The organism is Methylobacterium sp. C33D (assembly GCF_053345825.1).
The window spans coordinates 55,964-109,268 of sequence record NZ_JBKFAV010000014.1 but is presented as its reverse complement, the minus strand read 5'-3'; the positions used below and the strand labels follow the sequence as shown (position 1 = coordinate 109,268).

60 protein-coding genes and 1 other RNA gene (2 of these 61 cut by a window edge) are annotated in these 53,305 nt (G+C 72.1%); 27 read left to right on the top strand and 34 right to left on the bottom strand.

Translation table 11 applies throughout. From position 1 onward, the window contains the following. Window positions 1-992: the 5' portion of a GumC family protein gene (locus ACLBXO_RS13410; protein WP_331312888.1), read on the bottom strand. Its footprint begins 1,114 nt before the window's first position; 992 of the gene's 2,106 nt are visible here — the first part of the coding sequence; it begins with the start codon at window positions 990-992; its stop codon lies beyond the left edge, outside the window. 432 nt (window positions 993-1,424) lie between these two features. Between ACLBXO_RS13410 and ACLBXO_RS13405 the strand changes: the two genes are divergently transcribed. The 7 genes from ACLBXO_RS13405 to ACLBXO_RS13375 all read left to right on the top strand — a co-directional run bounded on the left by ACLBXO_RS13405 (window position 1,425) and on the right by ACLBXO_RS13375 (window position 6,274). Beyond that, complete coding sequence (locus ACLBXO_RS13405) at window positions 1,425-1,679, top strand: hypothetical protein (RefSeq protein WP_447685657.1); 255 nt, start codon at window positions 1,425-1,427, stop codon at window positions 1,677-1,679. A 69-nt stretch (window positions 1,680-1,748) separates the two neighbouring features. Further along, a non-coding RNA gene (gene ssrS / locus ACLBXO_RS13400) (6S RNA) lies at window positions 1,749-1,905 on the top strand. Further along, window positions 1,895-2,512, top strand: coding sequence for a 5-formyltetrahydrofolate cyclo-ligase (locus ACLBXO_RS13395; RefSeq protein WP_447685656.1), 618 nt, complete (start codon window positions 1,895-1,897; stop codon window positions 2,510-2,512). The genes ssrS and ACLBXO_RS13395 overlap by 11 nt, the downstream gene beginning before the upstream one ends. A gap of 3 nt (window positions 2,513-2,515) precedes the next feature. Further along, entirely contained in the window at window positions 2,516-3,334 is an 819-nt protein-coding gene (locus ACLBXO_RS13390) for a TIGR00282 family metallophosphoesterase (RefSeq protein ID WP_331312883.1), read from the top strand. 206 nt (window positions 3,335-3,540) lie between these two features. After that, the gene (locus ACLBXO_RS13385; RefSeq protein ID WP_331312882.1) at window positions 3,541-4,530 is read left to right on the top strand and encodes a flagellar motor protein MotA; all 990 of its coding nucleotides are present in this window, start codon (window positions 3,541-3,543) and stop codon (window positions 4,528-4,530) included. Further along, window positions 4,530-5,543 (top strand): peptidoglycan -binding protein, encoded by a 1,014-nt coding sequence (locus ACLBXO_RS13380; protein WP_447685655.1) that lies wholly within the window; start codon window positions 4,530-4,532, stop codon window positions 5,541-5,543. The genes ACLBXO_RS13385 and ACLBXO_RS13380 overlap by 1 nt, the downstream gene beginning before the upstream one ends. A gap of 278 nt (window positions 5,544-5,821) precedes the next feature. Continuing rightward, the gene (locus ACLBXO_RS13375) at window positions 5,822-6,274 is read left to right on the top strand and encodes a methyl-accepting chemotaxis protein (protein ID WP_447685654.1); all 453 of its coding nucleotides are present in this window, start codon (window positions 5,822-5,824) and stop codon (window positions 6,272-6,274) included. An 82-nt stretch (window positions 6,275-6,356) separates the two neighbouring features. Here ACLBXO_RS13375 and ACLBXO_RS13370 read toward each other — a convergent pair whose 3' ends face one another. Further along, entirely contained in the window at window positions 6,357-8,201 is a 1,845-nt protein-coding gene (locus ACLBXO_RS13370; protein ID WP_331312880.1) for an ABC transporter transmembrane domain-containing protein, read from the bottom strand. Between the two features lie 240 nt (window positions 8,202-8,441). Between ACLBXO_RS13370 and rpmE the strand changes: the two genes are divergently transcribed. Together rpmE and ACLBXO_RS13360 are read left to right on the top strand one after the other, a co-directional pair. Beyond that, window positions 8,442-8,690, top strand: a complete 249-nt coding sequence (gene rpmE, locus ACLBXO_RS13365) for a 50S ribosomal protein L31 (RefSeq protein WP_012322259.1) — start codon at window positions 8,442-8,444, stop codon at window positions 8,688-8,690. Between the two features lie 369 nt (window positions 8,691-9,059). Beyond that, the gene (locus tag ACLBXO_RS13360) at window positions 9,060-9,842 is read left to right on the top strand and encodes a MetQ/NlpA family ABC transporter substrate-binding protein (protein ID WP_447685653.1); all 783 of its coding nucleotides are present in this window, start codon (window positions 9,060-9,062) and stop codon (window positions 9,840-9,842) included. Window positions 9,843-9,897: 55 nt separating this feature from the next. On the opposite strand, the gene rcdA is transcribed toward ACLBXO_RS13360, so the two are convergent. From rcdA to ACLBXO_RS13335, 5 genes are all read right to left on the bottom strand, one after another. Next, window positions 9,898-10,428: a protease adaptor protein RcdA gene (gene rcdA, locus ACLBXO_RS13355; protein WP_331312878.1), complete on the bottom strand. Its 531-nt coding sequence runs from the start codon at window positions 10,426-10,428 to the stop codon at window positions 9,898-9,900. A gap of 179 nt (window positions 10,429-10,607) precedes the next feature. Continuing rightward, a complete protein-coding gene (locus ACLBXO_RS13350; protein ID WP_447685652.1) occupies window positions 10,608-12,752 on the bottom strand; it encodes a TonB-dependent receptor family protein in 2,145 nt (714 codons plus the stop codon). Between the two features lie 45 nt (window positions 12,753-12,797). Continuing rightward, entirely contained in the window at window positions 12,798-13,238 is a 441-nt protein-coding gene (locus ACLBXO_RS13345) for a hypothetical protein (protein ID WP_447685651.1), read from the bottom strand. A gap of 37 nt (window positions 13,239-13,275) precedes the next feature. Beyond that, window positions 13,276-14,250: a copper chaperone PCu(A)C gene (locus tag ACLBXO_RS13340; protein ID WP_447685650.1), complete on the bottom strand. Its 975-nt coding sequence runs from the start codon at window positions 14,248-14,250 to the stop codon at window positions 13,276-13,278. 46 nt (window positions 14,251-14,296) lie between these two features. Further along, entirely contained in the window at window positions 14,297-14,674 is a 378-nt protein-coding gene (locus ACLBXO_RS13335) for a hypothetical protein (protein ID WP_331312875.1), read from the bottom strand. Between the two features lie 229 nt (window positions 14,675-14,903). On the opposite strand from ACLBXO_RS13335, the gene ACLBXO_RS13330 reads away from it, so the two are divergent. Both ACLBXO_RS13330 and ACLBXO_RS13325 read left to right on the top strand, forming a co-directional pair. Beyond that, window positions 14,904-16,202 (top strand): L,D-transpeptidase family protein, encoded by a 1,299-nt coding sequence (locus tag ACLBXO_RS13330; protein WP_331312874.1) that lies wholly within the window; start codon window positions 14,904-14,906, stop codon window positions 16,200-16,202. Between the two features lie 214 nt (window positions 16,203-16,416). Then, window positions 16,417-18,081 carry a calcineurin-like phosphoesterase C-terminal domain-containing protein gene (locus tag ACLBXO_RS13325; RefSeq protein WP_447685649.1) on the top strand — a complete coding sequence of 555 codons (1,665 nt, stop codon included), beginning with the start codon at window positions 16,417-16,419 and terminating at the stop codon, window positions 18,079-18,081. A 33-nt stretch (window positions 18,082-18,114) separates the two neighbouring features. On the opposite strand, the gene ACLBXO_RS13320 is transcribed toward ACLBXO_RS13325, so the two are convergent. Further along, a complete protein-coding gene (locus tag ACLBXO_RS13320; RefSeq protein WP_447685648.1) occupies window positions 18,115-18,693 on the bottom strand; it encodes a type 1 glutamine amidotransferase domain-containing protein in 579 nt (192 codons plus the stop codon). A 165-nt stretch (window positions 18,694-18,858) separates the two neighbouring features. On the opposite strand from ACLBXO_RS13320, the gene ACLBXO_RS13315 reads away from it, so the two are divergent. Further along, window positions 18,859-19,062 carry a hypothetical protein gene (locus ACLBXO_RS13315; protein ID WP_331312871.1) on the top strand — a complete coding sequence of 68 codons (204 nt, stop codon included), beginning with the start codon at window positions 18,859-18,861 and terminating at the stop codon, window positions 19,060-19,062. Window positions 19,063-19,092: 30 nt separating this feature from the next. Here ACLBXO_RS13315 and ACLBXO_RS13310 read toward each other — a convergent pair whose 3' ends face one another. Then, the gene (locus ACLBXO_RS13310; RefSeq protein WP_043353095.1) at window positions 19,093-19,482 is read right to left on the bottom strand and encodes a hypothetical protein; all 390 of its coding nucleotides are present in this window, start codon (window positions 19,480-19,482) and stop codon (window positions 19,093-19,095) included. A gap of 317 nt (window positions 19,483-19,799) precedes the next feature. Here ACLBXO_RS13310 and ACLBXO_RS13305 point away from each other — a divergent pair, with 317 nt between their 5' ends. Beyond that, on the top strand, window positions 19,800-20,009 hold the full coding sequence (locus ACLBXO_RS13305; protein WP_010682786.1) for a cold-shock protein: 210 nt from the start codon (window positions 19,800-19,802) through the stop codon (window positions 20,007-20,009). Window positions 20,010-20,225: 216 nt separating this feature from the next. Next, window positions 20,226-20,462, top strand: coding sequence for an AsnC family transcriptional regulator (locus ACLBXO_RS13300; protein ID WP_331312870.1), 237 nt, complete (start codon window positions 20,226-20,228; stop codon window positions 20,460-20,462). Window positions 20,463-20,503: 41 nt separating this feature from the next. Here ACLBXO_RS13300 and ACLBXO_RS13295 read toward each other — a convergent pair whose 3' ends face one another. Continuing rightward, window positions 20,504-21,319: an inositol monophosphatase family protein gene (locus tag ACLBXO_RS13295; RefSeq protein ID WP_447685647.1), complete on the bottom strand. Its 816-nt coding sequence runs from the start codon at window positions 21,317-21,319 to the stop codon at window positions 20,504-20,506. A 421-nt stretch (window positions 21,320-21,740) separates the two neighbouring features. Between ACLBXO_RS13295 and ACLBXO_RS13290 the strand changes: the two genes are divergently transcribed. After that, entirely contained in the window at window positions 21,741-22,196 is a 456-nt protein-coding gene (locus tag ACLBXO_RS13290; protein ID WP_331312868.1) for a DUF6101 family protein, read from the top strand. A gap of 14 nt (window positions 22,197-22,210) precedes the next feature. On the opposite strand, the gene ubiA is transcribed toward ACLBXO_RS13290, so the two are convergent. Together ubiA and ACLBXO_RS13280 are read right to left on the bottom strand one after the other, a co-directional pair. Beyond that, on the bottom strand, window positions 22,211-23,158 hold the full coding sequence (gene ubiA, locus ACLBXO_RS13285; RefSeq protein ID WP_447685646.1) for a 4-hydroxybenzoate octaprenyltransferase: 948 nt from the start codon (window positions 23,156-23,158) through the stop codon (window positions 22,211-22,213). Window positions 23,159-23,246: 88 nt separating this feature from the next. Continuing rightward, on the bottom strand, window positions 23,247-23,726 hold the full coding sequence (locus ACLBXO_RS13280) for a hypothetical protein (protein ID WP_331294091.1): 480 nt from the start codon (window positions 23,724-23,726) through the stop codon (window positions 23,247-23,249). Between the two features lie 220 nt (window positions 23,727-23,946). Here ACLBXO_RS13280 and ACLBXO_RS13275 point away from each other — a divergent pair, with 220 nt between their 5' ends. The 5 genes from ACLBXO_RS13275 (at window position 23,947) to ACLBXO_RS13255 (ending at window position 27,759) form a co-directional block, all read left to right on the top strand. Further along, a complete protein-coding gene (locus ACLBXO_RS13275; RefSeq protein WP_447685645.1) occupies window positions 23,947-24,699 on the top strand; it encodes a 16S rRNA (uracil(1498)-N(3))-methyltransferase in 753 nt (250 codons plus the stop codon). A gap of 294 nt (window positions 24,700-24,993) precedes the next feature. Then, on the top strand, window positions 24,994-26,361 hold the full coding sequence (locus tag ACLBXO_RS13270) for a glutamate--cysteine ligase (RefSeq protein WP_447685644.1): 1,368 nt from the start codon (window positions 24,994-24,996) through the stop codon (window positions 26,359-26,361). A 98-nt stretch (window positions 26,362-26,459) separates the two neighbouring features. Continuing rightward, a complete protein-coding gene (locus ACLBXO_RS13265) occupies window positions 26,460-26,807 on the top strand; it encodes a hypothetical protein (protein WP_331312864.1) in 348 nt (115 codons plus the stop codon). 78 nt (window positions 26,808-26,885) lie between these two features. After that, a complete protein-coding gene (locus ACLBXO_RS13260) occupies window positions 26,886-27,146 on the top strand; it encodes a sulfurtransferase TusA family protein (RefSeq protein ID WP_447685689.1) in 261 nt (86 codons plus the stop codon). 37 nt (window positions 27,147-27,183) lie between these two features. Then, a complete protein-coding gene (locus ACLBXO_RS13255) occupies window positions 27,184-27,759 on the top strand; it encodes an NUDIX domain-containing protein (RefSeq protein WP_447685643.1) in 576 nt (191 codons plus the stop codon). Window positions 27,760-27,761: 2 nt separating this feature from the next. On the opposite strand, the gene ACLBXO_RS13250 is transcribed toward ACLBXO_RS13255, so the two are convergent. The 6 genes from ACLBXO_RS13250 to ACLBXO_RS13225 all read right to left on the bottom strand — a co-directional run bounded on the left by ACLBXO_RS13250 (window position 27,762) and on the right by ACLBXO_RS13225 (window position 35,441). After that, on the bottom strand, window positions 27,762-28,625 hold the full coding sequence (locus tag ACLBXO_RS13250) for a WecB/TagA/CpsF family glycosyltransferase (protein ID WP_447685642.1): 864 nt from the start codon (window positions 28,623-28,625) through the stop codon (window positions 27,762-27,764). Next, on the bottom strand, window positions 28,618-30,093 hold the full coding sequence (locus ACLBXO_RS13245; protein ID WP_331312861.1) for a GumC family protein: 1,476 nt from the start codon (window positions 30,091-30,093) through the stop codon (window positions 28,618-28,620). The genes ACLBXO_RS13250 and ACLBXO_RS13245 overlap by 8 nt, the downstream gene beginning before the upstream one ends. A 279-nt stretch (window positions 30,094-30,372) precedes the next feature. After that, window positions 30,373-31,500, bottom strand: coding sequence for a glycosyltransferase (locus ACLBXO_RS13240; protein WP_447685641.1), 1,128 nt, complete (start codon window positions 31,498-31,500; stop codon window positions 30,373-30,375). Continuing rightward, window positions 31,497-33,503 carry a glycosyltransferase gene (locus ACLBXO_RS13235; RefSeq protein WP_447685640.1) on the bottom strand — a complete coding sequence of 669 codons (2,007 nt, stop codon included), beginning with the start codon at window positions 33,501-33,503 and terminating at the stop codon, window positions 31,497-31,499. Before ACLBXO_RS13235 ends, ACLBXO_RS13240 begins: the two co-directional genes overlap by 4 nt. A gap of 86 nt (window positions 33,504-33,589) precedes the next feature. Next, complete coding sequence (gene selD / locus ACLBXO_RS13230; RefSeq protein ID WP_447685639.1) at window positions 33,590-34,648, bottom strand: selenide, water dikinase SelD; 1,059 nt, start codon at window positions 34,646-34,648, stop codon at window positions 33,590-33,592. A gap of 73 nt (window positions 34,649-34,721) precedes the next feature. Continuing rightward, on the bottom strand, window positions 34,722-35,441 hold the full coding sequence (locus ACLBXO_RS13225; protein ID WP_447685638.1) for a cytochrome c biogenesis CcdA family protein: 720 nt from the start codon (window positions 35,439-35,441) through the stop codon (window positions 34,722-34,724). 157 nt (window positions 35,442-35,598) lie between these two features. On the opposite strand from ACLBXO_RS13225, the gene ACLBXO_RS13220 reads away from it, so the two are divergent. From ACLBXO_RS13220 to ACLBXO_RS13210, 3 genes are all read left to right on the top strand, one after another. Continuing rightward, window positions 35,599-36,108 carry a metallophosphoesterase gene (locus ACLBXO_RS13220; protein WP_331312856.1) on the top strand — a complete coding sequence of 170 codons (510 nt, stop codon included), beginning with the start codon at window positions 35,599-35,601 and terminating at the stop codon, window positions 36,106-36,108. Window positions 36,109-36,235: 127 nt separating this feature from the next. Then, entirely contained in the window at window positions 36,236-36,559 is a 324-nt protein-coding gene (locus tag ACLBXO_RS13215; RefSeq protein WP_012322287.1) for a hypothetical protein, read from the top strand. 88 nt (window positions 36,560-36,647) lie between these two features. Beyond that, window positions 36,648-36,785, top strand: coding sequence for a hypothetical protein (locus ACLBXO_RS13210; RefSeq protein ID WP_273561625.1), 138 nt, complete (start codon window positions 36,648-36,650; stop codon window positions 36,783-36,785). On the opposite strand, the gene ACLBXO_RS13205 is transcribed toward ACLBXO_RS13210, so the two are convergent. Continuing rightward, the gene (locus ACLBXO_RS13205; protein ID WP_331312855.1) at window positions 36,786-37,031 is read right to left on the bottom strand and encodes a hypothetical protein; all 246 of its coding nucleotides are present in this window, start codon (window positions 37,029-37,031) and stop codon (window positions 36,786-36,788) included. Window positions 37,032-37,199: 168 nt separating this feature from the next. On the opposite strand from ACLBXO_RS13205, the gene flaF reads away from it, so the two are divergent. Continuing rightward, window positions 37,200-37,571 (top strand): flagellar biosynthesis regulator FlaF, encoded by a 372-nt coding sequence (gene flaF / locus ACLBXO_RS13200; protein ID WP_020090652.1) that lies wholly within the window; start codon window positions 37,200-37,202, stop codon window positions 37,569-37,571. A gap of 15 nt (window positions 37,572-37,586) precedes the next feature. On the opposite strand, the gene ACLBXO_RS13195 is transcribed toward flaF, so the two are convergent. Next, the gene (locus tag ACLBXO_RS13195) at window positions 37,587-38,000 is read right to left on the bottom strand and encodes a flagellar biosynthesis repressor FlbT (RefSeq protein ID WP_331312854.1); all 414 of its coding nucleotides are present in this window, start codon (window positions 37,998-38,000) and stop codon (window positions 37,587-37,589) included. A gap of 149 nt (window positions 38,001-38,149) precedes the next feature. Here ACLBXO_RS13195 and ACLBXO_RS13190 point away from each other — a divergent pair, with 149 nt between their 5' ends. Further along, window positions 38,150-38,926: an SDR family NAD(P)-dependent oxidoreductase gene (locus ACLBXO_RS13190; protein WP_331312853.1), complete on the top strand. Its 777-nt coding sequence runs from the start codon at window positions 38,150-38,152 to the stop codon at window positions 38,924-38,926. 72 nt (window positions 38,927-38,998) lie between these two features. Here ACLBXO_RS13190 and ACLBXO_RS13185 read toward each other — a convergent pair whose 3' ends face one another. From ACLBXO_RS13185 to ACLBXO_RS13165, 5 genes are all read right to left on the bottom strand, one after another. Continuing rightward, window positions 38,999-39,229: a hypothetical protein gene (locus ACLBXO_RS13185; protein ID WP_331312852.1), complete on the bottom strand. Its 231-nt coding sequence runs from the start codon at window positions 39,227-39,229 to the stop codon at window positions 38,999-39,001. A gap of 210 nt (window positions 39,230-39,439) precedes the next feature. Further along, window positions 39,440-39,691 (bottom strand): molybdopterin converting factor subunit 1, encoded by a 252-nt coding sequence (gene moaD, locus ACLBXO_RS13180; protein ID WP_331312851.1) that lies wholly within the window; start codon window positions 39,689-39,691, stop codon window positions 39,440-39,442. A 70-nt stretch (window positions 39,692-39,761) separates the two neighbouring features. Next, a complete protein-coding gene (gene pgsA / locus ACLBXO_RS13175; protein WP_331294069.1) occupies window positions 39,762-40,361 on the bottom strand; it encodes a CDP-diacylglycerol--glycerol-3-phosphate 3-phosphatidyltransferase in 600 nt (199 codons plus the stop codon). 73 nt (window positions 40,362-40,434) lie between these two features. Beyond that, the gene (gene uvrC, locus ACLBXO_RS13170; protein ID WP_447685637.1) at window positions 40,435-42,501 is read right to left on the bottom strand and encodes an excinuclease ABC subunit UvrC; all 2,067 of its coding nucleotides are present in this window, start codon (window positions 42,499-42,501) and stop codon (window positions 40,435-40,437) included. Between the two features lie 74 nt (window positions 42,502-42,575). Next, the gene (locus tag ACLBXO_RS13165; RefSeq protein WP_331312849.1) at window positions 42,576-43,292 is read right to left on the bottom strand and encodes a protein phosphatase CheZ; all 717 of its coding nucleotides are present in this window, start codon (window positions 43,290-43,292) and stop codon (window positions 42,576-42,578) included. Window positions 43,293-43,563: 271 nt separating this feature from the next. On the opposite strand from ACLBXO_RS13165, the gene ACLBXO_RS13160 reads away from it, so the two are divergent. Beyond that, window positions 43,564-44,370 (top strand): L,D-transpeptidase, encoded by an 807-nt coding sequence (locus ACLBXO_RS13160; protein ID WP_331312848.1) that lies wholly within the window; start codon window positions 43,564-43,566, stop codon window positions 44,368-44,370. Window positions 44,371-44,449: 79 nt separating this feature from the next. On the opposite strand, the gene ACLBXO_RS13155 is transcribed toward ACLBXO_RS13160, so the two are convergent. The 3 genes from ACLBXO_RS13155 to pgeF form a co-directional block, all read right to left on the bottom strand. Further along, window positions 44,450-45,214: a DUF2076 domain-containing protein gene (locus tag ACLBXO_RS13155; protein ID WP_331312847.1), complete on the bottom strand. Its 765-nt coding sequence runs from the start codon at window positions 45,212-45,214 to the stop codon at window positions 44,450-44,452. Window positions 45,215-45,412: 198 nt separating this feature from the next. Further along, on the bottom strand, window positions 45,413-46,252 hold the full coding sequence (locus ACLBXO_RS13150; protein WP_447685636.1) for an outer membrane protein: 840 nt from the start codon (window positions 46,250-46,252) through the stop codon (window positions 45,413-45,415). A 266-nt stretch (window positions 46,253-46,518) separates the two neighbouring features. After that, a complete protein-coding gene (pgeF, locus tag ACLBXO_RS13145; protein WP_331312987.1) occupies window positions 46,519-47,286 on the bottom strand; it encodes a peptidoglycan editing factor PgeF in 768 nt (255 codons plus the stop codon). A gap of 144 nt (window positions 47,287-47,430) precedes the next feature. Here pgeF and ACLBXO_RS13140 point away from each other — a divergent pair, with 144 nt between their 5' ends. Further along, complete coding sequence (locus ACLBXO_RS13140) at window positions 47,431-47,622, top strand: fibronectin-attachment protein (FAP) (RefSeq protein ID WP_273561633.1); 192 nt, start codon at window positions 47,431-47,433, stop codon at window positions 47,620-47,622. A gap of 42 nt (window positions 47,623-47,664) precedes the next feature. Here the strand turns inward: ACLBXO_RS13140 and ACLBXO_RS13135 are convergent, their stop codons facing one another. From ACLBXO_RS13135 to ACLBXO_RS13110, 6 genes are all read right to left on the bottom strand, one after another. After that, on the bottom strand, window positions 47,665-48,735 hold the full coding sequence (locus ACLBXO_RS13135) for a class I SAM-dependent methyltransferase (RefSeq protein ID WP_447685635.1): 1,071 nt from the start codon (window positions 48,733-48,735) through the stop codon (window positions 47,665-47,667). Then, the gene (lgt, locus tag ACLBXO_RS13130) at window positions 48,732-49,634 is read right to left on the bottom strand and encodes a prolipoprotein diacylglyceryl transferase (protein ID WP_331312843.1); all 903 of its coding nucleotides are present in this window, start codon (window positions 49,632-49,634) and stop codon (window positions 48,732-48,734) included. The genes ACLBXO_RS13135 and lgt overlap by 4 nt, the downstream gene beginning before the upstream one ends. Before the next feature lie 82 nt (window positions 49,635-49,716). Next, the gene (locus tag ACLBXO_RS13125; protein WP_447685634.1) at window positions 49,717-50,604 is read right to left on the bottom strand and encodes a VOC family protein; all 888 of its coding nucleotides are present in this window, start codon (window positions 50,602-50,604) and stop codon (window positions 49,717-49,719) included. 23 nt (window positions 50,605-50,627) lie between these two features. Then, on the bottom strand, window positions 50,628-51,530 hold the full coding sequence (locus ACLBXO_RS13120) for an SMP-30/gluconolactonase/LRE family protein (protein ID WP_447685633.1): 903 nt from the start codon (window positions 51,528-51,530) through the stop codon (window positions 50,628-50,630). Window positions 51,531-51,540: 10 nt separating this feature from the next. Beyond that, the gene (locus tag ACLBXO_RS13115) at window positions 51,541-51,990 is read right to left on the bottom strand and encodes a cupin domain-containing protein (protein ID WP_447685632.1); all 450 of its coding nucleotides are present in this window, start codon (window positions 51,988-51,990) and stop codon (window positions 51,541-51,543) included. Between the two features lie 190 nt (window positions 51,991-52,180). Beyond that, a protein-coding gene (locus ACLBXO_RS13110) for a replicative DNA helicase (protein ID WP_020090635.1) crosses the window boundary here: on the bottom strand, window positions 52,181-53,305 show its 3' portion. Its footprint extends 363 nt past the window's final position; 1,125 of the gene's 1,488 nt are visible here — the last part of the coding sequence; the start codon falls outside the window, past its right edge; it ends in the stop codon at window positions 52,181-52,183.

The following is a 53,305-nucleotide window of genomic DNA, read 5'->3' as shown; positions in this document are numbered from 1 at the left end:
TCCGCCTCCTTGGCGGCGAGCTCCGCGTACTGCCCGCGCAGGCGCTCGATCACCGAGGACTGGACCGCCTCCGGCATCGCCCCGGACCCGATCGCCTGCCCGCGCGCCTCCCGGATCCCCTGAAGCCGCGCCTTGGCGTCGGCGGTCCGCGCCCGCGCGGCGACCAGCCGCGCGTTCAGGTCGGTGAGCTGCTGCTCGTTCACCAGCCGGCCGCTCGACGCGATCAGGCCGTTGCGCGCCTTGTAATCCTCGAGCTTCTTGTCGGCGGCGTTGACCGCGCTGCGTAGCTCGTCGAGGCGGCCGCGCAGCTCGCCCGCGGCGCGCTTGGCGGCGTCCGAGCGGGCGTCGGTCTGGTCCGTCAGGTAGGCGCTCGCGATGGCGTTGACGATCCGCGCCGAGAGGTCGGGATCCGTCGTGGTGACCACGAGATCGATGACGAAGACCTTGTCGGCGCGCTTGACCGCGAGCCGCCGCCGCAGCTGGTCCAGCGCCCGGCCGCGGGCGTCGACGGGCCGCTCCGCCCTCGGCCCGGCCACCAGCGCGCGGAGCTCGCCGAGGGCTCGCGTGACGACGCCGTCCCGCGGCGTGCCGAAGCCCGGCGTGGTCGCGAGCCCGACCTGATCGACCGCCCGCCCCAGCACGGCGTCCGACTCGATCACCTTCACCTGGCTCTCGACCTGGGCGATGCCGCCGTCCGGCGACAGCCCTGCGGGGTTGACGTCGTTCGAGACGACCTGGCGGTCGCGGGGGTCGATCAGGATCTGCGCCGTGGCGGTGTAGAGGGAGGGCGTGATCAGCGCGTAGGCGAGGGCGAGCAGGCCGAGCAGCAGCGCCGTCCCGAGGACCAGCCGCTTGCGCCGCCACAGGATCCGCCACAGGTCGCCCAGCTCGGCGGAGGTGTCGGGTCGGTTCGGGCCCGGACGCTCGGGATGCGCCGGCTGCACGGGGCCGAGCCACGTCGCGACAGCGATGTTATGGTCGATCTGTGCCACGATCGGTCACCGTCGTCTCAATCCTGGTCGGTCCCTCGCGGGTGCCCTCTCTACTGCAAGAGTCGCGCAGCCTGCTGACAATGTATCGGGACCGCGATCCGCGCCGCGGCGGCCCGGATGACTGGGAGCGTGGTATATGATCTCCGCGCGGCGCGCGGCCGCACGCACCGCCGTCATCGCGGTTCCGGTGTTGCTACAGCATGTCGGCGGCGCGCGGCGCGGACGCGTCGCCGCATCGCGGAGACCGGCCGAGGGCCCGTCCGGATGTCCCGCGCGCCTCGCCGAGCCCGGCCTCGACGGATGCCGACTGTCATTGGCGTGGATAACGCCTTCAGGCTGCTCTATTGTCCGATCGGATAAATTGTATTGGTCCTCACGAGACGTAACAATCGCTCCAGGCTGCGGCCTCTACTTTATATCGGGTGCTCTGCCATGGAAGCGATCAGCGTCGAGGACCGGGGTGGCGGCCGGCGCGGCGCCAGCGCCCGCCTGCGCCGGATCGCTGCCGCGACCGGCGTCCCGATCGCCGCCTTCTTCGGAGCACCGGCACCGCGCCCGCTGGCCGAGCTCAGCGAGCTGATCGGCCTGTGGCAGGCGATCGCCGATCCGGAGGGCCGCAGCGAGATCCTGGCGGTGGCCCGGGCGCGGGCCGCCGGGACCACCGACGAGGCGGGCGGGCCGGCCTGACGGCGCGGCCCGCGGATTTTGCGACGCCCGGCCCTGGCGGGAACGCGCCGGGACCGCTACATGATGGGGGCGGGGCTGCAGAGTTCGTCAGGAGCACTATCCCCGGGGCCTTATCGACTCCCTCGGGAGCTGTCCCTGGCCTCGTCCCTGGACCTGGCCAACACGGCGCCCACCTACGCTGTAGGTTTCCCGGGATCGATCCTCCAACGGCTCACGTGGCTCCGCACCCGACTTCTCCCCGAACCGGCACAGAGGCGCCGGACGCCGCCCGCAAGGCGGAGCTCCGCGCCGCGGCCCTCGCCGCCCGCGACGGCCTCGATGCGGCGGCCCGGCAGGCGGCCTCGGCGGCGATCGGGGACGCGCTCCTCGCGCTGCCCGAGCTGGCCCGGGCCCGTCTGGTAGGCGCCTTCTGGCCGATCCGCAGCGAGGTCGATCCGCGGCCTGCCGCCGAGGGCCTGCGCGCCCGCGGCCAGGCGGTGGCCCTGCCGCACGTCACGCCGGACGGCCTGCTGTTCCGCGAATGGCGCGCGGGCGACGCCCTCGTCGCCGGCCGGTTCGGCCTCAGCGAGCCAGACCCGTCGCTGCCGCCGGTGGAGCCCGACGCGCTGATCGTGCCGCTCGCCGCCTTCGACCGGACCGGGCAGCGCATCGGGTACGGCCGCGGCTACTACGACGGCGCGATCGCACGCCTGTCCCGGACGAGCCCCGTCCTGACCGTCGGCATCGGCTTCGCCGCCCAGGAGGTGGAGCGGGTGCCGGCCGAGCCGCACGACCGCCCTCTCCAGTACGTGATCACCGAAGCCGGCGTGATCCGCTGCGACAGGACCGCCTGACTCATGCGCCTGCTCTTCCTCGGCGACGTCGTCGGGCGCTCGGGCCGCACGGTGGTGTGCGAGCAGCTGCCACGGCTCCGCGAGCGCTGGCGCCTCGACTGCGTGGTGGTCAACGGCGAGAACGCGGCCGGCGGCTTCGGCATCTCCGAGGGCATCTGCGACGAGCTGATCCAGGCCGGCGCCGACGCGGTCACCCTCGGCAACCACAGTTTCGACCAGCGCGAGGCGATGGTGTTCATCGCCCGCCAGCCGCGCCTGGTGCGGCCCGCGAACTATCCGCCCGGCACGCCGGGCCGCGGCGCCACGGTCGTGGAGACCCAGGGCGGCGCCCGCGTGCTCGTGGTCAACGTCATGGGCCGCGTCTTCCTCGACGCGATGGACGACCCCTTCGCGGCGGTGGAGCGCGAGCTCACCGCCTGCCCCCTCGGCGCGGCGGCGGACGCGGTCATCGTCGACGTCCACGCCGAGGCGACGAGCGAGAAGCAGGCTTTCGGCCACTATCTCGACGGCCGGGCGAGCCTCGTCGTCGGGACGCACACGCACACGCCCACGGCGGATCACCGGATCCTGCCCGGCGGCACGGCCTACATGTCGGATGCCGGCATGTGCGGCGACTACGATTCGGTGATCGGCATGCAGAAGGACGAGCCGATCCGCCGCATGATCCAGAAGACGCCGGGCTCCCGCTGGGAGGTCGCCGTCGGCGAGGGCACCCTGTGCGGGATCGCGGTGGAGACGGACGCGCGCGGCCTCGCCACGCGGGTGGCGGCGCTCCGCCTGGGCCCGAATCTCGAGGAGACCGCGCCGCACTTCTGGGATTAGGGCCCTGTTCGGCCCGGTGGATGCCGCTTTGGCGTACGTGGGTCGCGGGCCGCTAAGCCTTTTGTGCGGGACTGGTCTCGATCGGCCTGGGCATAGCTCCGCGGTGACCTTCCCGAGACTTGATCGCGTGCGGGCCTACCCCCACAGTGCCCCCGAGGGGCGCCGATGGCCGGCTGCCGCGTGGTGAGATCAGGCTAGAACGATCGATGGCCGCCCGAGAAACCGGCGACGACAGGAATGGGCCGCTGGCACAGCCCGGGATCTATCTCGGGCGGATGGTCATCTTCCTGATCCTTGTAGGCTTCCTGGCCTTCATTCTGTTCCGGCAGATCACACCGGCCTTCCTGGCCAATCCCGGTCTCAACGGCCTCATCCTCGGTGTGCTGCTGATCGCCGTCCTGATCGCTTTCGGGCAGGTCGTCAGGCTGTTCCGCGAGACCGCCTACGTCAATGCCGTCGCCAACGGCGCACAGGTGAAGAAGCCGCCCGCCCTGCTGGCGCCGATGGCACCGATGATCGCCGCGCGGGCCGGCGGGGCCACCCTGCCGGGCACGACCGGCTATCTCGACACGATCGCGGTGCGCCTCGACGAGGGTCGCGAGATCCTGCGCTACATCGCCGGGATCCTGATCCTGCTCGGCCTGCTCGGCACCTTCTGGGGCCTCATCGACACGCTGTCGGCGGTCGGCGGCGTCATCAAGGGGATGCGCGGCGGCGGCGATGCCGGCGTGATGTTCGACGAGCTGAAATCGGGCCTCGCGGTCCCGCTCTCGGGCATCGGTCTGGCCTTCTCGGCCTCGCTGTTCGGCCTCGCCTCGTCGCTGATCACCGGCTTCCTGGAACTGCAGGCGGGCCAGGCCCATGCCCGTTTCCACAACGAGTTGCAGGACTGGTTGATGTCCGGCGCGGCAGCCCCGGAGACGGCGCCGGTCGCTGCGGCGGCGACCGCGGCGCGGCCGGCTGCCGGCACGCAGGAGCTGAAGGAGGCGGTCGACCGCCTGAGCGCCCTGGTGGCCGAGGGCGGCGGCAGCCGCGCGGCGACCCAGGCGATGACCAACCTCGCCGAGGGCATCCAGGGCCTCGTCCAGCACATGCGCGCCGAGCAGCAGATGATCCGCGACTGGGTCGAGGCGCAGGCGAGTCGCGAGCGCGAGCTGAAGCAGGTGCTCGACCGGCTGGGCCGGGAGCGCGTCTAGTGGCGTCCACGGCGACCCGGACCCGGCGGACGGTCAACGTCTGGCCCGGCTACGTCGACGCGCTGGCCACGCTGCTGCTGTCTGTGGTCTTCCTGCTCACCGTCTTCGTCGTCGGGCAGTTCTTCCTGTCGCAGGAGCTGACCGGCCGGGACGAGACCCTGGCCAAGCTCAACCGCCAGATCGCCGACCTCACCGATCTCCTGGCCCTGGAGCGGACGAACCGCCGCAATCAGGAAGACGAGGTGCGCAACCTGCGCACGACGCTCGCCGGCGTCGAGGCCGAGCGCGACCGGGCCAAGGTTCAGGCCGAGGCCGCGACGGTCAGCCAGGGCGCGGCGGGCACCCTCGACAAGCAGCTGGAGACCGAGCGCGGCGCGACCCGGCGGGCGCAGTCCCAGATCGACCTGCTCAACGAGCAGATCAGCGCCATGCGCCGCCAGCTCGCGGCCCTGGAGGACGCCCTCGCGGCCTCCGAGAGCCGTGACAAGGAATCCCAGGCCCGGATCGCCGAGCTCGGCAGCCGGCTGAACGTCGCCCTCGCGCAGAAGGTTCAGGAACTGGCCCGCTACCGGTCCGACTTCTTCGGCCGCCTGCGGCAGATCCTCGGCAACCGGCCCGACATCCGCGTGGTCGGCGATCGCTTCGTGCTTCAGTCCGAGGTGCTGTTCCCGGCCGGCTCCGCCACGCTCAAGCCCGAGGCCGGGCCGGAGCTCGACCGCATCGCCGGCGCGGTCTCGGAGCTTGCCAAGCAGATCCCGGCGGACCTGCCCTGGGTGCTCCGCGTCGACGGGCACACCGACGCGCGCCCGATCAGCACGTCGCAGTTCCCGTCGAACTGGTCCCTCTCGGCGGCGCGCGCCATCGCGGTGGTGCAGTTCCTCGCCGGCAAGGGGATCCCGCCGCAGCACCTCCTGGCGGGGGCCTTCGGCGAGTTCCAGCCGCTCGAGGCGGGGGCGACCGAGGATGCCTACGCCCGCAACCGCCGGATCGAGATGAAGCTGACCGAGCGTTAGGGCCGTCGGGTCGTCGCGGCGCCACAGGGGGTGGCGGCGCAGAGCCGGGTCCGGTAGCCAGTGTCGCGGCGATTTCACGCCGTCTTTACGGGTGCTCGCACCGATCAGGCCAGCATCCGATCGTATTGCGGAAGCTCCGGCCGCTAGAATTCGGAAGAGAGAGGCCGAATTTCCCCCGGTGGGAGTCGATTTCTCCTGCGCGCACCGCAGCTCTGCTGGATTAACGCATCGTTATCCTTGACGCTTCATGGTGCGGCCGATCCAGGGAGACCGTACCGATGTCGAAGCTCAGCCTGTCCCTGAACCCGGTTCGGCCCGGTGCCGACGATCACCCCCGGGCGCCCGTCGCCGGCGCGCCGCGGGACGAGGCCAGCGCGATCGCCGCGGCCGTGCGGGTGTTCGAGGCCGGGCTGACGAGCCTGCGCGCGGGCGCGCCGGTCGCGTGCGACGCGGCTTCGGCCGCGGCGGCTGCCGACGCGGCGACCGGTCTCCTGGCCGGTATCGCCGGTCAGACCAGCCTGATGGCGCTCCGGGCCGCGATCGAGGCGGCCCGCGACGGCGGGGAGGGCCGGGGCTTCGCGGCCGCGGCCGCGGAGGTCAGGGACCTGGCCGGACAGATGGTGCGGGCGACCGACACGATCGTGGCCCAGGTCGGCCAGATCCAGGCCGCGGCGGAGCGGGCACAGGATACCGCGACCCGGGGGCAGCGCGAGGCCGCGTCCGCGCATTGAGGCCGCGCACCCCGCGCCGGCGATCCGTCGCGCGGACGGGCGCCGCCCCGGGCGGCTCCGGGCGGATCGGGGCGCGGTCCGGCTACTCGGCCACCGGCAGGCGCTCGCCCCGGCTGCGGGGCTCCTTGCCCCGCGCCGTCTCGTCCAGCGCGTCGGTGAACTGCAGGTTGGCGAGCTGGGCGTAGAGCGCGCCCTGGGCCAGCAGGCTCTCGTGGGTTCCGGTCTCGACGATGCGCCCGTCGTCGAGGACGAGGATGCGGTCCGCGGCGCGGATCGTGGCGAGCCGGTGGGCGATCACCAGCGTCGTGCGGCCCTGCATCAGCGTGGCGAGGGCGGCCTGGACGGCGCGCTCCGACTCGGCGTCCAGGGCCGAGGTGGCTTCGTCGAGGAGCAGGATCGGCGCGTCCTTGAGGATCGCCCGGGCGATGGCGATGCGCTGCCTCTGGCCGCCCGAGAGCGTCACGCCGCGCTCGCCCACCTGGGTCGCGTAGCCCTGCGGCAGGGCCGAGACGAAGCCGTGCGCGTTGGCGAGCTCGGCGGCGCGCCGGACCTCCGCCTCGCCGGCCTCCGGACGGCCGTAGCGGATGTTCTCGGTGACGGTCCCGGAGAACACGACGGGGTCCTGGGGCACCAGGGCGATACGGGCGCGCAGGCGCTCGGGATCGACCTGGGCGATGTCGGCGCCGTCGACCAGGATCCGGCCGCCCTGCGGGTCGTAGAAGCGCAGCAGCAGTTGGAACACCGTCGACTTGCCCGCTCCGGAAGGCCCCACGATGGCGATGCGCTCGCCGGGCGCGGCCGCGAAGCTCAGCCCGCCGAGCGCGGCGTGTTCCGGGCGGGTGGGGTAGGCGAAGCGCACGTCCTCGAAGGCCACCGCGCCCCGCGCCGGATCGGGCAGCGGCAGGGCCGGGGACGGCGCGCGGATCGCGGGCTCGGCGGCGAGGATCTCGGTGAGCCGCTCGGCCGCGCCGGCCGACATGGCGAGGTCCCCGTAGACCTCGGAGAGCTGCCCGAGGGCGCCGGCGCCGAACACGGCGTAGAGCACGAACTGCGAGAGTTCGCCGCCCGTCATCGTGTGGTTCAGGACGCCCTGGGCGCCGTACCACATCACCCCGACCACCGAGGCCGAGATCAGGAAGATCGCGACGCCGGTGAGCAGCGCGCGGGCCCGGACCGAGGCCTGGGCGGCACCGTAGGCCTCCTCGGAGGCCGCGGCGAACCGGGCCGCCGTCGAGTCCGAGCGGCCGAAGGCCTGCATCGTCCGCACCGCCCCGACCGCCTCGGCCGCGTAAGCCGAGGCCTCGGCGAGCCGGTCCTGGGCCGCCCGGGAACGTCGGCGCACGCCGCGGCCCGACACGATCAGCGGGAAGACGATGATCGGGATGGCGGCCAGCACCATCACCGACAGGCGCGGGCTCGTCACCACCATCATGGCGGTGGCGCCCACGAACAGGAACAGGTTGCGCAGCAGGATCGAGACCGAGACGCCGAAGGCCGACTTGATCTGCGTCGCGTCCGCGGTGAGCCGCGAGACGATCTCGCCGGACTGCGCCCGGTCGAAGAACGCCGGATCGAGCTGGGTCAGCCGCGCGAAGACGGCGCTGCGGAGGTCGGCGACGACCCGCTCGCCCAGCGTCACCACCGTGTAGACGCGGGCGGCGCTCGACAGCGCGAAGGCCGCGACGACGCCGAGCAGGGCGAGGAAGTAGGCGTCGATCACGTTCGAGCCGTCGGCGGTGAAGCCGTGGTCGATCACCCGGCGCATGGCGATCGGGACGACCAGCGTCGAGGCCGAGGCGCAGATGAGGGCGACCAGCCCCGCGGCGATCCGCGCGCGGTAGCGCAGCGCGAAGGGGACGAGCGGCCGGAGGGCGCTCAGCGGGGCTCTGGGTCGGCCGGCCGCGGCCGCCTTGGTCTTACGGGCCATCACGCCTCACGTGTTGTCGTTCTCCCGGTCCGCGGCGCTTGTGACCGGGGAGCGGCTGCGGTATAGGCCGCCGCTCATCCGATTGCGTGTGTTCAATGGCCGCGGGCCGCCACCACGGTCGGCTTGGACGTGCCGTTGCCACGAACCCATGGTTCGGTGCAACCGGTGACATCTTCCGCATTCCGGGCCGGGCGGCGCCTCCTGCGCTTCCCGCCGGCGTGCCAGACAGGGACCAAGGTCATGGCGAAGGACGCGGCCGCGAAGGCCAAGGGGACCGAGCACCCCGATTACCACTTCATCAAGGTCGTGATGACGGACGGTACGGAGTACCAGACCCGTTCGACCTACGGGAAGGAGGGCGACACCCTCAATCTCGACATCGATCCGCTGACCCATCCGGCCTGGACCGGCGGTGAGCAGAAGATGCTCGACCGCGGCGGCCGCGTGTCGCGCTTCAACTCGCGGTTCGGCAACCTCGGCAAGCGCTGAGCGCCGGAGCCGTCACGGCGACGCTGTTCGAGACGGGCGGTCCCTGACGGGGCCGCCCGTTTTCGTGCGCGGCGTCGCGCGGTTGTTACCGCGCGCGTTGTCCACAGGACGGGTTTGCGAAGATCGGCGGGACCGCGATGCGAACCGCGCGTCCGCGCGCGCGCGCGGAGACGCGTCTTCCCCGACGGGCCGCGCCCGCGGTTCCCGTGGCCGGATCGGCCGCTGCCCGCTCATTCAAAGCGCGGCCGGGCCATCGTATGCTGCTCCGGTCACCCGCGCTTCGCCCGGACTCCGCGCCGGAGCCGAGGCGGGCGCCGCTGCCTGTCCGGGGCCAAGGCTCTCCGGACGCACTGCCAGGATCGAGATACGATGAGACGTCTGCTGCTGCTGGTCCTCGCCCTGATCGCTCTGGCCGCCGCGCCGGCCCTGGCCGCCGACAAGATCAAGGTCGGCATCATGGGCGGGGATGCCGAAGTCCTCTGGGCGAAGGCCAAGGACATCGCGGCCCGCGACGGGCTCGCCATCGACCTGGTGGTGTTCTCCGACTACCTGCTGCCGAACGAGGCGCTCCAGTCCGGCGACCTCGACGCCAACGCCTTCCAGCACAAGCCGTTTCTCGCCAACCAGGTCAAGGCGCGCGGATACAGGATCGTCCCCGTCGGCGAGACGATCGTGACGCCGATCGGCCTGTACTCCAAGCGGGTCAAGGCCGTCGCGGACCTGAAGGACGGCGCGCTGGTCGGCATCCCGAACGACCCGTCGAACGGCGGCCGGGCGCTCCTGCTGCTGCAGGCCGAGAAGCTGATCCGCCTGAAGGACGGGGTCGGCCTGCTGCCGACGGTCTTCGACGTCGTCGACAATCCGAGGCGCCTGAAGTTCCAGGAGGTCGACGCCGCGCAGCTGCCCCGCAGCCTCGAGGATCTCGACGCTGCGGTGATCAACACCAACTACGCCGTCGATGCCGGCCTCATCCCCGGCAAGGACTCCATCGCGATCGAGTCCAAGGTCGACAACCCCTACAACAACGTCATCGTCGTCCGCGAGGCGGACACGCGGAAGCCGTGGGTGCCGAAGCTCGTCCACGCCTTCCAGAACGACGCGATCCGCCAGATCCTGAAGGAGCAGTTCCCGGGCCAGTTCCCGGCGTTCTGAGCGCCGGGGCCGGCACGCCGGCCCTGCGCGGCGGCGGCGCTCCGCGGAGCGCCGCTCAGCCCTCGCTCATGCGGAACGCCATCCGCAGCAGGCCCTGCTGGGCGGCGACGGGGCTCTCCACCGGCTGGGGCGTCGGCCGGTCCTCGGCGATCAGCGCGTCGAGGTGCAGGATGCGGCTGTGCAGGCGCCGGGCCCGGAGGATCAGCTGCTGCAGGCGCATCGGCAGCAGGTTGAAATCCTGCTGCTTCGGCGGCTCGGCCGTGCCGAGCTTGACCCGGTGCTTCTCCAAGAGGGCCTCGGCCGGGGTCATCTCGCCCTCGGCGACGGCGCGCTGCACCAGGAGCCACGAGGCGATCTGCATCAGCAGCGTGGTCAGGCGCATGCTCTCGGCCGCGTAGCTGAGCGTCGCGTCCCGGGACACGAGGCGCGACTCGTCGCGGCCCTCGCCGTCGAGATAGGCGGCCGTCTCCTCGACCAGGGTCATCCCGTCGCGGAACAGCGCCTTGAAGGCGTCCGAGTTGACGTAGGACCTGCCGAAATCGACCCAGTCCTGATCGTCCCGGAACGTGACATCGAAGCCGTTCATCTGCCTCTCCTGTGCCGTCCGACGGCCCGGCTCGTTCCGATCCGGGACGCTCCGTCCGTGGCTTTCGGACGACGCCGCAATCCTAGCGCCGATTGGCCCGGACGGCAGGGTTCATGTTTTTTTAACCTTAACCCGCCGCCCGGGATCTGGAGAAGGCCCCCGGATGGCGGCACGCGCGCTCAGAACGAGGCGCGGATACCGCCGAAGACGCTGCGGCCGCTCCCGGGATAGAACGCGGCCAGCGCGGCCGGGCCTCCGGCGGTCGCGGCGGCGTTGGCCACCACGGCGATGTCCGAGACGTAGCGGGCATTCGTGAGGTTGCGGGCATCCACGAACAGGGCGACGCCGTCGGCGAGGTCGAGGCCGGCCTCGAGGCCGAGCAGGGCGTAGCCGGGCACCCGCAGGGTGTTGGCGTGATCGGCGAAGGCGCCCTGCGGCACCCAGTCCAGCGACGGCGCGACGTGGAAGCCGCCCGGGTGCCGGTAGCTCAGGACGGTGCGCAGCACGTCCGTCGGGATCCCGGCGATGCGGTTGTTGCCGAAGACCGGGTCGCCGACGAACCGGAAATCGTTGTGGGTCCAGATCTGGGTCACGCTGAGACCGTCGCCCGCCGCCGCGAGGTCGCGGACGAGGTCCAGGGTGACCGCCGCCTCGACGCCCTGGTGGACGGAGCGGGGGGTGTTGAAGGTGGCGGCCGGGATGTTGAGGCCGGGATTCGTCGCGAAGTTGATCAGCTCGTCGCGCAGGTCCGAGCGGTAAAGGGTTACGTCGAAGGCGAGGCGGTCGACGCGCCCGCGGGCGCCAGCCTCGTAGGTCCAGGCGCGCTGCGCCCGCAGGGGCACGAAGGTGGTGCTCAGGAGGTTCTGCTGCACGAGGTCGGAGAAGTCCGGCACGTCCCGGGACCGGACGACGTCGCCGAAGATCTGGATGTCGGGCCGCGGCTGCCACAGCAGGCCGACCTTCGGATTGACGCCCGCGTAGGTCACGTCGGCGAAGCGCGGGTTCGGGTTGCCGGGCAATCCGCCCTTGTCGCTGAAGGTCCGGTTCGACGAGAACGCCTTCGCGCCGGTCATCAGCGCCACGTCCGGCAGGAACCAGAAGCGGTTCTCGCCGTACGCCTCGACGCTCGAGGCGCTCTGCAGGGCGTTCAGCGTCTGCGCGCCCCGCTGACCGCGGACGTTGACGAATTGCAGCGCGGAATTCTGGCCCGCGAAGGCGCGAAGGCCCAGTACTACGTCGTCGCGGAAACCGTTGAGATCGAAGGTCCCGGCCCAGTGCGGGCTGATCCCGTAGGTCCAGCCGTCCTGGTCGATCGCCTGGAAGATCGGGTGGTACAGGCTCTTGTGGATCGCCCAGGTGTCGACGTCGAGCTTGCCCACGTCGAGCAGGAACGAGGTGCGGTTCGCGATCCGCTCCGTCTCGACCTTGCGGGACTGGTTGCCGGTGATCGCCGTCGGATTGGCCAGCGTCGGGGTCGAGAGGCTCTGGCCCAGGGTCAGGGTGCCCGGCAGCTTCTGATCGGTGATGTAGGTGCCGAGATAGAAGCGGGTCTCGATGTCGGGCGCGATCCGGTAGCCGATATTGGCGTTGAAGTTCTTCGTGGCCTGGGCCTCGTGGGCGCGGAACCCGTCGGAATTGGTCAGCGTCGCGTTGACGAGCACGTCGAGCGGCCCGTCGATGCGGGACATCTGCGCCTGCTCGCGGATCGTGCCGAAGCTGCCGCCGTCGACCCGCAGGATGTTGGGCGCCAGCGCCGTGTAGGCCGTGGGCGTGACCGCGTTGACCGCGCCGCCGAGCGTCGTCGCGCCGAAGGTCAGGGCGTTGCCACCCTTGTAGACCTCCACCGAGCGCAGGGCGAGCGGGTCGACCTGATAGAAGTCGCCGCTCCCGTCCGCGAGGTTGAGCGGGATCCCGTCTTGCAGCAGCTCGATTCCGCGCAGGTGGAAGGCGCGGGCGATGCCGGAGCCGCGGACCGACAGGCGCAGCTCCTGGCCGTAGCGCTCCTGCACGTAGACCCCGGGCACGTCCTTGAGCACGTCGCGGAGCGTGTTGGTGTAGCGGTCTTGGAGTGCCGCGGCGTCGACGAAGGCCACGGAGCCGACGGTCCCCGCGAGGGCGGCCCTCTGGCGGTCGACGCTCGGCACCGAGAGCGAGCCGCGGGTCTCGTTTGGCGGCGCGTCCGTCGCGGCGGCGCCGACGACGCTGAGTTCGGACAGGGTGACCGAGGTGGCGGCGGACGGTGTCCGCGTCTGCGCTGCGGCCGGTATCGCGCAGGCGAGCAGCAGGAGCGCGGCGCGTCGGCCGGCCCGGACGTGGCGGGGCATGGGGCGGGATCCGTGTCTGGCGATCGGGGAGGGTGGGGCGATCGGTCAGACGACGGGCGGGGCGCGGGCTCCGAGACCGTGACGCGGGGGCGCCCGCGGGAGGGCGACGCGCCGCGGCCGGGGGGCGGCGGCCGCGACGGGTCGGGCGACCGGGACCGCGGCGACGGTCGACGGCGCGGGCAGGGTGGCGGGGCCGGCCGCGTGGCAGGCCACGCAGCAATCCCCGCGGTGATGGGCCGGCAGGTGCTTGCCGGCGGTTGCCGGATCGGTCGGGCCGCCGTCGGCGAGGCAGAGGATGTGGTCCGGCCCCGCGGAAGCGGCGGCCAGGCCGCCGAGGACGCCCTGCAGCGCCAGGGCGTAGAGGGCGAGGAACGCCACGATCCGGGCGAGCGCGCGCGCCGGCCGCGCGGGGGCGGCCCGAAGGTCCGCGTGGCCGCGACCGCCGGGCGCCGCGGCGGCTCGGCCTCGTGGATCTGCGCGCGTCACGGCTGTCGCCCGGCGGCCGTAGCTCCGTCTCGGGCGGCTAGTGCTGGTGCTGGTGCTGGCCGCCCGGCGCGCCCGCGCCGATCGGCGCCACCGTGAAGGTCACCGGCACGGCGCCGGCGCGCTGGAAGGTGAGCGTCCCCGCGACGGTCTCGCCCGCCTTCGGCGCGGCGGTCAGGTCCTCGAACATCAGGTGATAGCCGCCGGGCTTCAGCTCCACGGTCTCGCCGGGCTTGATGGTCAGGCCGTTCGTCACGGGCGCCATCTTCATGACGCCGCCCTCCATCGACATGGAGTGGATGTCGCTGCTCTTGGCGAACGGCACCGTGGCGCCCGTGAGCGTGTCGGGTGCGCTGCCCGTGTTGGTGATGCGCACGTACCCGCCGGCGACCTTCGCGCCGTTCGGCGTGGCGCGCAGCCACGGCGTCTCGATCGTCAGGTCACCGGCCTTCACGGTCGTCGCGGCCGCGGCGGTCCCGGCGGGCGGCGCGCCGGCCGCCTGCGCGACCTGGATGATCCGGAAGGACGGCGCGGCCGCCTTCAGGTCGTGGGCGTCCTGACCGGCCTTGGGGATCTCCGACCAGGAATAGCTGCCCTCCGCGCAATCCTGCTGGACCGGGACGTAGACGGTCGCGCCGGGCTCGAACGTGCTGGCGACCTGCGCCAGGAAGGTGAACTCGTCGACCTGATCGTCCGGCAGGGAGCCGCCGCTCCAGGTGATCGCCGTCACGCCCTCCGAGGCCGTGCCATGGTGGGTCGCGTAGGTCCTGGCGTAGGGGCCGCGCGTCGTCGCGAGGGTCCAGCCGGGCTTCGGCATCGGCTTGGCGCCGATCAGGCCCTCCGGAACGGTGACGCTCACGCGGGTCGTCGGCTTGCCGTTGCAGCCGTGCATGATCTGGACGACGCCGCGATACGGGGCGCCGGGGGCGGCCTGCTTGCGTTCCAGCACCGCGTGGGCCTGCGCCGCGGAGACGAGCAGCCCGAGGCCGAGGGCGGCCGAGACAAGGGTCTTCATGGGAATACATCCGTCCTGAGGGATCGATCCGAAGGGTGGTGATCGCTCAGGCGGATGGCGGCCCTCTCGGGGACGCTATGGTGCCGGGTGGCGCCCGCGCCCCGACGCTTCCGGCGAGGGGCCAGGCCGGGTGTCGATTCGCGGCCACGGACCACCGGACGCCGATGGCGGCCGCCCGCGGCGGGAGCGCCGGGCCGGTGGCCTGGGCGGCCGTGCAGCAGTCGCCGTGGTCGTGCGGGACGGGCGCACCCGGCAGGGCGGACCCGTCGGCATGCTGCGCGCAGAGACCGTCAGTGCCCGTCGGCAACGGCATCAGGCCGCCGAGAAACCCCTGGAGCAGGAGGGCGTAGAGCGCCAGCACGGCGATCGCGGCCCGCAGGGCCGGCCCGACACCTCGATCCGAAAGGGCCTCGCCCGAATCCATGCTGCTCCCGCGCGCCGTCCGAACCGGAAAGCTATGGCATCTCTGCCACACCGGCGCGGCGATGGCTGTTGCCAGGGCGCCGCACCCGGACACGGCGTGCGCTGGCGCACGGCGACGCCACATTCCGGCCCCTTCGATAGGGAGTCTTAACGCCATCCCGACACCGTGACGCCCGAGACAATCCGCTCCCGTCACGACCTGACGAACCCCGGACCAGAGCCAGCGACCGATGCGCAAGAAGGCACAAAACCGGTTCACCGCGATCCTCGGCGTCGCCGCCCTCGGCACGCTCGGCATCGGCGGCGCCCAAGCCCGCGATCAGGGCAACTATGCCCAGGCCGAGTGGGCGCAGGACTACGCCTCACCCGCCGGCATGCAGGTGCAGCGCGAGACGGTCCCGATCCTCTCGCCACAGACCGTGGCGTCCACCGAGCAGATGGTGGAGCGCTACAAGGACATCGTCGCCCGCGGCGGCTGGCGGCAGGTTTCCGGCGCCGACCATCTCCGGGTCGGCTCGCGCGGCCCGGCCGTGGCGGCCATCCGCCAGCGCCTGATCGTCACCGGTGACCTCGATCCGGCCGCGGGCGGGTCGGGCGTCTACGATTCGTACGTCGCCGCGGGCGTGAAGCGGTTCCAGGCCCGGCACGGCCTCAGCCAGACCGGCGCGATGACGATGGCCACCCAGCAGGCCATGAACGTCCCGGCCGAGGTGCGCCTGCGCCAGCTCGAGATCAACGTCGTGCGCCTGCGCTCCTACTCGGGCGATCTCGGCCGGCGCTTCGTGATCACCAACATCCCGGCCGCGCTCGTCGAGACGGTCGAGAACGGTCAGGTCGTCACGCTCCACGCCGCCGGCGTGGGCAAGATCGACCGCCAGTCGCCGATCATGAACACCAAGGCGACGCAGATCAATTTCAACCCGACCTGGACGGTCCCGGCTTCCATCGTGAAGAAGGACCTGATCCCGAAGATGCAGAAGGATCCGAACTACCTCACGGACAACAAGATCCGGATCCTGTCGAACGGCTCCGAGGTCTCGCCGAAGTCGGTGAACTGGTTCTCGGACGAGGGCACCCGCTACACCTACCGGCAGGATTCGGGCGCCGACTTCAACTCGATGGGCATCGTGCGCATCAACATCCCGAACCCCTACGGCGTGTTCATGCACGACACGAACACCAAGGGCGTGTTCGGCGACGATTTCCGCTTCATCTCGTCGGGCTGCGTGCGCGTGCAGAACGTGCGCGAGTACATCACGTGGCTGCTGAAGGACACGCCCGGCTGGGACCGCCAGAAGGTCGAGGAGGCGATCGAGAGCGGCAAGCGCGTCGACGCCAACATCGCCCAGCCGGTGCCGGTCTACTGGACCTACATCACCGCCTGGTCGACACCGGACGGCATCGTCCAGTTCCGCGACGACATCTACAAGCGCGACGGCGTGAACGTGCCCTCGACCATCGGCGCGCCGACCCCGGTCGCCAGCGCCGAGCCGATGCCGCAGACCTTCGAGCCCGGCGACGAGGAGTAGTCGATCCGCGGGCGCCGGCCGCCCCCGGCGACGCCCGCCCGTCGAACCCGATCCGAGGCCCGCACCTCTGCCGAGGCGCGGGCCTCGCGCGTTCGGGGCCACCTCTGTCATCCGGAGGTCAAACGCGTCTGCTTGGCCGCGGGGGGCTGCGTCCCGGAGCCGGGCTCCGCCCGTCCGCGGGACGACGCGCCGCGAAGCCGTGCAGGAGCCGCCCATGTCGCGCGACACAAAACCCGGAGGCCTGACCCGCCGGGGCACCGTAGCGGGCGCCGCCGCCCTCGGCCTCGTCGCGGGCCGGGCCGGCGCGCAGGAGGCCGCCGGGGCCGCTGAGGCCATCGGGATCGTCACCGCGCGCGACGCGGCCGGCGGGAAGCCGGTCCCGCTGCCGGGCGTGCTGGTCTCCAACGGTCGCGAGATCGCGCGGACCGACGACCGGGGCCGCTACCGCCTGCCGATGCCGGGCGACGGCGCGGTCTTCGTCATCAAGCCGCCCGGCTACGCCCTGCCGCGCGACGCCGACAACGTGCCCCGGCACTCCTACATTCACCAGCCCGGGGGCACGCCCGCGGAGCTCGGCCTGCGCTACCGCGGGCTCGCCCCCACCGGCCCACTCCCGGCCTCGATCGACTTCACCCTGACCCGCACGGACGAGCCGGACGACTTCGACGTCGTGCTGTTCACCGATCCCCAGCCCGAGAGCCGGTTCGAGCTGGACCACGTGCGGGACACCGCGGTCGCCCGCGCCCTCGCGATCCCGGCGGCCTTCGGCCTGACCACCGGCGACGTGCTGTTCGACGATCTCTCGCTCTACGGCCGGTCCAACCGGATCGTCGGGCGGATCGGCCTGCCCTGGTACAGCCTGCCGGGCAACCACGACCTCAACATGCAGGCGCCGGACGCGCGCTACAGCCGCGAGACCTGGAAGCGGGTGTTCGGGGCACCGACCTACGCGTTCCGGCACGGCCGGGCGTGGTTCGTGATGCTCGACAACGTCGAGTGGCTCGGGCCGCCGGTTCCGGTCGGCGCCAACACCTACCGAGGGCGGATCGGCGACCGCAACCTGGCCTTCCTTCGCAACCTCCTGGCCGAGATCCCGCGCGACGACCTGATCGTGCTGGCCATGCACATCCCGCTGCACACCGACACCGCGCCGGACGATCCGCGCAACACCACCACCGACCGCGCCGCGCTCCTCGCACTGCTCGCTGGCCGCAAGGTCCTGAGCCTCGCCGGCCACACTCACACGACCGAGCACCATGACCTCGCCGACGGGCACCACCACCACGTGCTCACCGCCGTCTCGGGCTCGTGGTGGAGCGGTCCCGACACCCGCACCGGCATCCCGTCGGCCGACAGCCGCGACGGCACGCCGAACGGGTTCCACGTCCTGTCGATCCGCGGCACCGCCTACACGTCGCGCTACGTCGCCGCGCAGGGCCAGCCGGACGAGACGATGCGGATCCTGTTCGAGAGCGAGCTGCGGGCCGGCGCGCCCGAGGTGGTGCGCTGGACCCGGCCGGTGCAGGGTCTCCGGCCGCCGGTGCCGCAGGACGCGCTCACCGACACGACCCTGGTGGTGAACGTCTTCGACGGCGGCCCGCGCACGCGGCTCGCGTTCCGGATCGGGGACGCGCCGCCCCGGCCGATGGCGCGGACCCGCCGCCTCGACCCGTTCGTCACCGAGCTCTACGAGCGCTACCCGGAGACCAGGAAGGGCTGGGTCAAGGCGGTGCCCTCGACCCATATCTGGACGGCGCGACTGCCGGACGACCTCGCGCCCGGCGCCCACCGGGTGACCGTTGAGGGCGCGGACGAGTACGGCCGCCCGATCCGCGGCTTCACGGTGCTGGAAGTCACCGGGGAGCGCGGCCGGGGCTGAGTCCGGGCGCCGGTCGTCCGGTGCCCGGGCGGATCACGCCGCCAACTGGCGGGCGCCGTGGCCGCCCTCCCGGATCTCCTCCACGATCTTCGCGCAGAAGGCGTCGAGGTCGCCCGGGTTGCGGCTCGTGACGATGCCGTGATCGGTGACGACTTCCTTGTCGTGCCAGCGTCCGCCGGCGTTGATCACGTCGGTTCGGATCGAGCTGAACGAGGTCAGGTCGCGGCCCTTGGCCGCGCCGGTCTCGATGAGCAGCCACGGGGCGTGGCAGATCGCGGCCACGACCTTGCCGGAGGTCAGGAAGCTCTTGATCAGGGCGAGGGCCTGCGGCTCGAGCCGGAGCTTGTCCGGGTTGATCTGGCCGCCCGGGAGGACGAGGGCGTCGTAGGAGGCCGGGTCGACCTGCTCCAGATCGGTGTCGACCGCGACCGCCTTGCCCCAATCGGTCTTGTCCCAGCCGCGGATCGTGCCCTTGCTCTGGCGCGACTGGGGGGCGGCGACGGTCACGGTGGCGCCGGCCTCGGTGAGCTTCGTCTGCGGGACGGTCAGCTCGCTCTCCTCGAAACCGTCCGTGGCGAGGATCAGGATCTTGGCTTGGCGGATGTCGGGCATGGCGGGTCTCCGATTCGGGGATCTCCCCGGCTAACGGAGGGTCGTCCCGCCCGTTCCCGCGGCCCTGGGCCGCCGGCCGCGTGTAGGAGCGGACGCCGGGCCGGCGTTCGGAACCCCCGCGAGGGCGGCCCGTTGGTCCCCATCCCAACCACCAGGAGTCGCGTCATGGCCAATCCCGGCCTTCCCGAGCCCACGCCCGGCGACCTGCCGCCGCCCCCGCCGGTGCCCGAAGAGCAGCCCGATATCGGCCCGACCGGCCCGCGCACGCCCTATCCGGTGAACGATCCCGGGATCGGCGAACCCGGCGGTCCGGGCTCCGAGCCGGACATCTTCCCCGGCACGCCGACGGATCCGGGTACGCGCATGTGACGGCGCCCGCGACGGCTGTGCGCCCGGCCGTCAGTGACCGCCGTGCGAGGTCCGCACGTCGCGCGGGGCACTGAGGATCTCGGAGAGGCTCGTCACGACGTGGCGGGCCTCTTCGTCCGTCAGGCGGAGCTGGAACGGCGGCAGCGCGCCGGCCTGCAGGGCGACCACCGCCTGGCCCTCGTCGTCGGTGCCGATCTCGATGGCCGACGACGTCACGTCGAGCATGGCGACCTCCTCGTCGCCCATCTCGTCGGCCATGTCGGGCTCGTCGGTATCGTCGATCGCCGTGAGGAGCTGCCCGACGGCGCGCACCAGCGCCCGGGCGGCGCGGGCATCCATCACCACCGCCGTCGCCTGATCGTCCTTCTGGAAGGAGAGCTGGATGTTCGCACCGTCCAGCGAGACCGAGATGCCTGCCATGTATCGTCCAGAGCCACGCGCCTTAACTGCTTGAGCGCATTCCGTATATGCATCGTGAATGCCCGGAATCACAGGGGGCGGTGCCGCTCGGCTGCCTCCCGGACCGGGCCTGCGACGCAGATGATACGCCGCCCATGCCTTGTTGCGGCCGCAGCCTGCGCCTAAATACGTCCTCGGGGGGCTTATCCACCGAGGCTGACGCTGTTCAAGGTTCAGCGACTCGCGCCCCGCCGCACTGGCCAAATCCAGAAAGACCGTGGTGCATCACGCGGCCCCCGTGCCGCGCGGATGGCCTATGGACGAACGAGGTACACTACGTGAATACCGGCACTGTGAAGTGGTTCAATGAGACCAAGGGCTACGGTTTCATCCAGCCCGACGATGGCGGCAAGGACGTGTTCGTCCACATCTCGGCCGTCGAGCGCGCCGGAATGCGCAACCTGATCGAGGGCCAGCGGATCACCTACGAGATCCTCACGGACAAGCGCAGCGGCAAGGACGCCGCGGGCAACCTGCAGGCGGCCTGACCGTCCCGGGTTCTGATGCGCCTCCCGCGGCTCTCGGTGCGCCAGCGTGCGCAACCGGAGGTCGCGGGTGACGCCTGAAGCGGCCGCCAGACGCGGTTCCCCCTTCCGACGCTGCCTTCCCGGGCGAGACTGCCCGGGTCGGGTCGCGTCGGAGGCAATATCCCAGAAACGACGCCGGGCGCAGCCAACGTCCGGTCCAGAAAAGAAAAGACATTGATGCTATTCGAGTACACACGGCGCCGCGGCGTCCGTTCCCCCGTCACCGATGCCCCGACCTTCCGGGTCGGCAAGCTGGCGCGGGCCAAGACCGCGGATCAGACCGGGGCCGATCTCAGCAACCTGATCGACCGGTCCTACAACTACCACTCCCCGCGTGAGCTGCACTGGCATCTCGCCGAGCGTCTCGGGCTCGCGCCCGCCGCGGTGAAGATCCGCGAGGCCGCGGCGGCCTGAGGCCGTCCGCCGCTCGCGCGGGATCGTCCGGGGCCTCGGCCTCAGCGGTCCCAGGCGGCGAGCACCGGGTCGCGCAGACCCACCGGCGCGGCGAGCAACTCGCCGTGCACCGGGTCGGCCCGATTGTACGGCGTCGCCGCCCCGGAGAAATCGCAGACGACGCCGCCCGCCTCGCGCAGAACGAGGTCGGCGGCGGCCAAGTCCCAGTCGCGGGCATTCCCTGAGATCATCCCGACATCGACCGTCCCGTCCGCCACGCGGGCGAGCCGCAGGGCGAGGGACGGGATCCGCGCGATCACCTCGAAATCCGGGTCCGCTCCGGCGCCCCGGGCCAGGCGGTCGAGCATCGGCTTCGGGCCGGTGATGCGGGCGCCCGGCAGGCTCTGCCTGCGATCGACGCGGATCGGCTTGCCGTTCCGCGTCGCGCCGCGCCCGCGCACGGCCTCGTAATCCGCGTCGCCCACCGGCGCGTGGACGAAGCCGATCAGCGGCTCGCCGCGCGACAGGAGCGCCACCGCGATCGACCAGTCCGGATGGCCGGACAGGAAGGCCCGCGTCCCGTCGATCGGGTCGACGATCCAGACGAGATCGTGGCCCAGGCGGGCCGGGTCGTCGGCCGTCTCCTCCGACAGCCACGCCGCCCGCGGCACGAGGGCGCTCAGGCGCACCTTCAGGAAGGCGTCGACCGCGACGTCCGCCTCGGTCACCGGCGAGCCGCCGGCCTTCGACCAGATGCGGGCCGAGGTCTGTCCGCCGAGCCTGAAGAACGGCCGGGCGATGTCGGCGGCCTCGCGCATCACTGCGCGCAGCTCCGGCATCAGGGCGGATACGGCATCGTCGGTGAGAGGCTCGGGCATCGCGCTCCGCGTGGAATCCGTGCGGCCCGCGAGGGCCCCGCCGTCCGGCCCGTCCGCCGACGCGGACGTCCGGGCCCGCCTGGGCTCACCCGCTCGGGCTGAGAAGACCCGGCGCGGAGGATCGCGCGCCCGGTCGCCCCGTTGTACGGCGCCGCCCGCAGCGCCACAAGGACGCCGGTTGATCGATCGATAACGACCGATCTGCGCAAGGAAATGTTGAGCATTCAAGGAAGCATTGAGCATTCCGCAAATGACAGCGCTGTCCAGATTCGCTTAACGACGGCTCTTAAGCGGTGCGGAGGAGTTCGGGTGCGATTTTGCTTGGCATAACGGACGGCCCGACAGGGGCCGCCACTTGCTCCAGGGACTCGGACCGATGAACACTTCCCCGGCCACGGACAGAAGCCACGCAGGACCCTCGATGCACGGTGCCGACACCGCGCCCCGCTTCGTCGCCTCGCCGCTTCCGGTGATCGGCCGCGCCTCCGGCGCGCGCCGGGCCGCCGGGATCGCGCTCGCCTACGCCGCCGAGGACGCGGAGATCGTGGGCGCCGACCGGTTCAGCCTGATCCTCGTCGATGACGAAGGGGACGTGCTGCAGCGCCTCGGCAGCTTCGAGGAGGACGACGTCGTCGCCGTGTGGCGCGACATCGCGGCGCGGGCGGGCCTCGTGCGGATGATCGTCCGGGAGGACGGCCTCCTCGTCCCGGTCTCCCAGCAGATCGGCCGGCTGATTCTCGGTCAGGTCCGCATCCGTCGCCGCCATGCCGGCCTCGGCCGCCGCCGCCCGCGCTTCCTCGCCCGCCGCAAGACCGGCCGGCTGCCGGCGCGCCCGCAGATCTTCCGCGGCGAGAACGAGATCATCGCCCGCACCTGAGGGGGCGGCCGCGCCTAGAACAGGTTGCGCAGCACCGCGTCGGCGGTGAGGCCGACGAACAGGATCAAGCCCGCGTCCCGGTTCGACCGGAACAGCGTGAGAGCCCCGCGGCCGTCGCGCTCGCGCAGCGACAGGACCTGCCAGGCGAGGTGCCCGGCGAAGGCGGCGACCCCCAGATACCCGACGAGCCCCGCTCCGGCCCCGCGCGCCGCCAGCACCACGAACAGAGTGGCCAGCGCGTAGCAGAGCCCGACGGCGAGCCGCACGTGCCGGCCGAACAGGCGGGCCGAGGACCGGATCCCCGCGATCTCGTCGTCCTCGATATCCTGCACCGCGTAGATCGTGTCGTAGCCGATCACCCAGCACAGGGCGCCCGCGTAGAGCAGCAGCGCCGGCGGGTCGAGGCGGGCGAACACGGCGGCCCAGCCCATCAGCGCGCCCCAGGCGAAAGCGAGGCCCAGGATCGCCTGCGGCAGCGGCATGACCCGTTTCATGAACGGGTAGATCGCCACCGGCAGGAGCGAGCAGAGGCCGATCACCACCGCCTCCGCGTTGAACTGCAGCAGGACGGCGAGCCCGATCAGGGCCTGGATCACCAGGAACAGGGCCGCGTGGCGGGGCCGCACCTGCCCGGAGGGCAGGGGGCGCAGGCGCGTGCGCTCGACCTGCGCGTCGAGGTCGCGGTCGGCGATGTCGTTGTAGGTCGAGCCCGCCCCGCGCATCGCCACTGCGCCGATCAGGAACAGGAGGCAGTGCCAGGGATCGGGGAAAGCCTGGTCCGCGGCGATCGCCGCCAGGGCGGCCGACCACCAGCAGGGCAGGAGGAGGAGCCACCAGCCGATCGGCCGGTCGATCCGGGCGAGGCGCAGGTAAGGGCGCCAGGGACGGGGCGCCCGCCGATCGACCCAGTGCCCGGAGACGGCATCGGCCGGTCGCCCGTCGTCAAACACCGTGCCGTTCATCGGTCGGATCTCCGGTCGTCCCGCACGTGAATCCCCCGCCGCTGCAGAGGGGGGACCCGCGCCGGATCCGTGATCCTCTCAGACGATCTCAGAGAGCGCCCTGCGGCAGCTTGAAGCTTCCGGTCAAGCCCGGACCGCCGAGCAGCCCGCCGCCGCCGCCGCCTGCCTGAGCCTGGGCCTGCGCGCGGGCCTGCGCCTCCATCTTGGTCGCCTGGGCGGCGACGCTGCAGATCTTGGTGCGGATGCCGCTGACCTTCATGTGGTCGGCCTTGAAGCCCTCGGCGAAGGAATCGGGGATCGAGCACCATTCCTTGTTGGCGGCGATCCACTTCATGCCCTCGGCGCCGTTGGACTGGAGCTTCCCGAACAGGGCGCAGGCCTCCTGCGGAGTCATCTTCTTCTTGGACTGCGACGCCGCGTTGGCGCGGCCGACCAGGGCCTTGCGCTCGGCCAGGGTCTTCTGGATGGCGCCGCATTCGGGGGCCGCGCTCTGCGCGAACGCCGCCGTGCCGAACAGAACGGTGCCGACCAGCACCGCCGCCCCCAGCTTCAGACTCCCCTTCGCCATTCCGCGACTCCCTCGACGCCCCTGCCGAATCCGCGAGCGGCCGGCTCTCTTCCGTTCCGTTGGGTTCGCCATAGGATTGTGGCGTCATTCGAGCGGCAAACCGGCTGCGCCATGCACCGGTGGACTGCCTGCCGAAAACCGGGGCTCGTAACCATTCGGCAACACTTTCGACGCCGCGCTCCGCGTTGACAGCCTCGCCGGCGCGCGCGACCACGCCGCCATGCCGGCCTATGACTTCACCGCTCCGCGCCTTCACGTCGCGGCCGATCTCGCCGCGGGGGTGATTCTGACCCTCGACCGTGCCCAGGCCAACTACCTGCTCAACGTGCTGCGCCGCGGGCCGGACGATCCCGTCCTGGTCTTCAACGGCCGCGACGGCGAGTGGCGGGCGCATCTGGTCCAGACCGGGCGCAAGGGTGCCGACCTGCACGTCGCCGCGCGGACGCGTCCGCAGCCCGGGCGCGCCGACCTGCACTACCTGTTCGCCCCGCTGAAGAGCGCGCGCCTCGACTACCTCGCGCAGAAGGCGGTGGAGATGGGAGCCGGGACGATTCGGCCGGTCATCACCCGGTTCACGCAGGGCGACCGCGTCAACATGGACCGGCTGCGGGCCAACGCCGTCGAGGCCGCCGAGCAGTGCGGGATCCTGGCGATTCCCGATTGTCCGGAGCCCGAGCGCCTCCCGGCCGCGCTCGCGGCCCTGGCGCCCGAGCGGCTCCTGGTCTTCTGCGACGAGGACGCGCCGGTGCGCGATCCGGTCGCGGCGCTGAGGGCTGCCGGCGACCCGCTGGCGCCGCCCCCGCTCGCCGTGGTGGTCGGTCCCGAGGGCGGCTTCTCGGAGGAGGAGCGGGCGCTGATCCGGGCGCGGCCGAACACCGTGGCGCTCTCCCTCGGGCCGCGCATCCTGCGGGCCGACACCGCCGCGGTCGCCGTGCTGGCCCTGGTCCAGGCGGTGCTGGGCGACGCGCGCTGACGGTGCGCCGGTCCGGTCCATGTGTGCCCGCGCACATGGGAGGACTGCGCCGGCCGATTGTTCCGTCGGATCAGACGTGAAGCGGCGCGCCGGTCGCGGCCGCCGCGTTGTGGGTTCCCGGCGGCTCGATTATGTCCCGGATCGGACGCCGCCTGCGCCGCGTGCTCATCGGGGTCGGGGGCGGGTGTCCGCCCGGATCCCGCTCGCGAGAGCGGGTTTGTACCGGGTGGATCCGCCGGAGCAGTCCGGCGCGCCCGTTCCCAGGCATACGTCAGACGCACGGGCAGGCAGCGCATGGCGCGCGACAGCAACGACACCACGCCGCTCACCACGCGCGCCGAACTGATCGACTGGTTCGCGGCGGGCGAGAAGCCGCGCGCGCGCTTCGCGATCGGCACCGAGCACGAGAAGATCCCGTTCTATCGGGAGACCCGGACACCCGTGCCCTACGAGGGCGACCGCGGCATCCGGGCCCTGCTCGAGGGGCTCGCCCGCGAGACCGGCTGGGAGCCGATCCTCGATCTCGGCAACATCATCGGCCTGTCGGCGGAGGCGGGCGGCGCGATCTCGATCGAGCCCGGCGGCCAGTTCGAGCTGTCCGGCGCCGCGCTTCCCGACGTTCACGCCACGGCGGCGGAACTCGCCACGCACCTCGCCGCCACGAAACGGGTCGCCGATCCCCTGGGCATCGGCTTCCTGACGCTGGGCATGAGCCCGCGATGGCGGCGCGACGAGACGCCGGTCATGCCCAAGAGCCGCTACCGAATCATGGCCGGCTACATGCCGAAGGTCGGGTCCCTCGGCCTCGACATGATGCTGCGCACCGCCACCGTGCAGGTGAATCTCGATTTCGCCTCCGAGGCCGACATGGTGCGCAAGATGCGCGCGTCCCTGGCGCTGCAGCCGGTCGCGACCGCGCTCTTCGCCAACTCGCCCTTCACCGACGGCCGGCCGAACGGCTTCCTGTCGCGCCGGTCCGAGATCTGGCGCGACACGGATGCCCACCGGACCGGAATGCTGCCCTTCGCGTTCGACGCGGGGTTCGGCTACGAGGCCTATGTCGACTGGCTGCTCGGCATGCCCATGTACTTCGTCAAGCGGGGCGACACCTACCACGACGTGTCGGGCGCCTCGTTCCGCGACCTGATGGCCGGCAAGCTCCCGCAGCTGCCCGGGGAGTTCGCCACGGTCTCCGACTGGGCCAACCACGCCTCCACGGCCTTCCCGGAGGTGCGGCTCAAGCGCTTCCTGGAGATGCGCGGCGCCGATGTCGGCGACCCCGGCATGATCGCCGCCCAGGCCGCCTTCTGGGCTGGGCTCCTCTACGACGAGTCGGCCCTCGACGCGGCCCTCGACCTCGTGAAGGGGTGGAGCCCGGCCAACCGCGAGGCCGCGCGGGCGACCGCGCCGCGCCTGGGTCTCGCGACGCCGGTGGCCAACACCACGCTCGGTTCCGTCGCCGCCGAGGCGCTGGCGATCGCCCGGGCGGGACTCCGGGCACGGGGCCGCCGCGACGCCGAGGGCCGGGACGAGGTGATCTACCTGCAGCCGCTCGAGGCGATCGTCGCCGCCGGGCGCACGCGGGCCGAGGATCTGCTCGCCGACTACGAGGGGCGCTGGGGCGCCTGCGTGCGCCCGGCGTTCACCGAATGCGTCTTCTAGCGACCGCCTGAGCGACTACCGCGGCCCGCGCGAATCGCCGTTGGAACGTGCTAATGGAACGTTCCGACAAGGCGTCACGATCAGGGAGAGGCCGCATCATGACCCGCATCATCGCCGCAATCCTCGCCGGGCTGGCCTCCGTGGCGGCGAGCCCCGGTACAGGGCGGGCCGCCGACCTCGCGCCGATCCAGGGCGCAGGCCCGGCGCCGACGCCGAGCCGCTGGCACGCCGGAGCCGCCGGCCGGATCGCCGGCACCGTCGCCGCACGCGGGCGGCCGGAGTACAGCTACTACGGCGAGTACGGCTATCCCGCGCCGTTCGGCTACGGCTACGCCTACGCGCCCGTCCCGAGCCGCGGCTTCGACTACGGGTACCACGGCCCCCGCTACGTCTGGACGGCGCCGGACAGCTATTCGGGACCCGCCTTCGGCTACTACGAATGGTGAGAGCGCCACTGGCTTCCGAGCGCGGCGGTGCCTATGACCGCCGGGGCCGGCAACCGCGCCGGTTCGGGAGCTTCCGGGGTGTGGGATGAGGATCCGGACTGCGTCGACCTCGACCTGAGCGGGCTCAAATGCCCGCTCCCGGTTCTGCGCACGCGGAAGGCGCTGCGCGGCCTGGCCGCCGGCCGGACGCTGGTGGTGACCTGCACCGACCCGCTGGCCGCCCTCGACATCCCGAACCTCGTGCGCGAGGAGGGCGCCCGCCTCGACGCCGCCGAGCGGCTGAGCGAGGGGCGCCTGCGCTTCCGCATCACCGTGTCCGCAAGGCCGCCGCATTCCTGAACGATCCGTCGCGCTCCAGCAGCGAGGCGAGATCGGAATGGCACCACGGATCGGGGGCGTGCGCCTCGTACATGACGGTTGGGCGCGCTACCTCGTCGCCGAGGTGATGCAGGAGGACGGAACCCGCATCACGCGGGAAATGGAGGATCACGGCCGGGCCGTGGCGGTGCTCCCCTACGATCCGGACCGGCGGGTCGCCACGCTCGTCTCGCAGTTCCGGGCGCCGGTCCTGTACTCGGGCGGGCCGCCGAGCCACATCGAGGTGCCGGCCGGGCTCCTCGACGAGGGCGCCTCCGAGGACGAGGCGCGGCGCGAGGCGATGGAGGAGACCGGCCTGCGCCTGAGCGCCCTCGACTTCGTCGCGAGCGCCTGGTCGATGCCGGGGATCTCCACGGAGCGGATGGACCTGTTCCTCGCCGCCTACAGCGAGGCCGACCGGACCGGGACGGGCGGAGGGCTCGCCGCCGAGGGTGAGGCCGTGGCGGTCCACGAGATCCCGCTGCCGGAACTGGCCGCCATGGGCCGCCGCGGGGCAATCACCGACATGAAGTCGCTGACCCTGCTCTTCGCGCTCCAATTGCGGCGCCCGGACCTGTTCGCGGAGCGGCGCTGAGATCAGCCGGCGCGCCGCCGGAACTGGTCCCGCGCGGCGAGGCCGATGAAGCGCCACGACTTGATGAAGTAGCGCCGGAACAGCCGGCGCGGCGCCTGCAGGAACCGGTAGATCCACTCCAGGCCGAGGCGCTGCATCAGCCCTGGGGCGCGCGGCAGGAACCCGGCCGCGACGTTGAGAGCGTCGCCGACGCAGAAGACCACCGGCTCGCCGAGCGTCTGGCCGTGGCGATCCACCCAGATCTCGGATTTGGGCGCGCCGACGCCCATCACCAGGAGCGTCGTCCCGTGGGCGCGGATCCGCTCCGCCAGGGCGCGGCTGTAGGCCACGTCGTGCTCGAAGCCGAAGGGCGGCACGGCGCTCGCCACGGCGCCGGGCGGAAGGCCCGCTGCCTGCAGCCGGGTCGCCAGCGCGTCCGCCGCGTCCTGGCGCGCGGAGACGAAGAAGACCCGCTTCGCGAAGGCCGGCGGATCGGCCAGGACGCAGCCCAGGAGATCGTGGCCGGTGATCCGGTGCACGGGCTTGGCGCACGCCTTCCGGGCCAGCCAGACCAGCGGCATCCCGTCGAGCGTCCTGGCGGCGGCGCGGGCGTAGGCCTCGCGGAACGGCGCGTTCTCGCTGAGCTGGACGATGTGATCGACGTTCGCGGTCACGATCATGCGCGGGCGGCCGTCTCGCCGTGCCGCGATGTCGGCCACGAGGGCCGCGGCGGGACCGGTGTGGAACCGGTAGCCGAAGAGTTCGACGGTCGCGCCGGTCTGCGGCGACCCGGCCGCCGCGGAGGCCGGTGCGCTCACCGTGTGTGCCTCCCCGAGGACCGGATCCATAGCGCTCAGGTAGAGGCTGATCTCGCCGATGTCACGCATCGGCGGCCCGGAAGCTCGCGGCGGGCCGGGTGGCGGCGCGCAGGTTGCGGCGGCGATCGCTGTCGGCGCCCAGCATCAGGGCGATGCCGCCGCCGAGCAGCAGGCCGAGGACGAGCGCCACCGGCAGGACGATCTTGGGCGAGGGCGGGAAGGTCCGCTGGCGCGCCGGCACCGCGGCCGAGATGATCCGGACGTTGGTGGTGTTCAGCCGCTCCTGCTCGCTCGCCTCGCGGGCCCGCTTCAGGTAGGCCTCGTAGATGCCGCGGCGGGCGTCGAGGGTCCGCTCCAGCTCGCGCAGGCCGACATAGGCCCGGTCGCTGGACGCGGTCTCGTTCTTCACCCGGTCGAGATTGGCCCGGATCGCCGCCTCGCTGGCGGCGGCGCGGTCGTAATCCTTCTGAGTCGTCTCGATGATCCGCTCCTTCTCGCGCTGGATCAGGCGCTGCAGGTCGCGCTGCTGCGCGTACTGCTCGGCCATGGCCGGGTGGCGCTCGCCGAGGCGGGTGGCGAGCTCCGCGGTGTTGCGGGACAGGGTGGCGTATTGCTGCCGCAGGGCCTGCATCTCCAGGCTCTGCAGCATCTCCGGCAGGGCGGTGCTGGGATCCGACGAGCGCATGCGGCGCGCCTGCTCCAGGCGCGACTTGGCCTCGGCGGTCTTGATCGAGGCGGTGACGAGCTGCTGGTTCAGGTCGCCGAGCTGCTGGTCGGTGAGCAGGCGGCCGCTGGCGGCCACGAGCTTGTGATCCTCGCGGTAGCGCACCACGGCGCTCTCGGCCTGCTCGACGTCGCGCTTGAGGCTGTTGAGCCGGCCCGCCAGGGCGTCGGAAGCGCGCCGCGCGGTCTCGGTCCGGGCCGCGGCCTCCTCGGCGAAGTAGGCGTCCCCGACGGCGTTGGCGATGCGGGCGGCCTTCTCGGGATCGCGGGACTGCACCGAGACGTCGATCACGAAGGTCCGCTCGGCACGCCGGACGGTGAGCCGGTTCTGAAGCGTGTCGAGGGCGGTGATGACCGGGTCGCGGCTCGCCGGCGGGGGCAGCATGCCCAGCGCGCCCTTGATCCAGGTCAGGGTCGGATTGTTGCCGTCCGGCAGGACGAACTCGTCGTCCTGGTCGAGGTGGAGCTTGGCGATCACCCGGCGCAGGACGCTGTCCGACTGGATCACCCGCACTTGGCTCTCGGCGATCGACACGCCGCTGTCGGCCTGGGGCTGGCGCGCGTTCACGTCGTTCTCGACGACGCGCAGGTCGCTCGGATCCACTAGGACCTGGATGCTCGACGTGTAGCGCGGCGGGATCAGGCCGAGGAGCGCCACGGCCACCGCGACCATGAACAGGCCGCCGAGCACGATGAAGCCGCTGCCGCGCCACAGGCGGCGCAGGATCACCCGGCCGTCCGTCGGCGGCGCGACCTGCGGCAGCACCATCCGCACGGGCTGTTCGCCGCTCATCCGCGTCGAGAAGTCGAACATACGCCTCGCTCCCTGACCTGCCTCGGCGGAGACCGCCGCCCGTCACCAGCCTCGCCGCCGTTCCCGTTCTGACCCGCTTCGTGCCGATCTGGAACAGGCGCTCGCCCGAGGCGCTACCGTCTTCGGGAGACCAGCAATCAACATACCGGGCCAGTAGTGTCGCCCCGATGCGGCACTTGCTCCAGGAAGCCGCCAGATATCGGTTACCGATGCAGTCCTAACTGTCACGACAATCGGCCGTGAAAAGTTCCCTATTTGTTGGGGACTACGCAGGCCGTGTCAGCGATCGCCCTCGTGTGCGACAATTGACTCCAGCGCTTCGTAGGCTGCGGGGTCGCCGGCCAGGAAGCGCTGGAAGCGCGCGCCGTCCTCGGCCGCGGCCGCGTTCCAACGCGCGACGTTGGCCCGGCTCATCCCGGCGGCGCGGGCCAGGGCCCCGTCGCGGATCCAGCCGGCGAGCGCGCCCGCGGCCGCGTCGGGCTGCTCCGGCCGGATCAGCAGGGCGGACGCGTCCAGCACCTCGCGGAACACCGGATCGTCGGGCGCCACCACCGGCAGGCCACCGTGCTGCACCTCCAGCAGCGGCAGGCCGAGTCCTTCGGCCTTGGAGGTGGAGACCAGCAGATGGCAAGAGCCGGCGAGGGCGCGCAGTTCGGCGTCGGCGAGGTAGCCGTAGCGGTGCAGGAACGGTGGCGGTATCTCCAGGAAGGCGTGCTGCCCCCAGCCGACCCGGCCGACGAGGTGGAGCTCCGCCGGGATGCCGGCGCGGATCAGCGCCGCCGTCAGCGCGAGGGTCGCCGGGTAGTTCTTGCGCGGCTCGATGGTGCCGATGGCCAGGATCCGCAGCGGCCGGCCGGGCGCGTAAGCCGCCGGTCCCGGCAGGTCGTCCAGGCCGAAGGCGTCGCGGACGGGGGGGCGCAGCAGGGCGACGCGGGCGCGCTTGGCGCAGAGCGCGCGCACGTCCGCCCCGGTGGTGCGGCTATTGACGAACAGGTTCGGGCACCAGCGCAGGGCCAGGGCGAAGCTCGGGCTCATGTAGATCCGGCTGCGCAGGCTGAGATCTTCCGTCCGGGTGAGCAGGAACGTGTCGTGGACGTAGAGGAGGCAGCGCGAGGCCGCGACGGCGCAGAGCGGCCCGGGCGGGAAGCCCGGGAACAGGAACAGGGCGTCCCGATCGGTCAGCGCCCGCACCGGCAGGCCGAGCTGCTGCGCGGCGACCATGCCGGGCAGGGAGCCCGCCCTCACCGGCCGCACCGTGTGCGGGGCGAGGCGGTCCGGCGCGAATAGGTCGAGGGTGACCCGCTCGATCCCCGTGACGTGGGCGCGCAGATGGGTCTGATCGAGGTAGATCCGCCGCCGCGCCGGCACCGACCCCGCGCCGCCCGGCCTGTCGCCGCGGGCCGTCACGGCTGGCTCCGGCGCAGGGTGCCGGCGAGGTAGAGACAGCGTCGCACGAGGAGCGGCATTCGCCGCCCGAAGACTATCTGCTTGGCCCGCCGCAGCCGGCGTACGAGCGGGCGCGAGACCGCCGGGGCGGTGCCGGTGGCGCCCGCCCGCAGGACCGCCGCGAACGGGAAGTGCCCGAGCATCTCGGGGGCGTAGCGCGGGCCCGTCGCGGCGCCCGGCAGCCCCCGGCGCCGGAAGACCGCGTCCAGCGACAGCGCCGAGGCGGCCGGGCTGTAGCGGCTCTCCAGCGCGATGCGCGCGAAGGCGCCGAGCCGTGTGCGGGCCTCGCGGTCGCCGACCAGCGCGGCCAGCGCCTCCGCGAGGGCGGCGGGCCGTACCGGCACGAGGCGGCCCGACACGCCGTCGATCACCGCCGAAGTCAGGCCGGAGGTGCGGTAGGCGAGCGTCGGCACCCCGCACAGACCGGCCTCGATGGGCGTCTGCCCGAGAGTCTCGTGGCGGCTGGCGGTGACGTGGAGGTCGCAGGCCCCGTACCACGCGGACAGGACCGCCTCGTCGGCGATGAGGCCGGGCGCGAACAGGTTCGCGACGCCGAGCCGGGCCGGGTCGTCGAGCCGGCCGATCGCCACCACGCCGACGCCGGGTCCCGCCACGGCCTGGAGCGCGGCCCGGAGATCGGCGAAGCCCTTGTCGGGCCCGTCGACGATGACCGAGGAGACGAGGATCAGGACGTCGTCGGGCGGCAGGCCGAGCGTGCCGCGCAGCGCCACGCGATCGCCGGGCCGGAACACGGCGGTCGGGAAGGCCAGCCGGACGGGCTCGATCACGCTGCCGGGTGGGGCGAGTTCGCGGGCCCGCGCCAGCGTCCAGTCGGAATTGGCCAGCAGCCAGGGTGCGGAGAACCGCGTCGCGGAGCGGGGTGCGGCGCCGGCGAGCACCGCGCGCTTGCGGCCGTGCATCCCGGCGATCCGGCCGGGCGCCAGCTCCGGGTACTCGTCCGGGCCGGGGCAGGCGGCGTCGCAGCCGGACGCGGCGCGCCCGCAGTCGCGCGGGTGGGCGCATCGGCCGGTCAGGGGGAAGAGGTCGTGCAGCACGAGGCCGACCGGACCTCGCCGCGCCAAGCGGCCGACGACGTCGAGGCTGCGGGTGGCGCCGTGCAGGTTGCCGGCGAGGACGAGATCGGGGGCGGCCGCCGCGATCGCGGCCTCCGCCCGCGGGAAGTCGTCGGTCCACTCGGCGGCCTCGGGCCGGCCGCTCAGCGTCACATCGGTGACCCGGTGGCCCGCGAGCGTCAGCGCCTCGGCGAGGCGGCGCTGGGCCACGCCGGCACCCCCGCGGGTTCCGGTTCCGGTGAGCGACACGATCGACAGGCCGTCGCCGGGCGGGGGCAGCGGCGCGGAGAGCCTGTGGAGCAGCACCGGGCGGCCGATCAGGCTCCGCCGATTGGCGGGGATCGCCGACCAGGCGGTGGCGGCGTCGAGCACGCCGTCCGCGTCGAGGCGCGCGCGGGTCGCGAGGACGTCCCGCCGCCACAGGATCCCGCCTCCCGCGGGCGGGATCGCCGGCGTGCCGCCGGCGGTTCCGGGACCGTCGAGGCCGCGGACGGCGACGTCGAACAGGACCCGGAGCCCCGCCACCGCGTCGGCGCCGGTCAGGGTGGCCTCCAGCGCCAGGGCAGTCAGAGCGCCCGGCGCGAGCAGGTCGCCGGCGCGGAGCCAGAGCAGGTGATGCGGACCGGGATCCGCCAGGATCCGCGCCGCGGACGCGCGGCCGGCCGTCGGGTCGAGCACGTCGTGCCGCAGCTCGGGGTAGCCCTGGCGCAGGACCGACGCGACGGTCTCGGCGAGCGCCGCATCCGCGCCGGCCACCGTGACGACGCGGATCCGGGGCCAGGGGCGCCCGTCGGGGAGCGACGCGGGACGGGCCGGCGCGTGGGCTCCGCGCCCGAACGGCCAGTCGGCGACGCCGTGGGCGGGCGGTGACATGTCTGCGGCGTCGGTCACGGCGGCTCTGGCGGCGGCTCGGGTCTCGTGCGGGGCGGCAGAGTGGACGGGAAGGTTGAAGATTGCCTCTCGGAGCGGGCGGCGCCTCAGGCCGCCGCTCCGGCCTCCACCCGGATCCGCGCCGGGCCGGCCTCGATCCGGCCGATCCGGGCGGCCGCCGGGTAGCCGGCCGCCCGGATGCGGTCCAGGATCGCGTCGGCCCGGTCGGCCGAGCAGGTCACCAGCAGCCCGCCCGAGGTCTGCGGATCGGTCAGGAGGTGGCGGCGCCAATCGGGGAAGTCGGCCGGCAGGTCCACCGCCTCGCCGAACGCCGCCCAGTTGCGGTGCGAGGCGCCGGTGACGGCGCCGGCGCGCGCCAGCGCCTCCGCCTTGGGCAGCAGGGGGAGGGCGTCGGCCTTGAGGGCGAGGGTGAGGCCGGCGCCGCGGGCGATCTCCAGGCCGTGGCCCAGGATGCCGAAGCCGGTCACATCGGTGAGGGCGTGCACGGCGGGCTCGGCGGCGAGGTCGGTCCCGATCCGGTTGAGCAGCGTCGTGGTCGCGATGAAGTCGCGGTAGCCGGCCTCGTCGAGAATCGCCCGCTTGATCGCCGCCGAGTAGACCCCGACCCCGAGGGCCTTGGTGAGCAGGACGGCGTCGCCGGCCACCGCGTCGGCGTTGCGCCGCACCGCCTCGCGGCGGCAGGTCCCGATCACCGCGAGACCGTAGATCGGCTCGGGCGCGTCGATCGAGTGGCCGCCCGCCACCGGGATGCCGGCCGCGGCGCATTGCTCCGCGCCGCCGCGCAGGATCCGCGCGACCACCTCGGGGTCGATCTTGCCGAGCGGCATCCCGAGGATCGCCAGCGCGAAGAGCGGCCGGCCGCCCATGGCGTAGACGTCCGAGATGGCGTTCGTCGCGGCGATCCGGCCGAAATCGACCGGGTCGTCCACCATCGGGGTGAAGAAGTCCGTAGTGGCGATGAGGCAGGTTCCGTCCTCCAGCTCCCACACCGCCGCGTCGTCCGCGGTCTCGTTGCCGACAAGGAGCCGCTCGAACGGGCCCGCTGCCGGCTGCTGGGCGAGGAGCTGGCGCAGGGTGGCCGGGTCGAGCTTGCAGCCGCAGCCGCCGCCGTGGGCGAGACTGGTCAGGCGGGGGGCATCGCTCATGGCCGAACTCCGTTCCGGCTAACTTGGGGGCTTCGCGGGGTCTTCGCCGGGTCTTCGCCGGGTCTTCGCGGAGTCAGTAGCGCGTCGTCACCGCGTTGAGCCAGTCCGGCGAGGCCGCGACGGCCGCGGCCTCGACCCGCTTGTCGAGGCCCGTCAGCACCAGCAGCCCGAGCACGACCATCACGGCGCCGAGCGCGGCCTTCGCGGCCCGGCCGGCCGCGGCGAGACCGCCGCGCCAGCGCAGCAGCGCCTCGCGGGAGACGAAGCCGAGGAGCATCAGCGGGGCCGCGGCGCCGATCCCGAAGGCCAGCATCGTCAGGGCGACGCCCCCGAGATGCTCGCCCCGCGCCGCCATCAGCGAGGCCGCGCCCAGGGTCGGTCCCACGCAGGGACTCCAGGCCGCGCCGAGTAGCAGCCCCACGGCGAACTGGCCCGATAATCCCCCGGAGCCGACGCCGCCGAAGCGGTCCTCCGCCCAGGCGCCGACCGGGCCGGCCGCCGTCGCGACCCGGGCCTGGAGCCGCGGCAGCATCAGCACCGTGCCCAGGAGCACCAGCAGCACCGCGCCGGCACGCCGGAACACGTCGCCGTCGAGCCCGACGGTGAAGCCGATCGTCGCGACGAACAGCCCGATGGCCGTGAAGGCGACCGCGAGGCCGGCGGCCAGCGCCGCCGGACCGAGGCGGTGCTCGGCCGCCGCCGTGCCGAGTACGATGGGGATCAGCGGCAGCACGCAGGGCGAGAGCACCGAGAGCAGGCCGGCCAGGAACGCGAACCCCACCGTTCCCAGCATGTCCCGTGCCCTCCCGCTGGCGCTCTGCCGGAGGAGGCTTCGACCCTGGCGCGCGGGCCGTCAACGCGCCAGGCGGACGCGGGCCCGCGGGAACAAGGCCGCCGCGCGCCGAATTCGGCGGCAGGTCCGGTCCTCCCGGGCGAGGCGGAGCAGAGCGGTGACCACCTTCTTCACGGGCGACACGCATTTCGGCGACCCGCGGGCGCTGCGCTTCGACCACAGGCCCTATCCCGATCTCGAGGCCCACGATGCCGGCCTGATCGCGGCCTGGAACGCGACGGTGACGCCGGGCGACACGGTCTGGCACCTCGGCGACTTCGCCCTCGGTCCGAGCGGCGACCGGATCCGCGCGATCCTCGACGGGCTGAACGGCGAGAAGCACCTGATCGCCGGCAACAATGACGGGCCGGACACGCTCACGGCGCCCGGCTGGGCATCGGTCCGGCACTACGCGGAACTCGATGTCGAGGGGCGGATGGTGGTGCTCTGCCACTACGCGTTCCGCACCTGGAACGGCATGAGCCGGGGGGCGCTCAACCTCCACGGGCACAGCCACGGCAAGCTCAAGCCGATGCCGAAGCAGTACGATGTCGGCGTCGATCCGATGGGTGCGGCCCCCGTGCCACTCTCCGCCATCCTGACCTCGCGCCTGCGCCGGAAGCCGTGATTCGCCGGAACTTTCACGTCAGCTTCACTGTTTCAGCGGACAGAGAGGGAGTGGACCTGAGCCGCTCCGAGAAACCCGGCAGGGCCGCTCGCGGGCCTGCCATCACGAACCGTGTGTGAGTGTTCCCGTGAGTGCCAAGTCGGTCACTCTGACCCGCTGCCTCGCCAGCCTCCTGGCAGGCCTCGCCCTGACTTCCGCCGCGTCGGCCCTGCCGTCCTGCATCGAAGCCCAGCGCAAGGTCGACGAGGCGAACGCCCTGCGCTTCCAGGCGCGTCAGGAAGCCCGCCTGGGTAACCATGACCGCGTCTGCGACACGCTCGACGAGGTGGGCGACCGCTACGACGATGCCCGCGACGCGTTCGAGCGATGCGGCGAGGGCGTCGTGGCGATCGACCTCCGCAGTGAGCTGCGGGGTTTGCGGATCGCCAAGAAAATCAACCGCTGCGACTGACCGGGTGCGCGACCGCACCTCGGACGTCCCGTTCCTGAAGCATCACCCCGTTACGCGCGACGCTTGTCGCCGAGAAGGTTCTGCGCCGATGACCCCCGCCACGCTCTCGAACGACATCGAGCCCGCCGTCACCCGCACCGGCCCGTCCTTCGCGGCTGCCCTGTGCGGCTTCGTCAGCACCACCGTCGCCACGACGATGCTGCTCATGCTGATCGGCACGTTCTGATCATGGTGCGACCGACCAGAACCGCTGGCGGTTGAACAGCATTTCCTGGGAGCCGATCTTCGGAGCCGGCTCCGTCCGTCGGCCGCAATCGGGCTCGGGCGGCTTCGTGACAGCGGCCAGGGTCGCCGGTGCCGTGGCCGGGATCAGCCCGAGTCGGGACTGCACTTCGGGCTGCCGCGCCGCGGCGATGGTCAGCACGCAGGCGATCAGCCCGCCGGCAACAGTTCCGAGAACGAAATTCAACATCGGGGTTGGGATCCGGGGGCCGGTTCCTTTCGGCCGCACAGCGTCGTTGATAACCAACCCGGCGGGATCATGGCGGATGCGGCGCTCACGCGCTTTTAACTCCTGATCTGCGACAGCTACGCGCTAGCTTGCCTCCGTGGCAGGCCCGACGACGGGGCTGGACCGCCGATGAACTACGCCGCCAACGCCTACGCCAAGACTTCCCACAGCGCGCTGTCGCCCCGCGAAGCCGAATCCGCCGTGCTGCTGAAGGCGGCACAGAAGCTGATCGGCGCAAGTCAGGGGCTCGCCAGCGGCGATGCCGGGCGCATCAACGAGGCCCTGTCGTTCAATCAGCGGGTCTGGACGCTGCTGACCTCCGAGGCGACGTCCGCGGAAAACCCGCTCCCCGCCGACGTGAAGCAGGGCGTCGGTCGCCTGGGCGTGTTCGTGCTCCAGAGCTGCATCGACACCATGATCGCACCGACGCCTGAGAAGATCGCCACGCTGGTGTCGATCAACAATCACATCGCCGCCGGCCTCCAGGGCAATCCCGGCTGAGGCCGGGCGGCCCGACTAGGGAGCTGCCGCCCGGTCCGGCACCTCGGCGAGCGATGCCGAGCCGGCGGCCTCCCACTCGACGAGTTTGCGGCTCAGCTTGAGTGACCGGTAATACTCGCCGGCCTCGACCGCCTGCGCGATCGCGGCGATCTGCCCGGCGGCGGCCGGCGCCAGGCCGAGCAGGTCCGTGGCCTGCCGGAAGAACAGGTCGATGCTCTGCGTCGGGTCGTCGGCGAGGTAGATGACCGTCAGCGTCAGGTGGAGACGCTTGCAGGCCGTGTCGGCCTCGCTCTCCGTGATGATCTCGCTCTCGCGCAAAAATTTGCACTGCGTCTCGATCAGGAAGGTCGAGCGACGATCGCCGTTGCGCAGCAGCGCGCCGTTGATGATCAGCCGCTCGAACGGCTTGAGTTCCAGGCGCAGGGGCATCGGGCGTTCCTTTCTAGAAGACCCGCCGATCTCATTCGCGAACCGTTAACGTTCCGCGAATTTCGCGCCGCCGCGTCGCCGTTGCGACAGGCGGCCGCCCTGGTAAACTCAGACAAATCAGGTCGACGGGACGCTGCCGAGGAAGTCCGATGACGGTTCAGCCCGACCAGCGCGCGCGGTATCCGAGCCTCGCCGGCAAGCGCGTCCTCGTGACCGGCGGCGCCTCGGGCATCGGCCAGGGGTTGGTCGAGGCCTTCGTCGGGCAGGGCGCCCGGGTGCTGTTCTGCGATATCGCGGACGACGCGGCCCGAGCCGTGGTCGCGCGTCTCGCGCCCGCCGCCGCGCACACGCCGCTCTACCGGCGCTGCGACCTGACCGATGTCGAGGCGGTCGGCGCGCTGGTCGCCGAGGCCGACACGGTCCTGGGCGGGCTCGACGTCCTGATCAACAATGCCGGCAACGACGACCGCCACGCTCTCGCGGAGGTGACGCCCGCCTACTGGGACGATCGGATGGCTGTGAACCTGCGCCACCTGTTCTTCGCGGCGCAGGCGGCAGTCCCGCCCATGCGCCGCGCCGGCGGCGGCGTCATCCTCAATTTCGGATCGATCAGCTGGCATCTCGGCCTGAAGGCGATGCCGCTCTACCAGACCGCTAAGGCGGCGATCGAGGGGATGACCCGAGCCCTCGCCCGCGACCTCGGCCGCGACAACATTCGGGTGGTGTCGATCGTACCGGGCAACGTTCAGACGCCCCGCCAGGAGAGATGGTACTCGCAGGAGGGGGAGGCCGAGATCATCGCCGCGCAGTGCCTCGACGGACGGATCCAGCCGGCCGACGTCGCCGCGCTGGTCCTGTTCCTGGCCTCGGACGACGCGCGCATGTGCACAGGCCACCCTTACGTCATCGACGCGGGCTGGCGGTGAACGCGCGCCAGGCCGGAGACCGGCCGGACCGGCGGCGCCACGAGGCGCTCCGGGCCGGCCCGCTCCCGCGCCTCAGTCGCAGGTCTCCTTCTTCACGGTCTTCGTGTCGCCCATGTCGTTCTCCTTGCGCACCGTCTTGGTGACGCAGCCGTCGCCGTGGTCGTGGACGGTCACGGACTTCGATTCGGTGGCCGGGCGGTCGACGACGACGGCCGGGCGGTCACGCTCGATGACGGTGGTCTGGGCCTGCGCGGCGGCGCCGAGGCTCAACAGGGCGGCGGTCGCGAGCAAGATCGTGCGCATGCGGAAACTCCCATACCGATTTCGGTAGCGAGTAACGGCGATGCCAGCTTGGGCGTTCCGCGAAGTGTCGTGAGGCGGGCCGAACCCGTAACGAACTTGGCTCGGCCCGCGCGCCGTTCGGCTGACGGGCAACCGGAGCGACGGCGCCAATGACCGCGGAAGCCGGCCCGTGGCAACCCCGGCGGACTACGTGCGCGGCACGGCCGGGTCTCAGCCGCCGGTCATCGGCGGGAAGAAGGCGATCTCGCGGGCCCCGGCGATCGGCGCGTCCGGCTTGGCGTGAGCCCGGTCGATCGCGGCGCGGACGACGCCGGGATCCTCGAAGGCGTGGGCGTATTCCTCGCCCCGGCCCCGGAGCCAGCCGACGAGATCCGCGACGGTGGCGACCTCGGGCGGCGGCGCCAGCTCCTCCTCGGAGCGGCCGATCCGCTCGCGGACCCAGGCGAAATAGACGAGTTTCATCGCATCACCGTACCGGAGACAGGGCAGGGGCGGCGCGCGCCGCAGACCGCGCGCCACGCGGGCGGATCCGTCAGCGCGGATCGTCGATGACGTGCTTGATCCCGGCCCGCATGTAGTCCCAGCCGGTCCAGAGCGTGAGCGCGGCGGCGAGCCACAGGAGCGTCAGGCCGATCGGCTCGGTTCCCGGCAGCACCGTCTCGCCCGCCGGGCCGGCGACCAGGAAGCCGAGCGCCACGAGTTGCACGGTGGTCTTCCACTTCGCGATGCGGCTGACCGGCACGCCGACCTTGAGCTCCGCGAGGTACTCGCGCAGCCCGGAGACCAGCACCTCGCGGCACAGGATCACGATGGCCGCCCAGATGTTCGAGCCGACGATGGTGTGGTCCGCCGTCAGCATCAGCAGGCAGGCCGAGACCAGGAGCTTGTCGGCGATCGGATCGAGCATCCGGCCGAGCGCGGAACTCTGGTGGTAGGTCCGGGCGACGTAGCCGTCGAGGTAGTCGGTGATCGCGGCCGCGACGAACACCCCCAGCGCCGTCCACCGCGCCGTGTGGGATTCGGGCCAGAACAGCAGCGCGACCATCACCGGCACGGCAACGAGGCGCCCGTAGGTCAGGCAATTCGCGAGCGTCCAGGCCGGCGACCGTCGTCGGGGAAGGACGGCGTTCATCGCAGGGGTGAAATCAGAGTGGGCCCCGGGCGTCAACGCCCCAGTTTCCGCCTCGGCCATCGCGGCCGGGTTCTCAGGCGCCGGCATGGAAGAAGTCATAGACCGCCCGCGCGGTGGCGGCGTTCACGCCCGGGGTCTTGGCCAGATCCTCGAAGGCGGCGCGCTCGATCGCCTTGACGGTCCCGAAGTGGTGCAGCAGCGCGCGCTTGCGGCTGGGCCCGATGCCGGCGATCTCGTCCAACGGATTCTTCACCATCTCACGCTTCCGCTTGGCCCGATGGCTGCCGATGGCGAAGCGGTGCGCCTCGTCGCGGAGCCGCTGCACGAAGTAGAGCGTCGGGTCGCGCGGCGGAAGCTTGAAGGGCGGCCGCCCGGGCACGAAAAACGTCTCGCGGCCGGCATCCCGGTCGCGGCCCTTGGCGACGCCGACGAGCGGCACGCCCGCGACGCCGACCTCCTCCAGCGCGGCCCGCGCGGCGTCGAGCTGACCCTTGCCGCCGTCGATCAGCACGAGGTCCGGCCAGGCCGGGAATGCCTCGCTCTCCTCCGCCGGGGCGGGCACAGGCTCCGACGCGCCGCCCTCGGCGGCGGCCACGGCCGCCTCGCGCTCTGTGCGCGGCGCCTCCTTCACGAGCCGCTTGAAGCGCCGCTGCAGCACCTCGCGCATCATGCCGTAATCGTCGCCCGGGGTGAGGTCCTCGGACTTGATGTTGAACGTGCGGTAATGCGCCTTCATGAAGCCGGTGGGACCGGCGACGATCATGCCGCCGACCGCGTTCGTGCCCATGATGTGGGAGTTGTCGTAGACCTCGATCCGGCGGGGCGCGCCGTCGAGCCCGAAGGCCTGGCCGAGCGCGGCGAGGAGCTTGCCCTGGGAGGCCGTGTCGGCGAGGCGCCGCGCCAGCGCCTCCTTGGCGTTGCGCTGGGCGTAGTCGACGAGGTTCTTCCGCTCGCCCCGGCTCGGCCGGTGGATCTCGACGCGGTACTCGACCCGGCTCGACAGGGCCGCCGCCACCAGCTCCGCATCCTCGATCGCGTGGCTCGTCAGCACCGTGCGGGGCGCGGGCTTGTCGTCGTAGAACTGGCCGATGAACGAGCCCAGCACCTCGTCGGGCGTCATCGTCCGGTCGGCCTTCGGGAAATAGGCGCGGTTGCCCCAGTTCTGGAAGTTCCGGAAGAAGAACACCTCGATGCAGAACTGGCCGGCCTGCTCGTCGAGGGCGAACACGTCCGCCTCCTCGACGCCCTGGGTGTTGACCCCCTGCACGCCCTGGATCGCCGACAGGGCGGCGATGCGGTCGCGGAACCGGGCGGCCCGCTCGAACTCCATCGCCTCGGACGCGTCCTGCATCTCGGCGCGCATCCGGTCCTTCACGGCGTTCGACTTGCCGGCGAGGAACGCACGGGCGGAATCCGCCATGGCGGCGTAGTCGTCCGCGGCGATCTCACCCGTGCAGGGGCCGGAGCAGCGCTTGATCTGGTAGAGCAGGCAGGGCCGGGTGCGGTTCTCGTAGTAGCTGTCGGTGCAGGTGCGCAGCAGGAAGGCGCGCTGCAGGGCGTTCACCGTCCGGTTCACCGCCCAGACGCTGGCGAAGGGGCCGTAATAGTTGCCTTTCCGGCGCCGGGCGCCCCGGTGCTTGACGATCTGCGGAGCGGGGCCGTCGTCGGTGACCAGGATGTAGGGGAACGACTTGTCGTCCCGCATCAGCACGTTGAAGCGGGGCTTCAGCTGCTTGATCAGGTTGGCCTCGAGGAGGAGCGCCTCGGTCTCGGTCGCCGTGGTGACGAACTCCATCGCCGCCGTCTGCGAGATCATCCGGGCGATGCGGTTCGAGTGCGCCTGGCCCCGCGCGTAGGAGCCGACCCGCGCCTTCAGGTTCTTGGCCTTGCCGACGTAGAGGACGTCGCCGCGATGGTCGAACATCCGGTAGACGCCGGGCGAGGACGGCAGGGTCGACCAGAACCGGCGGATCACCTCGGTGCCGGCCTGGACGGCGCCCGGCTCGAAGTCGAAATCGATCTCCGGGGCCTCCGTGTCGGGGAGGCCGGCCTCAGCCTCGTCGGCGGTCTCGTCCCGCTCGGCGTCGCGGCCGTCGTCGAAGGTGTCGGGGGGCAGGTCTGAGAGGGCTCTGCGGCTCATACCGCAGATTTAGGCGTTCCGGACCGCGAGGGGGACCGGGGCGGCGACAAAAATCGCGCGCCCGGTCCGATCGATCAGTCGAACAGCGAGTCGATGTCGCTCTGGTCGACGTGGCCGATGTCGTGATCGAGCTTGGGACCGTTGAGGAGCGAGCTCTCGTCGTCCAGGGAGGTCGGCACCGGCATCACGGTGATGAGTTCCTTGAAGCTGTCGAGCTCCGACCACGTGGCGATGAGCCGGTCGAGGTGCTCCTCGATGAACTTCATCACGCTGACGATCTTGGTGATGCGCTGGCCGGTCAGATCCTGGAAGTTGCAGGCCTCGTAGGCGGTGATCACGCGCTCGAGGATCACGTCGACGTGCGGCTTCGTGCCCGGCGGCAGCGTCGAGGCGTTGAGCATGCCGGCATGGCTCTCGATCTCCTCGATCGCGCCGAGGAGCTGCGTGGTGGCGCGCTCCGTCGAGTCGACCACCGCGTCGAGTTCGTCGGCCGCCCGGCGCATGCCCTTGCCGGTGTTCTCGGTCCGGTGCAGCGTTGCCAGCTCCGACTTGGTGCGGGTGATCGCCTCCTTCATCACGTCGAGCTCGGTGCGCATCGCCAGCGCCTCGTGCAGCTCGCGGCGGCACGACTCGATGGTCTCGCTCGCGCTCATCTGCGTGACGCGGCGCAAGTCCTGGATGGCGTTGAAGATATCCTCCAGGCGCTCGCTCGAGGCGGTTGCCCCGGGCCCGGGAGGGGGAGCCGCGGGAAGCCCGAGACTGTCTTCGATGCGATAGCGCTTCTGGGTCATCGTCCGGGCGTGAGCGTTCGGGTTCCGTCGCCGCGACTGTCTACCATAACGGTTAGCGGACTGTGACTGCCGCGCTTCTTCCACGGGACTCCGTCCGCCGGGGCGGGGCGGGCCGGGAGGGGTTAACCGCCGATTCACGCTGGCCGCGACCGGCCGGGGAGTGGCCGGTCCGAACCGGCGATTCACCACGTTCGTTCACCTGATTCGGTCAAATTCGACGGGATCGTTCGCGCGACGGGAGCGCGGGCTCCGGGCTCGGGAGCAGGCGACGATGCGGCGTTCAGTCCGTTTGGGAATGGGGGCGGCCGCGGCCGCGTTCGTGCTGTGCGGCCCTGCCCGGGCGCAGCAGGCGCGCTACTCCGAGGGCGGCTACGGCGGCGGGCTGATCGAGTACCTCGTCACCGGCAGCGCCGGCACCGGGAACGCCGGGCGCGGGTGGCCGCAGCGCGCCGCGCCGCAGCAGCGGGTCGCGGCCTATTCCGGCGAGCTGGTGCCGGTCGAGACCGAGCCCACCCAGGGGTATGGGCAGGCGTACGGCCAGTCCTACGCGGCACCCCAGCAGCCCTACGGCGCGCCGCCCGCGGCCGCCTACGGTGCGCCCCAGGCCGATCCGGCCCGGATCGGCCGCGCGGTCTCGCCCGAGTACCAGCGCCAGGAGGTGGCCTTCCCGGGGCGGCAGAAGCCCGGCACGATCGTGATCGACACCGCCGGCAAGCACCTCTACCTCGTGCAGGCCGGGCAGCGCGCCCTGCGCTACGGGATCGGCGTCGGCCGCCCCGGCTTCGCCTGGAGCGGCCTCAAGACGGTCAGCCGCAAGGCGGAGTGGCCGGACTGGACGCCGCCGGCCGAGATGCTCGCCCGCCGTCCCGACCTGCCGCGCCACATGGCCGGGGGCCCGGAGAATCCGCTGGGTGCCCGCGCCCTCTATCTCGGCTCGTCGCTCTACCGGATCCACGGGACCAACGAGCCCAACACGATCGGGCAGTCGGTCTCGTCGGGGTGCATCCGGATGATGAACGACGACGTCATCGATCTCTACGAGCGCGTGCCCGTGGGAACGCGGGTCGAGGTTCTCTGAGCGCCTGACGCCGCCCCGGACACGAGGAAGGCCCGGCCGCGCCTGACGCGACCGGGCCTCCCTTCGGCGTGACGGACGATCAGGTCCAGTCGCTGTCGTCGCCGCCGCCGAGGTCGCCGCCGAAATCACCGCCCGGATCGCTGTAGCCGGCGTCCTGGAAGCCGCCCATGTCGCCGCCGCTGTTGTCGAGGGCCGAGCCGAGATCCTGGTTGCCGCCGCCGTCGCCGTAGTAGTTGTTGACGATGGTCTCGCCGCCACCGCCGCCGAGGCCCGCCGCCGCGGCGCTGCCGAGGCTGGAATGGCCGCCCGCGAAGGCGTTCGAGAGGGCGCTTCCGAGGAGCATGCCGCCCGCCGCGCCGGCCGCCATGGGGAGCGCCGTCGCCATGAAGCCGCCGCCGCGCGCCGGAGCCTGGGGCTGGCCGCCCCACGGCCCGCCCTGCTGCTGCGGGTAGCCGCCCTGCTGCGGGTAACCCTGCTGCGGGTAGCCCTGCGGCGGGCCGCCCTGATTGCCCCAGGGCTGGCCGCCCGGACGCGGCTGCCCGTAGCCGGGCTGGGGCTCCTGCCGCTGCTGGCTGCCGCCGCCGAAGATGCTCGACAGGAAGCCGCCGCCCCCGGAGGACTGCGCCGGGGCCGCCTGGCTGCGGGCCTGCTCCAGCTGCTGGTTCAGGCTCTTGATCGCTTCTTCCTGGACGTAGATCAGCTGCGCCATCGCGTAGGGCGCGTAGGGCTGCGCGCGGAGCTTGTCGGCGATGAAGCGCTCCGCCTCCGCATCGCGGGGCTGGGTCTGCGCCTGCTCCAGCCGCTGGAAGATTCCCGAAATGACGTCGCGTTCTTCGCTGTTCATGGAGTCGTCCTCCTCGAATCTCACCCGCGGGCCCGAACGCGCCGCATGGCAGCTAGGACATGGGTGCGCGGCGACGCTTTGTCAGGGGGATTGCGAAAACTTCATCCGCACGTCCCGAAACGCGAGAAGCCCAGCCTGCGGGCCGGGCTTCCTGCACGCGGACGGAGGCAGCGCGGCCGCGGCCGCGCCGGCCCGATCCTAGAAAGTGCCGAACTTGTAGTTCAGGCCGGCGCGGACGACGGCGAACTCGTCGGAGCGGCGTCCGACGCCGCTGTAGACGACCGGGAAGTTGTTGGCGGCGTTGATGACGAACGCGCCCTGGTTGCGGGTGCCGCGGTCGAGGTTGACGTACAGGCCTTCGACCTTGAGCGTCACGGCCGAGGAGCGGAAGAAGTTCAGGAACGAGTCGGTGGGCAGGGCGTACTCGATGCCGCCGCCGGCTGCCCAGCCGGTGCGGAAGCTGTCGTTGCCGGCGAAGCCGCCGAAGGAGCGGTCGGCGCTGCCCGAGCCGTAGGCGAAGCCGCCGGTGCCGTACACGAGGGTGCGGTCGAAGGCGTAGCCGAGGCGGCCGCGGACGGTGCCGAAGAAGTCGAGGCTGGAGAGGCCGCGCGGGTCGGTGAGGTAGTAGCCGGGGGCGACGGCGCCGGAGACGAAGGCGTTGTTCCGGTTACGGCCGAAGTCGAGGTACTGGGCGTCGGCCTCGAAGCCGATCACGACGCCGGAGCCCGGGGTGAACTGGTAGTTGTAGCCGATCTGTCCACCGCCGGAGAAGCCGTCCTGGCTGCGGTTGCGGAAGGAGGCGACGGTGCCGGGGGCGGCGTACGGGAAGGGGACGGCGAAGGTGTTGCCGGTGTTGCGGTCGCTGGCGTCGAAGGCGTAGCCGGCGTTGATACCGAAGTAGGCGCCGGTCCAGGTGAAGACCGGAACGGGGGTGAACACCGGCGGCGGGGCGGCGCGGCGCGGCAGGTCGGCGGCGAAGGCCGATCCCGCGAAGGCAACGCCCGCGAGGGCCGTGGTCACACGGAGCATGGAGTTCATGATCTGGTCCTCACTGGTGGTCCGCGCCGCCCCACGCGGGGACGGTTGCGGAGCCGGATCTGGCTGCGTTCCAGCGGTTCCAGGGTTGCTTTGCGCTCCGCGGTGTCGCCGACCGCTCTCGCGGCCCCTTGTGACGACCCGCCGTTTTCCCCGGCACCTTGACCCCTAAACGCGGGCGAATGGCCAAGGTTCATTTACGGCTACGCTTTTTTCCAGGCCTCCGACTGACAGAGTGTCGCATCCCCTGTCCGCGGGGAACCGTGCCGTCACGGAACGAGCGCGATCGCCGAGATCAGGCGGCCGTAATCCGCCTCGCCGCGATGGGTGGTACGCCGGTAGCTGTAGAACCGCTCCGGATCGGCGTAGGTGCAGAGATGGAGCGCGGCGGCCTCGCCGATCTCGGCCTCGCCCAGTCGGGCCAGGATGAAGCCCGGTAGGTCGAACTGCGCGTGGTCGGGCCGCGTGCCGGGGCCGAGGAAGCGCTCCATGCCGGGGGCCTCGCTCCGGAACCGCGCGACGAAGTCCGGACCGACCTCGTAGGAGGCCTGCCCGATCGTCGGCCCCAGGACGGCGACGATCCGGCTCCGCCGCGCGCCGAGCCCCTCCATCGCCGCCACGGTCGCGCCGATCACGCCGGTGAGCGCGCCCTTCCAGCCCGCGTGGGCGGCACCGACGACGCCGTTCTCGGGATCCGCGAACAGGATCGGCCCGCAATCCGCGGTGGCGATGCCGAGCGCCAGGCCCGGCACCCGCGTCACCATGGCGTCGGCTCTCGGCCGCTCCGCCGCGTAAGGCGCCTCGACGGCGATCACCTCGGCCGAATGGACCTGATACAGGCTCACGAGCCGGTCGGGCGGCAGGCCGAGCTGCGCGCACATCCGCGCGCGGTTCTCGGCGACGCGCTCCGGCGCGTCCTGGGAGCCGAGACCGCCGTTGAGCGACGCGTAGAGGCCCTCCGAGACCCCGCCGACGCGCGTGAAGAAGGCGTGGCGCACGCCCGCATGGGCGGAGAGTTCCGGCGCCTCGATGAACATCCCTGCGGTCACGGTCGGCCTCGCGCTTGCCCCTGTCGCGCCCCGATAGCGCATGGGCGGACCCTTGACGATGTCGTTCAAGCGTCAGATTCTTGCTGCATTGCAGTATGGAGCCGATCCGGCTCCGCCTTGAGAAGGATCGCAATGTCACGAGGGATCGAGACCGACGCCCTGCCCGAGACGCCCGAGGCCGAAGAGCCGCGGATCCCGAGCGCGCCTGCCCACCCGGTAACGGGAGAGCCCGCCGCCTTCGACCCGACCGACCCCAACCCGCCCGCGCCACCGACCCCGCGGCCCGCCAGCCAGACCGATTCCGGCTTCGGCTCCTTCGGCTGAGCGATCCCGGCCCCGCCCGGGGTCGAGGATCGTCCCGGCGGCTCAGGGCGCCGGAAATCCCGGGAGCGGCCCGAGGGACGGGCCGCTCACCGCCAGCACCTTGAACAGGCGGCCCATCCCGCCCCGGCCCGGATCGGTCAGGCGGGTGACGGCCGCGTCGATCGCGGCGGCCTGCGCCGGACTGGCCCGGGCCCGAAGTCGGTCGGCGCGTGCGCCGAGACCGAGGGCGGTCAGGAAGTCGCTCTGATCGACCGGTCCGTGGATCGCGGCGCCGTCGGCCCGCGCGGCCTGGGCGAGGGCGGCGAAATCGACGTGATGCGTCAGGTCCGCCGCGCCGGGCTCCGCCAGCGGATCGGCGAAGCGATGCCCCGCCAGCGCCTGGAGCGTGTCGCCGAAGCCCGGGCGGACATGACCGTAATCGATGGCCAGCAGGGCGCCGCCCCCGGAAACGAGGCGCCGGGACAGCGCGCGGATCAGCGCGAGGCCGGCCGCCGGCACACTCATCAGCGCGCCGTCCGGGCCGTCCGCCGCGAGGCCCGGGACCGGCTCCGGCGACAGGCCGAAGGCGAGGCCGCCCGCCGGAGCGAGGCCGATCTGCCGCTCGTGCCACCCCGACGGCCGGCGCTCGAACTGGCGCACCGGCAGGCAGTCGAAGAACTCGTTGGCCAGGATGATTGCCGGTCCCTCGGGCAGTGTCTCGACGCTGTCGTGCCACGCGGCGCCCGTCCCGGAGAGGGCGCGCGCCTGCGCGGCCCGCAGCACCGGGCTCGTCTCGACGAGGTGCGGTGCCACGCGCACCCCGGGGAGCGCCGCCCGCAGAGCCCGCAGCGCGTCCGCCATCAGCGTGCCGCGGCCGGGCCCCAGCTCCACCAGGAGGAGGGGATCCGGCCCACCCATCAGGCCGCGGACGTAGGCTGTCCAGGCGCCGAGCAGCTCGCCGAACATCTGGCTGATCTCGGGCGCGGTGGTGAAGTCGCCCTGGGCGCCGAGGGGATCGCGGGTGCGGTAGTAGCCGTGGACCGGGTGGCCGAGGCAGAGGGCCATGTAGCGGTCGACGCCGATCGGCCCGTTCTGGCGGATCAGCGCCGCGATCTCGGTTCCGAGGGGGGTCACGCCTCGACGGCCGCCTTGCGGGCCGCCTCGGCGGCCGAGGCCTCCACCGGATGGCGGGGCCGCGTCCGGCCGGTCGCGGCCAGCACGATGTAGGTCAGGCCGACGACCATCATCGGCACGCACAGCAGCATGCCCATGGTGACGCCGCCGCCCATCGGACCGAGATGGTCGCCGAACAGGAAGCCGAGCTGGCGATCCGGCTCGCGGAAGAACTCGCAGAATGTCCGGGCCAGCGCGTAGCCGAGGACGAAGATGCCGCCGAGGAGCCCGGGCTTGCGGAACCCGAACCGGCGGACGCTGAGCGCCATGACGATGAACAGCAGCAGGCCCTCGGTGGCGGCCTCGTAGAGCTGGCTCGGGTGGCGCGGCAGCGGCCCGCCGCTCGGGAACACGATCGCGTAGGGGAAGTCGGGCGCGACACGGCCCCAGAGCTCGCCGTTCACGAAATTGGCGATCCGGCCGAAGAACAGGCCGATCGGCACCACCACGGCACCGATATCGAGGAGCGTGTAGGCGTTGAGCCCCTTGCCGCGGGCGAACAGCACGAAGGCCAGGATCGCCCCGATGAAGCCGCCGTGGAACGACATGCCGCCGTTGCGGATCGCCAGGATCTCCCACGGATCGGCGATGTACATCGGGAGATTGTAGAACAGCACGTAGCCGATCCGGCCGCCCAGCACGACGCCGAGCGCGACCCAGACGACGAGGTCGTCGATGTCGACCACCTGCGGACGCTTCACGACGCCCCAGAGGCTGTCGGCCATGACGAGGCGGCGCGCGTAGTACCAGCCGCCGATCAGGCCGGCGATGTAGGCGAGCGCGTACCATTTGATCGTGATCGGCCCGATCGCGATCGCCACCGGATCGATGGCCGGGAAGGGCAGGGCGAGGAGCGGCATCTTTCTCACCTCCGGGGCGGCCGGATTGGACGCCGGAGGGGCGACGCGTCAAGCCCGGGGTCCCGCTCGCGCGGCGGAGGCCTCAGCCGCGCACGAACAAGAACCCGTGTCCGTCCGGTCCGGCGCAGTAGGCTGCCGTGCCGTCGGTGGCGGCCCGCGGCGTTCGTCCGCTCTCGCGCAGGCGCTGCGACAGGGCCAGCGGATCCGCGGCGGCGAACACGTACCGGGTGGACGCCCGGTCGGCGGGCCCGAAGGCGAGGCGCCGCTCCGTCGCGGGTGTGCGGTAATGCAGGAGTTCCACGTGCGGCGCGGGGGCCGGGGGGTCGAGGGCGATCACGTCGACCTGCGGATCGTCGACACCGTCGAGGCGCGCCTGCTCCGGCCCGCGGTTCAGGCCCCGCGCCGCCACCGTCAATCCCAGGGGGCCGGTCAGGAAGGCCAGGGTGGCGTCGAGGTCGGTGACGGTGATCGCCGAGTGGTCGATCCCCAGGAACAGGCCCGGCGCGTCGCGCCAGCGGGCGGCCGCGGGGCCGCCGGGGAAGTAGATCAACTCCAGGGGATGCCCGTCGGGGTCGCGGAACTTGTAGGCGGTCACGCCCCCCGTGGAGGCCGGCAGACGCTGCGGCCCGCCGCGGCTGATCGGCACCGGGGCGAACCGCGCCAGCCGCGCCGTTGCGGCTTCCATGTCGCGGACCGGGATCGCGAGGTGCTGGAAGAACGGGTCCGTCGCCGCGGGATCGGCCGGGTAGGGCGTGCCGGGCGGATCCACCGTCAGGAAGGTCACGGTCTGGCTGCCGAGCCGCAGGCGCAGCTGGACGGCGCGCCGGTCCGCGAGCCCCATCGCCTCCGCCTGCGCGGCGGGAACCGGCTCCGGCGGCGCGACTCGCGCGAAGCCGAGCTCGTCGCGGTAGAAGTCCTCCGTGACGGCGAGGTCCGCGACGGTGCGGCCGAACCCGACGAGGGCCCGCACGCCGCTCTCGGGCGCGGTGCCGTTCACAGCGACGGTGCCCCCCGCACGTTCACGTAGATCGCGTAGAGCGCCTGCGAGGCGCACAGGAACAGGCGGCTGTTGTAGCGCCCGCCGAAGGTGAGGTTGGCGACCGTCGCGGGCACGCGGATCTTGCCGACCAGCTCGCCGCCGGGGTCGATGCAGTGAACCCCGTCCCCGGCGCTCGACCAGATGTTGCCGTGCTCGTCGCACCGGATCCCGTCGGCATTGCCGGGCGCGATCCTGAAGAGCACCCCGCCGCCGGACAGGCCGCCGTCCTCGGCCACGTCGAACGCGCGCACGTGCTGGACCGGGTCGGTGTCGAACTGCAGCCCGGTCTCGACGATGTAGAGCCGCCGCTCGTCGGGCGAGAAGCAGAGCCCGTTCGGGCCCTGGAAATCGTCGGCCACCACGCGGAGCGAGCCGTCGCGCGGGTCGAAGCGGTAGACCGCGGCGGGCAGCTCGGATTCCTGCTTGCCGCCCTCGTAGTCGGTCTGAATGCCGTAGGGCGGATCCGAGAACCAGATCGTCCCGTCCGACTTGCAGACGACGTCGTTGGGCGAGTTCAGCCGCCGCCCCCGGTAGCGCTCCACCAGGCTGGTGACCCGACCGTCGAGCTCGGTCCGATGGATGCGCCGGCCGCGATGCGAGCAGGACAGCATCCGCCCCTGGCGGTCGCGGGCGTGGCCGTTCTCGAAGTCGCCCGCCTCCCGGTAGACGCTGAGGCCGCCAGTCTCCGACCAGCGCATCACCCGGTTGTTGGGGAGGTCCGAGAACAGCAGCTCGTCGCGGTCGCCGAACCAGACCGGGCCCTCCGTCCAGCGGAACCCGTCGGCGAGCTTCTGCAGCGGCGCGTTCGGCAGGATGTAGGCCTTGAAGCGCGGCTGCGTGAGTTCGAAGCCGTCCATGGAGCCGCCCCTACTTGAAGCGGCCGGGCTGATTGACGGTCGACTCGACCTGGAGCCCGGTCACGATCATCGTGCAGGGCTCGTCGCCCACCGTGCCGGACAGGTGGCCCTTCCGGCCGTCGCGCGCCTTCGTGTTCTGGTCCTCGCCCATCATCAGCTCGCCCGGGCCCATCTCGACCCGGTGGCCGTCCATGGTCTCGACGAACCAGCGCCCCGAGAGGACGACGATCCATTGCGGCCGCGGATTCTCGTGCCACTCGCCGACCCAGCCGACCGGCAGCACCGTGAAGGTCACGACCGACGGCGCCGGATCCATCTTGTCGTTCCACTGGGGCGCGGTCTCGGGGTTGATCCCCTCGAACTTGAAGCGCTCGAGGTGGAACAGCTCCTGGCGGCTCACACCCTCCGCATCGGTGTAGACGTGCCAGTACGGCATCTTCGGAGGGGTCGGCTCGCTCATCGTCGCTCCTGCCGCGGCGGGACACACCCTCCCACAACGGCCGGGCTTGGCGATGGTTCGCGGACACGCAGACCGGAGGCGATCACGCCCCGTGCGCTCCCGGCGGCGCCGCACTCTCCAACCCGCGCAGACTCCGAGCGGCACCGCGTCCCTGGGTCGCCTCGCCGCGCTCGCGATGACGGCGCCACGCTCACATCTGCTCGGGGATCCGGTCCGTCTGCGCGAGGTTCGAGAACCGGGTGATGTTCGCGTCGAACTGCAGCTCCACGGTGCCGGTGGGGCCGTGACGCTGCTTGCCGAGAATCACCTCGGCCTTGCCGTGGACGCGCTGCATCTCGGCCTCCCAGGCGAAGAACTCCTCCGTGCCCTCGCGGGGCTTCTTGTTCCCGACGTAGTACTCCTCGCGGAACACGAACATGACGACGTCGGCGTCCTGCTCGATCGAGCCCGATTCGCGCAGGTCGGCGAGCTGCGGGCGCTTGTCGTCGCGGTTCTCCACCTGACGGGAGAGCTGCGACAGGCCGATGATCGGCACCGCCAGCTCCTTGGCGAGCGCCTTCATACCCGTCGTGATCTCGGTCATCTCCTGCACGCGGTTGTCGCTGCGCTTGCCGGAGCCCGACAGCAGCTGGAGATAATCGACGATCAGCAGGTCGAGGCCCTTCTGGCGCTTCAGGCGCCGGGCTCGGGCGGCGAGCTGGGCGATCGAGATGCCGCCGCTCTGGTCGATGTAGAACGGGATCGTCTGCATGTCCCGGGCGGCGTCGGTGATCTTGTAGAAATCCTCGGGCCGGATATCGCCGCGGCGGATCTTGTAGGAGGGCACGCCCGACTGCTCGGCGATGATGCGGGTCGCGAGCTGCTCGGCCGACATTTCCAGCGAGAAGAAGCCCACGATGCCGCCGTTCACGGTCCTGGTCGTGCCGTCCGGCTGCTTCTCGCCGCGGTAGGCCTTGGCGATGTTGAAGGCGATGTTGGTCACCAGCGAGGTTTTGCCCATCGCCGGGCGGCCCGCGAGGATGATCAGGTCGGAGGGCTGCAGGCCGCCCATCTTGGCGTCGAGGTCGGACAGTCCCGTGGCGATGCCCGAGAGCTTGCCGTCGCGCTGGTAGGCCTTGGCGGCCATGTCGACCGCGGCGGTCAGGGCGTCCGAGAATTTCTGGAAGCCGCCGTCGTAGCGACCGGCCTCGGCCAGCTCGTAGAGCCGGCGCTCGGTCTCCTCGATCTGGTCGCGGGGCGCCTGCTCCACCGGCGCCTCGTAGGCGCCGTTCACCAGATCCTCGCCGATGGTGATCAGCCGGCGGCGGATGGCGAG

Coding starts and splice junctions, on each gene's coding strand:
- ACLBXO_RS13405 (WP_447685657.1), top strand. CDS start 1,425: ATGGAAGCGATCAGCGTCGAGGACCGGGGTGGCGGCCGGCGCGGCGCC.
- ACLBXO_RS13390 (WP_331312883.1), top strand. CDS start 2,516: ATGCGCCTGCTCTTCCTCGGCGACGTCGTCGGGCGCTCGGGCCGCACG.
- ACLBXO_RS13385 (WP_331312882.1), top strand. CDS start 3,541: ATGGCCGCCCGAGAAACCGGCGACGACAGGAATGGGCCGCTGGCACAG.
- ACLBXO_RS13375 (WP_447685654.1), top strand. CDS start 5,822: ATGTCGAAGCTCAGCCTGTCCCTGAACCCGGTTCGGCCCGGTGCCGAC.
- ACLBXO_RS13370 (WP_331312880.1), bottom strand. CDS start 8,201: ATGGCCCGTAAGACCAAGGCGGCCGCGGCCGGCCGACCCAGAGCCCCG.
- rpmE (WP_012322259.1), top strand. CDS start 8,442: ATGGCGAAGGACGCGGCCGCGAAGGCCAAGGGGACCGAGCACCCCGAT.
- ACLBXO_RS13360 (WP_447685653.1), top strand. CDS start 9,060: ATGAGACGTCTGCTGCTGCTGGTCCTCGCCCTGATCGCTCTGGCCGCC.
- rcdA (WP_331312878.1), bottom strand. CDS start 10,428: ATGAACGGCTTCGATGTCACGTTCCGGGACGATCAGGACTGGGTCGAT.
- ACLBXO_RS13350 (WP_447685652.1), bottom strand. CDS start 12,752: ATGCCCCGCCACGTCCGGGCCGGCCGACGCGCCGCGCTCCTGCTGCTC.
- ACLBXO_RS13340 (WP_447685650.1), bottom strand. CDS start 14,250: ATGAAGACCCTTGTCTCGGCCGCCCTCGGCCTCGGGCTGCTCGTCTCC.
- ACLBXO_RS13335 (WP_331312875.1), bottom strand. CDS start 14,674: ATGGATTCGGGCGAGGCCCTTTCGGATCGAGGTGTCGGGCCGGCCCTG.
- ACLBXO_RS13330 (WP_331312874.1), top strand. CDS start 14,904: ATGCGCAAGAAGGCACAAAACCGGTTCACCGCGATCCTCGGCGTCGCC.
- ACLBXO_RS13325 (WP_447685649.1), top strand. CDS start 16,417: ATGTCGCGCGACACAAAACCCGGAGGCCTGACCCGCCGGGGCACCGTA.
- ACLBXO_RS13320 (WP_447685648.1), bottom strand. CDS start 18,693: ATGCCCGACATCCGCCAAGCCAAGATCCTGATCCTCGCCACGGACGGT.
- ACLBXO_RS13315 (WP_331312871.1), top strand. CDS start 18,859: ATGGCCAATCCCGGCCTTCCCGAGCCCACGCCCGGCGACCTGCCGCCG.
- ACLBXO_RS13310 (WP_043353095.1), bottom strand. CDS start 19,482: ATGGCAGGCATCTCGGTCTCGCTGGACGGTGCGAACATCCAGCTCTCC.
- ACLBXO_RS13300 (WP_331312870.1), top strand. CDS start 20,226: ATGCTATTCGAGTACACACGGCGCCGCGGCGTCCGTTCCCCCGTCACC.
- ACLBXO_RS13295 (WP_447685647.1), bottom strand. CDS start 21,319: ATGCCCGAGCCTCTCACCGACGATGCCGTATCCGCCCTGATGCCGGAG.
- ACLBXO_RS13290 (WP_331312868.1), top strand. CDS start 21,741: ATGCACGGTGCCGACACCGCGCCCCGCTTCGTCGCCTCGCCGCTTCCG.
- ubiA (WP_447685646.1), bottom strand. CDS start 23,158: ATGAACGGCACGGTGTTTGACGACGGGCGACCGGCCGATGCCGTCTCC.
- ACLBXO_RS13280 (WP_331294091.1), bottom strand. CDS start 23,726: ATGGCGAAGGGGAGTCTGAAGCTGGGGGCGGCGGTGCTGGTCGGCACC.
- ACLBXO_RS13275 (WP_447685645.1), top strand. CDS start 23,947: ATGCCGGCCTATGACTTCACCGCTCCGCGCCTTCACGTCGCGGCCGAT.
- ACLBXO_RS13270 (WP_447685644.1), top strand. CDS start 24,994: ATGGCGCGCGACAGCAACGACACCACGCCGCTCACCACGCGCGCCGAA.
- ACLBXO_RS13265 (WP_331312864.1), top strand. CDS start 26,460: ATGACCCGCATCATCGCCGCAATCCTCGCCGGGCTGGCCTCCGTGGCG.
- ACLBXO_RS13255 (WP_447685643.1), top strand. CDS start 27,184: ATGGCACCACGGATCGGGGGCGTGCGCCTCGTACATGACGGTTGGGCG.
- ACLBXO_RS13250 (WP_447685642.1), bottom strand. CDS start 28,625: ATGCGTGACATCGGCGAGATCAGCCTCTACCTGAGCGCTATGGATCCG.
- ACLBXO_RS13245 (WP_331312861.1), bottom strand. CDS start 30,093: ATGTTCGACTTCTCGACGCGGATGAGCGGCGAACAGCCCGTGCGGATG.
- selD (WP_447685639.1), bottom strand. CDS start 34,648: ATGAGCGATGCCCCCCGCCTGACCAGTCTCGCCCACGGCGGCGGCTGC.
- ACLBXO_RS13225 (WP_447685638.1), bottom strand. CDS start 35,441: ATGCTGGGAACGGTGGGGTTCGCGTTCCTGGCCGGCCTGCTCTCGGTG.
- ACLBXO_RS13210 (WP_273561625.1), top strand. CDS start 36,648: ATGACCCCCGCCACGCTCTCGAACGACATCGAGCCCGCCGTCACCCGC.
- ACLBXO_RS13205 (WP_331312855.1), bottom strand. CDS start 37,031: ATGTTGAATTTCGTTCTCGGAACTGTTGCCGGCGGGCTGATCGCCTGC.
- flaF (WP_020090652.1), top strand. CDS start 37,200: ATGAACTACGCCGCCAACGCCTACGCCAAGACTTCCCACAGCGCGCTG.
- ACLBXO_RS13195 (WP_331312854.1), bottom strand. CDS start 38,000: ATGCCCCTGCGCCTGGAACTCAAGCCGTTCGAGCGGCTGATCATCAAC.
- ACLBXO_RS13190 (WP_331312853.1), top strand. CDS start 38,150: ATGACGGTTCAGCCCGACCAGCGCGCGCGGTATCCGAGCCTCGCCGGC.
- ACLBXO_RS13185 (WP_331312852.1), bottom strand. CDS start 39,229: ATGCGCACGATCTTGCTCGCGACCGCCGCCCTGTTGAGCCTCGGCGCC.
- moaD (WP_331312851.1), bottom strand. CDS start 39,691: ATGAAACTCGTCTATTTCGCCTGGGTCCGCGAGCGGATCGGCCGCTCC.
- pgsA (WP_331294069.1), bottom strand. CDS start 40,361: ATGAACGCCGTCCTTCCCCGACGACGGTCGCCGGCCTGGACGCTCGCG.
- uvrC (WP_447685637.1), bottom strand. CDS start 42,501: ATGAGCCGCAGAGCCCTCTCAGACCTGCCCCCCGACACCTTCGACGAC.
- ACLBXO_RS13165 (WP_331312849.1), bottom strand. CDS start 43,292: ATGACCCAGAAGCGCTATCGCATCGAAGACAGTCTCGGGCTTCCCGCG.
- ACLBXO_RS13160 (WP_331312848.1), top strand. CDS start 43,564: ATGCGGCGTTCAGTCCGTTTGGGAATGGGGGCGGCCGCGGCCGCGTTC.
- ACLBXO_RS13155 (WP_331312847.1), bottom strand. CDS start 45,214: ATGAACAGCGAAGAACGCGACGTCATTTCGGGAATCTTCCAGCGGCTG.
- ACLBXO_RS13150 (WP_447685636.1), bottom strand. CDS start 46,252: ATGAACTCCATGCTCCGTGTGACCACGGCCCTCGCGGGCGTTGCCTTC.
- pgeF (WP_331312987.1), bottom strand. CDS start 47,286: ATGTTCATCGAGGCGCCGGAACTCTCCGCCCATGCGGGCGTGCGCCAC.
- ACLBXO_RS13140 (WP_273561633.1), top strand. CDS start 47,431: ATGTCACGAGGGATCGAGACCGACGCCCTGCCCGAGACGCCCGAGGCC.
- lgt (WP_331312843.1), bottom strand. CDS start 49,634: ATGCCGCTCCTCGCCCTGCCCTTCCCGGCCATCGATCCGGTGGCGATC.
- ACLBXO_RS13120 (WP_447685633.1), bottom strand. CDS start 51,530: ATGGACGGCTTCGAACTCACGCAGCCGCGCTTCAAGGCCTACATCCTG.
- ACLBXO_RS13115 (WP_447685632.1), bottom strand. CDS start 51,990: ATGAGCGAGCCGACCCCTCCGAAGATGCCGTACTGGCACGTCTACACC.